The 56005-nt window shown below is 71.0% G+C and carries 55 protein-coding genes and 1 pseudogene (1 of these 56 cut by a window edge); 22 read left to right on the top strand and 34 right to left on the bottom strand.

What is annotated here, in order from left to right; translation table 11 throughout:
• On the bottom strand, positions 1–7 hold the beginning of the coding sequence (locus P3X83_RS05695; protein WP_277303798.1) for a glycosyl hydrolase family 18 protein. It extends 2261 nt beyond the left edge of the window; only the first 7 of its 2268 coding nucleotides appear in the window; it begins with the start codon at positions 5–7; the stop codon falls past the left edge of the window.
• Between the two features lie 371 nt (positions 8–378).
• On the opposite strand from P3X83_RS05695, the gene P3X83_RS05690 reads away from it, so the two are divergent.
• A complete protein-coding gene (locus P3X83_RS05690; RefSeq protein WP_346742682.1) occupies positions 379–1290 on the top strand; it encodes a formylglycine-generating enzyme family protein in 912 nt (303 codons plus the stop codon).
• A 45-nt stretch (positions 1291–1335) separates the two neighbouring features.
• On the opposite strand, the gene P3X83_RS05685 is transcribed toward P3X83_RS05690, so the two are convergent.
• Complete coding sequence (locus P3X83_RS05685) at positions 1336–2724, bottom strand: carotenoid oxygenase family protein (RefSeq protein WP_277303797.1); 1389 nt, start codon at positions 2722–2724, stop codon at positions 1336–1338.
• Positions 2725–2836: 112 nt separating this feature from the next.
• Positions 2837–3796, bottom strand: a complete 960-nt coding sequence (locus tag P3X83_RS05680; protein WP_277303796.1) for an SPFH domain-containing protein — start codon at positions 3794–3796, stop codon at positions 2837–2839.
• A 110-nt stretch (positions 3797–3906) separates the two neighbouring features.
• On the opposite strand from P3X83_RS05680, the gene P3X83_RS05675 reads away from it, so the two are divergent.
• Positions 3907–4773, top strand: a complete 867-nt coding sequence (locus P3X83_RS05675; protein WP_277303795.1) for a phenylalanine 4-monooxygenase — start codon at positions 3907–3909, stop codon at positions 4771–4773.
• A gap of 60 nt (positions 4774–4833) precedes the next feature.
• Positions 4834–6162 (top strand): LLM class flavin-dependent oxidoreductase, encoded by a 1329-nt coding sequence (locus P3X83_RS05670; protein ID WP_277303794.1) that lies wholly within the window; start codon positions 4834–4836, stop codon positions 6160–6162.
• Positions 6163–6474: 312 nt separating this feature from the next.
• On the opposite strand, the gene P3X83_RS05665 is transcribed toward P3X83_RS05670, so the two are convergent.
• Positions 6475–7395 carry a diacylglycerol kinase family protein gene (locus P3X83_RS05665; protein ID WP_277303793.1) on the bottom strand — a complete coding sequence of 307 codons (921 nt, stop codon included), beginning with the start codon at positions 7393–7395 and terminating at the stop codon, positions 6475–6477.
• A 60-nt stretch (positions 7396–7455) separates the two neighbouring features.
• Complete coding sequence (locus P3X83_RS05660) at positions 7456–7701, bottom strand: ferredoxin (protein WP_277303792.1); 246 nt, start codon at positions 7699–7701, stop codon at positions 7456–7458.
• Positions 7702–7825: 124 nt separating this feature from the next.
• Here P3X83_RS05660 and P3X83_RS05655 point away from each other — a divergent pair, with 124 nt between their 5' ends.
• On the top strand, positions 7826–8089 hold the full coding sequence (locus P3X83_RS05655; protein WP_277303791.1) for a DUF4031 domain-containing protein: 264 nt from the start codon (positions 7826–7828) through the stop codon (positions 8087–8089).
• Here the strand turns inward: P3X83_RS05655 and P3X83_RS05650 are convergent.
• Positions 8046–8711: a metal-dependent phosphohydrolase gene (locus tag P3X83_RS05650; protein ID WP_277303790.1), complete on the bottom strand. Its 666-nt coding sequence runs from the start codon at positions 8709–8711 to the stop codon at positions 8046–8048. The genes P3X83_RS05655 and P3X83_RS05650 overlap by 44 nt on opposite strands.
• A gap of 169 nt (positions 8712–8880) precedes the next feature.
• On the opposite strand from P3X83_RS05650, the gene P3X83_RS05645 reads away from it, so the two are divergent.
• The 3 genes from P3X83_RS05645 to P3X83_RS05635 all read left to right on the top strand — a co-directional run bounded on the left by P3X83_RS05645 (position 8881) and on the right by P3X83_RS05635 (position 11825).
• On the top strand, positions 8881–9786 hold the full coding sequence (locus tag P3X83_RS05645; protein WP_277303789.1) for a CHRD domain-containing protein: 906 nt from the start codon (positions 8881–8883) through the stop codon (positions 9784–9786).
• Between the two features lie 136 nt (positions 9787–9922).
• The gene (locus tag P3X83_RS05640; RefSeq protein WP_277303788.1) at positions 9923–10948 is read left to right on the top strand and encodes a pirin family protein; all 1026 of its coding nucleotides are present in this window, start codon (positions 9923–9925) and stop codon (positions 10946–10948) included.
• A 52-nt stretch (positions 10949–11000) separates the two neighbouring features.
• Positions 11001–11825, top strand: coding sequence for an SAM-dependent methyltransferase (locus tag P3X83_RS05635; protein ID WP_277303787.1), 825 nt, complete (start codon positions 11001–11003; stop codon positions 11823–11825).
• 8 nt (positions 11826–11833) lie between these two features.
• On the opposite strand, the gene P3X83_RS05630 is transcribed toward P3X83_RS05635, so the two are convergent.
• From P3X83_RS05630 to P3X83_RS05610, 5 genes are all read right to left on the bottom strand, one after another.
• Positions 11834–12229, bottom strand: coding sequence for a DUF2809 domain-containing protein (locus tag P3X83_RS05630; protein ID WP_277303786.1), 396 nt, complete (start codon positions 12227–12229; stop codon positions 11834–11836).
• A gap of 36 nt (positions 12230–12265) precedes the next feature.
• A complete protein-coding gene (locus P3X83_RS05625; protein WP_277303785.1) occupies positions 12266–13258 on the bottom strand; it encodes a hypothetical protein in 993 nt (330 codons plus the stop codon).
• Entirely contained in the window at positions 13251–13757 is a 507-nt protein-coding gene (locus P3X83_RS05620) for a sigma-70 family RNA polymerase sigma factor (protein ID WP_277303784.1), read from the bottom strand. Before P3X83_RS05620 ends, P3X83_RS05625 begins: the two co-directional genes overlap by 8 nt.
• A 137-nt stretch (positions 13758–13894) precedes the next feature.
• Positions 13895–14605, bottom strand: a complete 711-nt coding sequence (locus P3X83_RS05615; RefSeq protein WP_277303783.1) for a cellulose binding domain-containing protein — start codon at positions 14603–14605, stop codon at positions 13895–13897.
• 127 nt (positions 14606–14732) lie between these two features.
• The gene (locus P3X83_RS05610; protein WP_277303782.1) at positions 14733–15224 is read right to left on the bottom strand and encodes a hypothetical protein; all 492 of its coding nucleotides are present in this window, start codon (positions 15222–15224) and stop codon (positions 14733–14735) included.
• 123 nt (positions 15225–15347) lie between these two features.
• Between P3X83_RS05610 and P3X83_RS05605 the strand changes: the two genes are divergently transcribed.
• Positions 15348–15779, top strand: coding sequence for a TIGR03667 family PPOX class F420-dependent oxidoreductase (locus P3X83_RS05605; RefSeq protein ID WP_277303781.1), 432 nt, complete (start codon positions 15348–15350; stop codon positions 15777–15779).
• 13 nt (positions 15780–15792) lie between these two features.
• Here P3X83_RS05605 and P3X83_RS05600 read toward each other — a convergent pair whose 3' ends face one another.
• The 18 genes from P3X83_RS05600 to P3X83_RS05515 all read right to left on the bottom strand — a co-directional run bounded on the left by P3X83_RS05600 (position 15793) and on the right by P3X83_RS05515 (position 34399).
• Positions 15793–17553 (bottom strand): CDGSH iron-sulfur domain-containing protein, encoded by a 1761-nt coding sequence (locus P3X83_RS05600; protein WP_277303780.1) that lies wholly within the window; start codon positions 17551–17553, stop codon positions 15793–15795.
• A 163-nt stretch (positions 17554–17716) separates the two neighbouring features.
• Complete coding sequence (locus tag P3X83_RS05595; protein ID WP_277303779.1) at positions 17717–19018, bottom strand: transposase; 1302 nt, start codon at positions 19016–19018, stop codon at positions 17717–17719.
• A 578-nt stretch (positions 19019–19596) separates the two neighbouring features.
• Positions 19597–20325, bottom strand: coding sequence for an AAA family ATPase (locus P3X83_RS05590; protein WP_277303778.1), 729 nt, complete (start codon positions 20323–20325; stop codon positions 19597–19599).
• A 27-nt stretch (positions 20326–20352) separates the two neighbouring features.
• Entirely contained in the window at positions 20353–21576 is a 1224-nt protein-coding gene (locus P3X83_RS05585; protein ID WP_277303777.1) for a PP2C family protein-serine/threonine phosphatase, read from the bottom strand.
• Positions 21577–21592: 16 nt separating this feature from the next.
• Complete coding sequence (locus P3X83_RS05580; RefSeq protein ID WP_277303776.1) at positions 21593–22051, bottom strand: ATP-binding protein; 459 nt, start codon at positions 22049–22051, stop codon at positions 21593–21595.
• 10 nt (positions 22052–22061) lie between these two features.
• Positions 22062–22379: an STAS domain-containing protein gene (locus tag P3X83_RS05575; protein ID WP_277303775.1), complete on the bottom strand. Its 318-nt coding sequence runs from the start codon at positions 22377–22379 to the stop codon at positions 22062–22064.
• 48 nt (positions 22380–22427) lie between these two features.
• The gene (gene glgX / locus P3X83_RS05570; RefSeq protein WP_277303774.1) at positions 22428–24539 is read right to left on the bottom strand and encodes a glycogen debranching protein GlgX; all 2112 of its coding nucleotides are present in this window, start codon (positions 24537–24539) and stop codon (positions 22428–22430) included.
• Positions 24539–24892, bottom strand: coding sequence for an STAS domain-containing protein (locus P3X83_RS05565; protein WP_277303773.1), 354 nt, complete (start codon positions 24890–24892; stop codon positions 24539–24541). Before P3X83_RS05565 ends, glgX begins: the two co-directional genes overlap by 1 nt.
• 19 nt (positions 24893–24911) lie before the next feature.
• Positions 24912–26729, bottom strand: a complete 1818-nt coding sequence (locus tag P3X83_RS05560) for an AGE family epimerase/isomerase (protein WP_277303772.1) — start codon at positions 26727–26729, stop codon at positions 24912–24914.
• Positions 26713–27174, bottom strand: coding sequence for a VOC family protein (locus tag P3X83_RS05555; protein WP_277303771.1), 462 nt, complete (start codon positions 27172–27174; stop codon positions 26713–26715). Before P3X83_RS05555 ends, P3X83_RS05560 begins: the two co-directional genes overlap by 17 nt.
• Positions 27171–27755: a DJ-1/PfpI family protein gene (locus P3X83_RS05550; protein WP_277303770.1), complete on the bottom strand. Its 585-nt coding sequence runs from the start codon at positions 27753–27755 to the stop codon at positions 27171–27173. Before P3X83_RS05550 ends, P3X83_RS05555 begins: the two co-directional genes overlap by 4 nt.
• Positions 27748–29349: a GMC oxidoreductase gene (locus P3X83_RS05545; RefSeq protein ID WP_277303769.1), complete on the bottom strand. Its 1602-nt coding sequence runs from the start codon at positions 29347–29349 to the stop codon at positions 27748–27750. The genes P3X83_RS05550 and P3X83_RS05545 overlap by 8 nt, the downstream gene beginning before the upstream one ends.
• Positions 29349–29726: a nuclear transport factor 2 family protein gene (locus tag P3X83_RS05540; protein ID WP_277303768.1), complete on the bottom strand. Its 378-nt coding sequence runs from the start codon at positions 29724–29726 to the stop codon at positions 29349–29351. Before P3X83_RS05540 ends, P3X83_RS05545 begins: the two co-directional genes overlap by 1 nt.
• Positions 29723–30163 carry a nuclear transport factor 2 family protein gene (locus P3X83_RS05535; protein WP_277303767.1) on the bottom strand — a complete coding sequence of 147 codons (441 nt, stop codon included), beginning with the start codon at positions 30161–30163 and terminating at the stop codon, positions 29723–29725. Before P3X83_RS05535 ends, P3X83_RS05540 begins: the two co-directional genes overlap by 4 nt.
• Positions 30164–30188: 25 nt before the next feature.
• A complete protein-coding gene (locus P3X83_RS05530) occupies positions 30189–31802 on the bottom strand; it encodes a thiamine pyrophosphate-binding protein (RefSeq protein WP_277303766.1) in 1614 nt (537 codons plus the stop codon).
• A 2-nt stretch (positions 31803–31804) separates the two neighbouring features.
• A complete protein-coding gene (locus tag P3X83_RS05525; protein WP_277303765.1) occupies positions 31805–32605 on the bottom strand; it encodes a type 1 glutamine amidotransferase domain-containing protein in 801 nt (266 codons plus the stop codon).
• A 215-nt stretch (positions 32606–32820) separates the two neighbouring features.
• Complete coding sequence (locus P3X83_RS05520; RefSeq protein WP_277303764.1) at positions 32821–33156, bottom strand: nuclear transport factor 2 family protein; 336 nt, start codon at positions 33154–33156, stop codon at positions 32821–32823.
• A gap of 97 nt (positions 33157–33253) precedes the next feature.
• Entirely contained in the window at positions 33254–34399 is a 1146-nt protein-coding gene (locus tag P3X83_RS05515) for a low temperature requirement protein A (RefSeq protein ID WP_277303763.1), read from the bottom strand.
• A gap of 190 nt (positions 34400–34589) precedes the next feature.
• Here P3X83_RS05515 and P3X83_RS05510 point away from each other — a divergent pair, with 190 nt between their 5' ends.
• The 8 genes from P3X83_RS05510 to P3X83_RS05475 are packed head-to-tail and all read left to right on the top strand — an operon-like array spanning position 34590 to position 43506.
• Positions 34590–35330 carry a type 1 glutamine amidotransferase domain-containing protein gene (locus P3X83_RS05510; protein WP_277303762.1) on the top strand — a complete coding sequence of 247 codons (741 nt, stop codon included), beginning with the start codon at positions 34590–34592 and terminating at the stop codon, positions 35328–35330.
• Positions 35331–35349: 19 nt separating this feature from the next.
• A complete protein-coding gene (locus P3X83_RS05505; protein WP_277303761.1) occupies positions 35350–35808 on the top strand; it encodes a (2Fe-2S)-binding protein in 459 nt (152 codons plus the stop codon).
• Positions 35805–38195 (top strand): xanthine dehydrogenase family protein molybdopterin-binding subunit, encoded by a 2391-nt coding sequence (locus P3X83_RS05500; RefSeq protein WP_277303760.1) that lies wholly within the window; start codon positions 35805–35807, stop codon positions 38193–38195. The genes P3X83_RS05505 and P3X83_RS05500 overlap by 4 nt, the downstream gene beginning before the upstream one ends.
• Positions 38196–38197: 2 nt before the next feature.
• The gene (locus P3X83_RS05495; protein ID WP_277303759.1) at positions 38198–39031 is read left to right on the top strand and encodes an FAD binding domain-containing protein; all 834 of its coding nucleotides are present in this window, start codon (positions 38198–38200) and stop codon (positions 39029–39031) included.
• A gap of 46 nt (positions 39032–39077) precedes the next feature.
• Positions 39078–40544: an aldehyde dehydrogenase family protein gene (locus P3X83_RS05490; RefSeq protein ID WP_277303758.1), complete on the top strand. Its 1467-nt coding sequence runs from the start codon at positions 39078–39080 to the stop codon at positions 40542–40544.
• A 13-nt stretch (positions 40545–40557) separates the two neighbouring features.
• Positions 40558–41787 carry an MFS transporter gene (locus tag P3X83_RS05485; RefSeq protein WP_277303757.1) on the top strand — a complete coding sequence of 410 codons (1230 nt, stop codon included), beginning with the start codon at positions 40558–40560 and terminating at the stop codon, positions 41785–41787.
• The gene (locus P3X83_RS05480) at positions 41777–43174 is read left to right on the top strand and encodes an NAD(P)/FAD-dependent oxidoreductase (RefSeq protein WP_277303756.1); all 1398 of its coding nucleotides are present in this window, start codon (positions 41777–41779) and stop codon (positions 43172–43174) included. Before P3X83_RS05485 ends, P3X83_RS05480 begins: the two co-directional genes overlap by 11 nt.
• A 29-nt stretch (positions 43175–43203) precedes the next feature.
• Entirely contained in the window at positions 43204–43506 is a 303-nt protein-coding gene (locus P3X83_RS05475) for an antibiotic biosynthesis monooxygenase family protein (RefSeq protein ID WP_277303755.1), read from the top strand.
• A 6-nt stretch (positions 43507–43512) separates the two neighbouring features.
• Here P3X83_RS05475 and P3X83_RS05470 read toward each other — a convergent pair whose 3' ends face one another.
• Both P3X83_RS05470 and P3X83_RS05465 read right to left on the bottom strand, forming a co-directional pair.
• Positions 43513–43830, bottom strand: coding sequence for a multidrug efflux SMR transporter (locus tag P3X83_RS05470; protein WP_277303754.1), 318 nt, complete (start codon positions 43828–43830; stop codon positions 43513–43515).
• A 5-nt stretch (positions 43831–43835) separates the two neighbouring features.
• Entirely contained in the window at positions 43836–44570 is a 735-nt protein-coding gene (locus P3X83_RS05465) for an SDR family oxidoreductase (RefSeq protein ID WP_277303753.1), read from the bottom strand.
• A gap of 82 nt (positions 44571–44652) precedes the next feature.
• On the opposite strand from P3X83_RS05465, the gene P3X83_RS05460 reads away from it, so the two are divergent.
• Positions 44653–45294, top strand: a complete 642-nt coding sequence (locus tag P3X83_RS05460) for a TetR family transcriptional regulator (RefSeq protein ID WP_277303752.1) — start codon at positions 44653–44655, stop codon at positions 45292–45294.
• A gap of 49 nt (positions 45295–45343) precedes the next feature.
• Positions 45344–45769: a S8 family serine peptidase gene (locus P3X83_RS05455; protein ID WP_277303751.1), complete on the top strand. Its 426-nt coding sequence runs from the start codon at positions 45344–45346 to the stop codon at positions 45767–45769.
• Positions 45770–45925: 156 nt separating this feature from the next.
• Here P3X83_RS05455 and P3X83_RS05450 read toward each other — a convergent pair.
• Both P3X83_RS05450 and P3X83_RS05445 read right to left on the bottom strand, forming a co-directional pair.
• Positions 45926–46387, bottom strand: a pseudogene (locus P3X83_RS05450) (AAA family ATPase); the annotation flags it as partial.
• 35 nt (positions 46388–46422) lie between these two features.
• Positions 46423–46929 (bottom strand): aldo/keto reductase, encoded by a 507-nt coding sequence (locus tag P3X83_RS05445; protein WP_277303750.1) that lies wholly within the window; start codon positions 46927–46929, stop codon positions 46423–46425.
• 153 nt (positions 46930–47082) lie between these two features.
• Here P3X83_RS05445 and P3X83_RS05440 point away from each other — a divergent pair, with 153 nt between their 5' ends.
• Complete coding sequence (locus P3X83_RS05440; RefSeq protein ID WP_277303749.1) at positions 47083–50784, top strand: HAMP domain-containing protein; 3702 nt, start codon at positions 47083–47085, stop codon at positions 50782–50784.
• Positions 50785–50847: 63 nt separating this feature from the next.
• Positions 50848–53205 (top strand): SpoIIE family protein phosphatase, encoded by a 2358-nt coding sequence (locus tag P3X83_RS05435; protein WP_277303748.1) that lies wholly within the window; start codon positions 50848–50850, stop codon positions 53203–53205.
• Positions 53206–53211: 6 nt separating this feature from the next.
• Here P3X83_RS05435 and P3X83_RS05430 read toward each other — a convergent pair whose 3' ends face one another.
• Positions 53212–54186, bottom strand: coding sequence for an adenylate/guanylate cyclase domain-containing protein (locus P3X83_RS05430; protein ID WP_277303747.1), 975 nt, complete (start codon positions 54184–54186; stop codon positions 53212–53214).
• 139 nt (positions 54187–54325) lie between these two features.
• On the opposite strand from P3X83_RS05430, the gene P3X83_RS05425 reads away from it, so the two are divergent.
• Both P3X83_RS05425 and P3X83_RS05420 read left to right on the top strand, forming a co-directional pair.
• The gene (locus P3X83_RS05425; protein WP_277303746.1) at positions 54326–54892 is read left to right on the top strand and encodes a ferritin-like domain-containing protein; all 567 of its coding nucleotides are present in this window, start codon (positions 54326–54328) and stop codon (positions 54890–54892) included.
• Positions 54893–54961: 69 nt separating this feature from the next.
• Positions 54962–55927: a TIGR03557 family F420-dependent LLM class oxidoreductase gene (locus P3X83_RS05420; protein WP_277303745.1), complete on the top strand. Its 966-nt coding sequence runs from the start codon at positions 54962–54964 to the stop codon at positions 55925–55927.
• Positions 55928–56005 lie beyond the last annotated feature (78 nt).

The following is a 56005-nucleotide window of genomic DNA, read 5'->3' as shown; positions in this document are numbered from 1 at the left end:
CATTCATGTGTGCTGCTCCACGTCCGAATGTGCGGTGTGGGAATGTCGGTGTGGTGAGCGGGCTGCTCACGCGTGGCCCCCAGTCGTCGTGCGATCTCGCACTGGTGGTGATCGCGGCACAGGTCACCTCAAGCCACCAGGAGCACTGGCGCTAATTGTTAGGAAGGTTTCTTAAAAGTTTGGTGTGAACGTAGCCCGGGATGATGTCCCGCGTCAATGACATGGAGGCAACAGAGGGGTAAGGCGGGTCCCCGGTTCACGACGGCGCAGGTGGCGTTGGGGATAATCGGTCGGGCAACCCGAGACCGCGAAGTGGTGATGATGTCGAAAGAGCACCGCCCGGCGTGCTGCGCGCCCGCCAGGGAACCGGAGCCCGCCGTGTCCGTGCCGTTGGCCGCCCCCGTCAGGGCGGGGGGCGCGGCGTCCGCGCCCGCCGTCCGCGAGGGGATGATCTCCCTGCCGGGCGGGGCGTTCCTGATGGGCAACGAGGACGGCGCGGGCTTCCCCGCCGACGGCGAGGGACCGGTGCGCGAGGTGCGCCTGCGGCCGTTCCGCGTCGACGCCCACGCGGTGAGCAACGCCGGGTTCGCCGTCTTCGCGGACGCGACCGGTCATGTGACCGAGGCCGAGCGGTTCGGCTGGTCGCACGTCTTCGCCGGGTTCCTGAGCGGCGCGCTGCGCCGCGACTCGCCGAGGGTGGCGCAGACCCCGTGGTGGTGCGGCGTCAAGGGGGCGGACTGGCGGCACCCCGAGGGGCCGGGGTCCTCCATCGAGGACCGCTGGGACCACCCGGTGGTCCACGTGTCCTGGAACGACGCCGCGGCCTACGCGCGCTGGGCGGGGGTGCGCCTGCCGACCGAGGCCGAGTGGGAGTACGCCGCGCGCGGCGGGCTGGAACAGCGGCGCTACCCGTGGGGCGACGAGCTGACCCCCGGCGGCCTGCACATGTGCAACATCTGGCAGGGCGCGTTCCCCACCAAGAACACCGCCGAGGACGGGCACCGGGGCACCGCCCCGGTGGACTCCTTCCCGCCCAACGGTTACGGTCTCCGCAACGTCTCGGGCAACGTATGGGAGTGGTGCGCCGACCGGTTCAGCTCATCGTTCCACCTGAACGGCCCGCGCGTCGATCCCACCGGGCCGCCGTCGGGCGACTCCAGGGTGCTGCGCGGCGGGTCCTACATGTGCCACGACTCCTACTGCACGCGCTACCGGGTGGCGGCCAGGATGGGCAACACCGGCGACTCCTCCTCCGGCCACACCGGGTTCCGCTGCGCCGCGGACGCGTGAAGGGGCCGACCGTTCGCGGCCGGCCCGCCACTCGCCGTGTGCTCGCTACGCGCCGGTGGCGATCCAGCTTCCGTGGAAGCCGAGCGGCACCCTTCCCGGCAGGTGGATCCGCGCCAGCGGCTCGCCGGTGAAGTCCTGCGCGGACAGCACGACCAGGTCGGCCGCGCCGCGCCCGGGGTTGTGCGTGTAGGCCAGCACGTAGCCGTCGTCCTCCGTGACGCCGCCCGGCCGGGCCGCGAAGACCGCCTCGCCGGTCGCCGCGTCGCCCCCGAAACGGTGCAGCTCGGAGCCGCCGGTCGCGTAGTCGTGCTTGATGATCGCGTTGTCGAACGCGATGTCCGGCAGGGGGCCGTCCACGGGTGCCAGGACCACGTCGTTCAGCTCACCCGTCACCGCGGTGTAGCCGTACCGGTGCGGGCGGGAGACGACGCCGTCGCCGACCCGGGGGAACTCCTGCGGGCGGTCGTCGACCACGCGGCGGGCGACCGTGCCGGCGACCGGGTCGATCGTCCACCGCTCCAGGGTCATCGGCTCGGCGATGTGCCTGGCCACGTCCATCCTGGGATATCTGACCACGTCGAGGATCACCTGCTCGCCGTCGTCGTAGGCGTTGAGGGTGTGCGCCACGTAGCACGGGTCGGTGCCGAACCAGCGGGTGGCGCCGCCCTCGCGCGGCATCACGCCCACCGCCGTCCCGCGCCCCTCGTTCCAGACGTAGGGGACCTGCTGACCCGCCGCGGCGGCCTCCATGCTGAAGGTCACCGGCTGGTCGATCAGCACGACGTGCCGTTCGGTCAGCGCGAAGTCGTGCATCATCGGCGCGCCGTCCACGGGGATGCGGCCGGCGCGGACCAGCGTCCCCGAGCGGTCCACGACCAGGTGCCTGACGTGGTCCCAGAGCGGGTGGTAGGTGATCGCGTGCAGCTCGCCGTTGACCGGGTCGCGCTTGGTGTGCGCGGTGAACACCCCCTCGCCGAGCCCCGTGCCGGGCCCGGTGCCGAGGCCGCCGCCGAAGTCGCAGGTGCCCAGCGTGCGCAGCTCCTCGTCCAGCTCGTACGGCGGCGGCCCGCCCTCGATCGCCGCCAGCGTGCGGCCCGCGTGGGCGAACACGTGGGTGTTGGCCGCGAAGTCGGCCGCGACCGCGGCCAGGCCCGCCGGGTGCGGCTCCCCGAGACGGCCGGCGACCTCGGCCGAGCGCACCCAGCGGTTGCGGTACCACTCGGCGCGGCCGTCGCGCAGCCGCACGCCGTGCACCATGCCCTCGCCCATCATCCAGTGGTGGGCCTCGGGGTCTTCGAGGTTCAGCGGGTTGGGGCCGTTGCGCAGGTAGCGTCCGTCGAGGTCGTCGGGGACGCGCCCGGTGACCGGCAGGTCGAAGGCGGTGATCTCCTCGGTGACCGGGGCGAACGCGCCTTCCAGGTAGCGGTTTCCCATGAAGGGGCCCGTTTCTGTGCGAGGTCGGTTGTCGTCGCCCACTCTCGCCGCCGTCCCTGATGACCCGCGCACGAGCCGCTGACGGCCGCGCATCGGCCGCCGGCCCCGCCGGTCAGCGGGTCGGCACCACCACAGCGTCGGCGTTGCCCGGCGCGTAGACGGTGATGCCGCTGGGCAGCGACTTGAGCTTGTCGATCTCCGCGCAGGCCGGGCACTTGTCGTAGCCGTCCTGCCTGGCCTGGTTCGCCTTGGCCTCGGCCTCCGCCTGCAGCACCTTCGCGCGCGACTCCGACACCGAGGCCGCTGCGGCGAGCGAGCGGTTCACCGCGTCCTGCACCCCGGTGGGGAGGGTCACCTTGACCAGGTTGAAGCGGATCCCGGTGATGAAGTCGTCGCCCAGCATGGCCGGGACGTCGCGGGCCAGGGCGGCGTTCACGCCCTCCTGCACCTTCACCACGTTGGCCACCGTGTCGCGGAACTCCGTGTCCGTGCCGCCGCCCTCCTGGACCAGGGCGCACGAGGAGACCAGCTCCACGCAGCGGCGGGCGCCCACCTGGACCCGCAGGGCGTTGTCGATCACCGGGCGGACCGCCTGTCCGAAGAACGCCGCCCAGCCCTCGTCGCCGTCCCACGCGTAGCGCGCGGTGTCGTCCTGCCCGCGGAAGGTGCGGGTGCCGAAGCGGTCGTCGAACCGGCGCAGCGTCTCGTGGTCGAGGTTGAGGGTGAAGTACAGGGTGCCCTCGATGCCCAGGTTGACGCCGTCGGCGCTCGGGGTGGTCACCACGTCCACGCCGAGCGCGGTGGCGCGCTTGGGGTCGGAGGTGATCGTGTAGAAGCGCTGCTGGGCCGGGTACGCATGGACGCTGGACCACATCCCCGCCCAGGTGATCCCGGAGCCGGGGTCGATGATCTGGCGGACGGCGGTGTCGTCGAACGGCCCGCCGTCCCGCACCACGGCGATCTGGCCCGGCTCGGTGCGCTCCAGCCCGCCGAGAAGCCCGATCAGCGTGGGGATGGCCAGCAGCAGCGCGGCCACCCCGGCGGCGATCTTGAAGGACGACCCCAAGGACATGACATGCCTCCGGTCTCATTCGGGAGAAGCATCCCCCTAACGGTAAAAATTGTTCAACGATTCCACAAGTGAATTACCCAACAATGTCCGTCCTGGGTAGGAATCCGATTGTGAGTGATGTCTGGCGCCGGACCCCGGTCTCCGCCGACGGCGTCATCGGGAGCGCCGCCGAGCATCCCGGACTGCGCGATCCTCGCTATCTCGCCCGCCGCCGGGCGTTCGGGGCGCGGGCCCGAGGCCACCGGGTCGGCGACCCCTCGCCGCCCGTGGAGTACACCGAGGCGGAGGTGGCGACCTGGCGCACGGTCCACCGCACCCTGGGCGCGGCCCACCGCGAGCACGCCTGCCGGGAGGCGCTGGACGGCCGGGAGGCGGCCGAGATCCCGCCCGACCGGATCCCGACGCACGCGGAGGTCGGCTCGCGCCTGCGGGGGCTGACCGGGTTCGACCTGACCCTGGCCGGGGGAGCGGTGGCCAACAAGCGGTTCCTCGGCTCCATGGCGCTGGGCTACTTCCACGCGGTGCAGTTCGTCCGGCATCCCGCCGTGCCGATGTACTCGCCGGAGCCGGACATCCTCCACGACGTCTTCGGCCATGGGATCCATCTGGCGATGCCCGCCTTCGCCTCGGTCTACCGGCTGATCGGCGAGGCCGCCGCCCGGCTGGAGACGGAGGAGGCACTGCAGATCGTCAGCGACCTGTACTGGTTCACCCTGGAGTACGGGGTCATCGCGGAGGGCGGGCGCACCAAGGCGTACGGCGCGGCGCTGCTCTCGTCGTTCGGCGAGCTCGGCAGCGTCACGGACCGCCAGGTCAGGGAGCTGGACGTGCCCGCGATGCTGGCCACGCCGTACGAGATCTCCGGCTACCAGCCGGTCCTCTTCCGCGCCCGCTCGCTGAACCACCTGACAGACGTCCTCGCGGCCTTCCTGGCCACTCTCGACGACGGGACGGCCCGGCTCATACGCTCCCGATAATTGCATGTAAAACAAGTAGGAAATATTGACTTTAGCCGGACCGGGCCGTACCTTCGACTCATGAGCCAGGGCAAGCTTCACCTCAACGCCTTCCTGATGGGCGTAGGCCACCACGAAGCGGCGTGGCGGCACCCTCGTACCGACCCTTCGCGACTCAGAGACGTCAGGCACTACCAGGAACTGGCCACCATCGCCGAGCGCGGCCTGCTCGACTCGGTCTTCCTCGCCGACGGCGTGGCCCTGCGCGGCGACGTCCGCTACAACGCGCTCGGCGGCCTGGAGCCGCTGACCCTGCTGTCCGCCCTGGCCACCGTCACCGAGTACATCGGCCTGATCGCCACCGTCTCCACGACCTACAACGAGCCGTACCACGTGGCGCGCAAGTTCGCCTCGCTCGACCACATCAGCGGCGGCCGGGCCGGGTGGAACATCGTCACCTCCGCCAGCGAGGCCGAGGCGCACAACTTCGGCGTCGAGCGGCCGGCGCACGCCCGCCGCTACGCGCGGGCCGGAGAGTTCCTCGACGTCGCGACCAAGCTGTGGGACAGCTGGGAGGACGACGCGATCGTGCAGGACCGCGAAGGCGGCCGTTACGCCGACGCGGAGAAGATCCACGCGGTCGAGCACCGCGGCGAGCACTTCGCGGTCAGGGGACCGCTCAACACCGCCAGGCCGCCCCAGGGGCGTCCGCTGCTGGTCCAGGCCGGTTCGTCGGAGGACGGCAAGGAGTTCGCCGCCCGGCACGCCGAGGCGGTCTTCACCGCCCAGCAGACCCTGGCCGACGCCCAGGCGTTCTACACCGACATCAAGGGCAGGCTGGGCGCGTACGGGAGGCGCCCCGGCGACCTGCTCGTCCTGCCCGGCATCTCGCCGATCATCGGCGACACCGAGCGGGCCGCCCTGCTGCTGGAGAAGGAGCTGGAGGATCTGCTCATCCCGGCCTACGGGCTGCGCCAGCTCTCCCACATGACCGGCATCGACCTCGGCGAGGACTCCCTGGACGGGCCGCTGCCCGACATCGGCACCGACACCGAGGGCGCGCAGAGCCGCCGCCGGCTGGTGGTCGAGCTGGCCAGGAGGGAGAACCTCACCGTGCGCGGGCTGCTCGCGCGCCTGGCCGGGGGCAGGGGCCACCGGGTGGTCGCCGGAACCCCTGAGCAGATCGCCGACCAGCTCCAGGAGTGGTACGAGGCGGGGGCCGCCGACGGCTTCAACATCATGCCGCCGATCCTGCCCGGCGGGCTGGCCGACTTCGTGGACCACGTGGTGCCCGTGCTGCAGGCGAGAGGGCTGTTCCGGACGGAGTACGAGGGGCGGACGCTGCGCGAGAACTACGGGCTCGCCCGTCCCGAGTCCAGGTACGCGGGGCGGGTCGCCGCGGCGGGCTGACGTACCAGGAGAAACAAGGGAACAAGGGAACAGGGGAACAAGGACCCCGGGGGAAGCAGGGCCGGGGAACGGACCGTGGCGCTCGGGCTGGGGGGTGCGGGCCACGCGGGCCGGGAACGCCGCACGGCCGGTGATCCAAGTGGGATCCCCGGCCGTGCGACTCTTCCCCCGGACGTACGCCTTGCCGTCCGCGCCAGGCGTCCCGCCCATCCCCCGGGCCGGGCCACCCTTCGCGGCTCGGACGCCACAGGCGTCGAAAGCCTGTCGTGCGGACCGTTGCCATAGGTTGTACGCGGCCGGGGCCGGGAAGGTTCAGGGTTTCGCGAGAGTTCTTTCGTGGAAATCCCGGCGCGCCGGGGAGTAGACGCTCCAGGCGCCCGGCTCTACCGTCAGGGACAGGCCGGAGACGGGGCCGATCAGCTCGCCGTCGGCGTTGACCCGCAGCGGCGGGCAGGTGATCCGGATGTCGGCGCCCCTGGCCGTGCGCACGGTCTCGTGGCGGACATGACGGCCGAGGCGCAGCAGCACGCCGTACGCGAGCCGTTGCAGCGGCCCGGTGGCGAACGACACCACGACGTCGGCCTGCCCGTCGTCCGGCCGGGCATCGGGGACCAGCGGCGTGCCGCCGCCGATGGTGGAGCCGTTGCCGACACCGGCCATCAGCACCTTGCGGTCACCGTCGGCGACCACCCGGCCGTCCACGGTGACGCGGATCCGGCTGCCGGTGGTGCTCAGGCCCGCGCGCAGCGCGCCGGCCGCGTAGGCCAGCCGGTGCAGCACCGGCTTGAGCGGGGCCGCCGCCTCCACCGCCTCGACGCCCACGCCGAGGTGCAGCGCGTTGACCACGAGGCCGCCCCGGTCGTCGCGGATCAGATCGACCCGGCGGCGCTCGCCCCGCGCGATGACCCGGGCCGCCTCGCCCGGATCCAGCGGGAGGCCCAGCGCGCGGGCGAAGTCGTTGCCGGTGCCCATCGGGATCAGCCCCACCGTGCGCGAGCCTAGCCCGCCGGTGGCGTCGAGCGCGGCGACCAGCGCGTGCAGGGTGCCGTCGCCGCCCATCACCACCGGATCGCGCCCGGGGTGCTCGCCGAGCAGCGCGGGCAGCCGGGCGGGATCGGCGGCGGTGGCCTCGGCCACGTCGGCGCCGGCGGCGAGGACGGCACGCGCACGTTCCACGGCGTCGTCGTCGGCCCCGCCCGCCGCCGCGTTGGCGATCACCAGCAGCCGCCGCATCCTTCCCCCGTTCTCCCGCTGTCCCCGCTCTTTACCCACGGGCGCACCGGTAAACGGGGCTCAGCCGGTCGAGTGCCCCGGCTGGGCCGCCGTCGCGTCGGCGTCGGCGGCGTCCTCCACCACGCGGATCGTGCCGCTCGGGCAACGGTCGGCGGCCTGCCGGGCGGCCCGCTCCTGGGCGGGCGTCGCGGGCTGGGCGAGGAGGACCACGGTGCCTTCGTCCTCGTCCTGGTCGAAGAGGTCAGGAGCGGTCAGCGCGCACATGCCCGCGCCGATGCATCGCTCGACATTGAGTTCGATTCTCATCGGATGCTCCTTGTTCAGGTTCACTTCCCAGCATCTCAGTCCCCGGGAGTGCGGCGCTCGACGCCGCGTGGATCAGGGGTCGCCCCGGACGGCGGGCCCGCCGGAAGGTCCTACCCTTGGACGCGTGGCAGTGCTGATCGATACGCCCATCTGGCCGGGGCCGCGCGGCCTGCTCTGGTCTCATCTGGTCAGCGATGTCTCGCTGGACGAGCTGCACGACTTCGCGGGCCAACTGGGGGTGCCGCGCCGGGCGTTCGACCGCGACCACTACGACGTGCCGGAGACCGTCCACGCCCGCGCCGTGGCGCTCGGCGCCGAGCCGGTGACTTCGCGGGAGCTGCTGCTCAGGCTGGTGGCGTCGGGTCTGCGGCGGCGGAAGGTCCGCTGAGCGCGGCGAGTTCCGCCGCGAGATTGGCCCGTGCGGTCGCCTCCCACAGATCGTGCGCCGTAGCCGTGCGGTAGAGGCGCGGCGCGGCGAGCAGACGGCGAAGCACGGCGGCCCGGCCCGCCCGGAACGCGTCGTCCGGCACGTGCCGGTATTCCTCACGGACCGCCCGGGCGTAGCCGTCGTAGCCGGGCGAGGCGAGGACCGCGAGGTCGGCGTCGCACAGCACGGCCCCGTTCGCGTCGCCCTCCTCAGGATCGTGCGTGGCGGTCAGCCGCACCAGGCGGGCGGTCTCGTCCACGCGCGGTGGCGGCACATCGCAGCGCGGCAGGAGGCGCAGCGCGAGTCGTGCGCTGCGTTCCTCGTCCTGGCCGGGGACCCCGTCGTAGACGGCGTCGTGGAACCAGGCGGCGAGCCGCACCGCGACGGGGTCGGCCGCGTACGCCGCGAGCGGGGTGATCGCCTCCAGCACCGCGCGCAGGTGGGCGGTGGTGTGGTAGCGGCGGTGCGGCTCCGCCCAGCGGGCCGCCAGGTCGGCGGCCACCTCCAGGGACGCCGGGGAGCCGCCCGCGAGCGACGGCCATCCGGCGATCAGGTCTTCGGCCAGGTCTTCGGCTTCGTCCACTTGACGAGCATCCCAGCACCGGCCGCTCGGTGCCGAACGGGCCCGCCGTGCCGGGTTCTGTGGAGTTTTACGCAGAAGTCCGATTGAACTCCCCGGGCCGTCCGCCGCGTGCTCCTGATCGCAAGCCGATGATCCGACACCCGCAGCACCGACCCCGGGGGGTTTTCCGATGTTCACTCGCACGATCGCCGCCTCCGCACTCGCGACCGCCGCGCTCACCACGTCCCTGGCCGCCGTGCCCGCTCAGGCCGCCGCGTCGGCCGACGCCTACTTCGCCGCCACGCTGTCCGGTCGCAACGAGGTACCGGTGAAGGGCGGCCCGGCCGTCGGCGACCGGGACGGCCGCGCGGTGGCCCTCTTCCGCCTGCACGGGAACAAGGTCTCCTACGCGATCCGGTGGCGGAACGTGGCCGCTCCCACCGCCTTCCACATCCACCGGGGGAAGGCGGGCAGTAACGGGGACGTGAAGCTCGGCTTCTTCGGCGAGGCCCTGCCCGGCAGCGCGCGGGCCGTCACCGGCACGGTGAGCGCCGACCCCGCGCTGCTGGCCCGGATCCGGCAGAATCCCGCCAACTGGTACGCCAACCTGCACACCGGCGAGTTCCCCGGCGGCGCGGTGCGCGCCCAGCTCCACCGGATCCGCCCGACCGGCCTGACGGCGCTGCTCGGGACCGGATCGAAGACCTCGTTCGCCGCCGACGCCACCGGCGCGCAGGAGGTGCCCGCGCCCGGCCAGAAGGTCGGCGACCGCGACGGCCGCGCCCGCTGGCTGCTGTGGATCAACGGCGGCCGGGCGAACTACGCGACCGTCTGGAACCGGATCGGCGCGCCCACGAACGCCCACGTCCACCGGGGCAAGGCGGGCGTGAACGGCCCGGTCGTGCTCGACTTCTTCGCCGCCGCCAAGGGCCTGCCCGCCTCGATCACCGGCATCGCCGGGACCGTGCCGATCAAGGCCGACATCGCCGCCGGAATCCGGCGCGCTCCCAAGAACTGGTACACGAACCTGCACACGGGCGAGTTCCCCGGCGGCGCGGTGCGCGGCGCGTTGCACCGCGTCTCCGGGGGCTGGTGAACCGGCTCCCGGCCGACAGCCCACCGCCCCCGCCGTCCGTGTGCCACCAGCGCCCGCCGTACGATCCCCCCGTACGGCGGGCGCCCCCATGAGGGGCCCGGATGGTGGGACGGACGATCGGGGGAGTCGCAGGATCATGAGCAACACCGAACAGGCCCCGGACGAACTGCGCTGCGGCGGGCACCAGGGCGAGCCGGGCACCCGCGCCGGGGAGCCCGCCTCCGCCGTCACCGGCCTGCGCGTCCTGGCCCCGCGGGAGGTCCCGCTCGGCGGCCCGAGGGCGATGCGGGTCCGGCGCACGCTGCCCCGGCGCGAGCGGTCCCTGATCGGGGCCTGGTGCTTCGCCGACCACTACGGGCCCGACGACGTGGCGCGCTCCGGCGGAATGGACGTGCCGCCGCACCCGCACACCGGGCTGCAGACCGTGAGCTGGCTGTTCGAGGGGGAGATCGAGCACCGTGACAGCACCGGAGCGCACGCCCTGGTACGGCCGGGCGAGCTGAACCTGATGACCGCCGGGCACGGGGTCTGCCACTCGGAGGTGTCCACGCGGAGCACCACGACGCTGCACGGCGTCCAGCTCTGGGTGGCCCTGCCGGGCGCGGACCGCGACGCGCCCCGCGACTTCCGGCACCACGTGCCGACGCGCGTCGACCTGGGCGGCCCGTCGGCGCGGGTCTTCCTCGGGGAACTGGCCGGAGAGTCCTCCCCGGTGCCGGTGTTCTCGCCGCTGCTCGGTGCGGAGATCGTCCTGCCTGCCGGGGGAGGGGTCGTCCTGGAGGTGGACGCGGCCTTCGAGCACGGGATCCTGGCCGACACGCTCCCCGTCGAGGTGGCGGGCGTCCGCGTCGAGCCCGCCCACATCGGCTACCTGCCGCCCGGCCGGACCCGCCTGGAAGTGGCCAATCCCGGCGGCGAGCCCGCCAGGGCGGTGCTGCTCGGCGGCACGCCGTTCGAGGAGGAGATCGTCATGTGGTGGAACTTCGTCGGCCGGAGCCACGATGACATCGTGGAGTACCGGGAGGAGTGGGGGCGCGGCTCGGCCAGGTTCGGCGACGTGCGCGGCTACCAGGGTGAGGTCGGGCGGCTGCCCGCGCCGCCGCTGCCGAACGCGGTCATCAGGCCCCGCCGTAACCCCGCTCCGGGCGTCGGCGGCGACTGAGCGAAAGGCCTGATTTCCCCGGTAAATCTGTGGGTAATGATACTTTCCGAATATGGCCGATCTATCGGGCACGCCCCCTGAGTCCGAGCCGACTCCCAAGATCGACACCACTCGCCCGCACTCGGCGAGGATCTGGAACTACTGGGTCGGCGGCAAGGACCACTATCCGATCGACCGGGAGGTCGGCGAGCAGGTCCGGGAGGTATTCCCGGACATCATCGAGGTCGCGCGGCACTCCAGGGCGTTCCTGGGCAGGGTCGTCAGGCACCTCACCGAGGACGTCGGGATCCGTCAGTTCCTCGACATCGGCACCGGGCTGCCCACTCACGACAACACCCACGAGGTCGCCCAGCGGATCGCGCCGGAGTCGCGGATCGTCTATGTCGACAACGACCCGCTCGTGCTCGTGCACGCCCGCGCCCTGCTGGTCAGCGGCCCGTACGGGGCCACGGACTACGTGGACGCCGACGTCCGCGACACGGACCGGATCATCGCCGAGGCCGCCAGGACGCTGGACCTCACCCGGCCCGTCGGGCTCGTGCTGCTCGGCATCATGGGCAACGTGGCCGACGACGGCGAGGCGTACGCGATCGTGCGGCGGCTCGTGGCGGCCCTGCCGCCGGGCAGCCATGTCGCGGTCAACGACGGCTCCAACGTGATCGATCCGGCCGGGGCAGGGGCGGGGGAGCGACGCCGGGCCGAGGCGGGCTCGCCGTACCGGCTGCGTTCCCCGGCCGCGATCGGGCGGTTCCTCGACGGCCTCGACCTGCTGGAGCCGGGCCTGGTCTCGGTCTCGCGGTGGCGGCCGGAGGAGGGCCCCTTCGGGCCGCCCCCCGAGGTGGACGCCTTCTGCGGCGTCGGGCGCAAGCCCGGGTGAGGCCGGGCTCAGGGCGTCCGGCGTCGTAGCAGGGTGTGGATCAGCCATCCGGCCGCCGCGCCGGCCGCGTACCAGAACAGGTCGGGCGGGTTGAACGTCGCGCCCAGGACGAGCCTGGCCGGCGTGCTGCGCGCGGACAGCTCGGCGGGCACCCCGGTGAGCTGGGCGAACTCGATCACCCAGCTCACCCCGGCGGCGACCGCGGCCGCCGCCGCCGGTCTGACCCTGGGCGCCGCCGCGACCACCAGCGTGTAGAGCAGGAGGGTGTAGAGGGCGTCACCGGCGTACTTGGCGAAGTCGCCGCCGAAGGCCGCCCTGACCCCCAGGCCCGCCGCCACGGTGACCGCCGCGGCCACCACCGCCACGACGCGTGTCCGCAAGGCGGTCCTGTTCCAGTCCAGCATGTCCGGCACCTTACGCGTTCTGGGGGAAAGGGGGACCTACCAGCCGGTCCGCTGGCGGAAGCGGCCGGTTATGTCGGAAACGCCGGGCAGGGTCAGGGTGATTCGCCGGACGTCGGCTATATCATTCCCGATCGCGGTGCCGTAGGTGCCGTTCCCGTTCGCCACGACGATTTGGCCGAGCTTCTGGCGGACGCCGTCGTAGGTGGTCATCGTCAGGTCGTAGACGCCGGACACTGGGGCGCCCTGGACGGCCACGAAGATCCAGTTTGGCGAGCCCTGGTAGCCGAAGACCTGGCCGACCCGCCGCCCCCCGGTGTAGATGCCCCCCGCTGTCAGGTACTTGCCGTGCGCGGCCTCCAGCGTCGCGCGGTACCCGGCGGCCAGCGTGCGGTCCGGCTCGGTCGCCTGCCATACCCCGCTTCCCGACAGGATCGCCACGGCGACGAGGGTGACCACCAGCAGCACCGGCCGCCGCCACCCGCGTCCCCTTCGCGCCCCGCGTCCCGGCCCGCCACCGCCGGGACGTTCGCCCCGCCGCCCGCGCGACCGGCGCTCGCGCAGGGGCGCGAGGTGGTTCCCTCTCCTGGTCTCCTCCTGCGGCCCGTCCGCCCCGGGGCGGACGTCTCGCCGTCCGGGCGTGCCTCCCTCTCCCGGGGACGCCTGGTGATCCTCCCCCTGCTCGCGAGAGGACGCCCCCTGCTCAGGGCCGTCCTGCTCGCGTGAGACGAAGGCGGCCCCGTCGGGTCCGGGCCGCGGCCGGAGCCACCGGCGGCGGGTCCTGCCGGGCGGGACGTCGCCGGCGGCGACGCGGGCGAGGACCGCCACCTCGAAACCCGCGGGCGGCTCGTACGCGGGTGCCAGCGAGAGCAGCTCGTCCACCACCACGGCCGTCTCGCGCAGCTCGCGGCGGCACGCGGCGCACCCGGAAAGGTGGCTCAGCGCACCGGCCCGCTCGTCGCCCGGCATGGCGCTCGCCGCCAGCTCCGGGATCACCTCCCGGGCTCGGGCGCACGCCGGGTCGTCACTCATCATCGGCCACCTCCATCCGCTCGCGCAGCTTCGCCATCCCCCTCCGCAGCCGTGTCTTCGCCGTGCCCAGCGGTATGCCTTCGAGCGCCGCCACCTCTTTGCCGGTCATTCCGTAGAAGACGGTCAGGGCGATCGCCCGCGCCTGCTCGCGCGGCAGGGAGCCGAGCGCCTGCCGGACGAACTCCACGTCCTGTGGCGCGTCCTCGCCGCGCTCACGGTCGAGCAGCTCGGAGACGAGCCGCTGTGGGTCGACCGGGTCCTCCCGGCGCAGCCGCAGGGCGTCCACGGCGAGGTTGCGCGTTATGGTGAGCAGCCAGGTGGACACCTTCCCGCGCCTGGCGTCGTAGATCGCCGCGTGCCGCCAGGCCCGGACGAACGCCTCCTGGGCGACCTCCTCGGCGACCGCGGCGTCCCCGAGCACGGCACGGGCCAGGCCGAAGACGCGGGCCTGGTATCTGCGCACGAAGGCCGCGGCGGCCTGTGTCTCGCCCGCCGCCATGCCGGCGAGTAACGACTCATCGGAAAGCGCCCACAGGCGGTACTACGGAATTCACCGCCCCAAGGGTTTCATCCTGCGGGGAAAAGGCGGAAGGCCGATCCGGCGGGATCAGCCTTCACACGTGACGGCGGGGCGGCTCAGCCCCTGGCGCAGGTGACGCCGTTGAGGGTGAACGCGGCGGGCCCGGTGGTCGAGCCGATCCCGGTGAAGCCGGTCGTGACCGTCTGGCCGGGCCGGATCACGGGCTGGCTCGGGAGGTTCTTCACGGTGACCGCCGTCCCGGACTGGGACCAGATCCCGTTCCATCCGGACTTGACCCGCTGGTCGCCGGGGAAGGTGAAGCGCAGCGTCCAGCCCGACACGGGGGTACCGCCGATGTTGGTGATCTTGACGGTACCGTTCAGGATGCGGCCCCGGTTCGTGCCGGTGTAGGTGACATGGCAGTTCGGCGGCACCGGCAGGCCCTCCTGGGCGCGGGCCGTGTAGAGGGCCGAGGGCGCGCTGCGGTTGCCCGCCGCGTCCTTGGCGACCACGTAGAACGTGTACCACTGGCCCGCGATCAGGTTGGTGGCCGTGTAGGTGGTGTACGTGGAGCCGCCGTGCAGCACGAACGTATCGCCCTGCCGCATGTAGATGTCGTAGCCGACGACCCCGACGTCGTCGGTGGAGGCGGTCCAGCAGAACGGCACCGCGTTGGCCCAGTCGGCCGCGCACTCCCACAGCCCGGTCGGGGCGGACGGCGGCTGGACATCGGTCGCCGCCGGGGCGGCGGCCAGCGCCGGGCCGCTGATCGCGGCGGCCAGCAGTGTGGCCGCGCAGGCGACGGCGCAGCGCGTGAGCAGACGCATGGGAGCACCATTCTGTCGAGAGCCCGATCGGGAGGCCCGATTCGAGGCGATCGTCAGGCGTGGTGTCAAACGCCGTCAACCCCATGGTTTTCCCCTACGCCAGTGTGCGGTACGGCGGGGCGGGCGCTCAGCTCAGGAACTCCGCCCGGTGCCGGAGCATGACCAGGAGCATCACGGGGGGCATCGCGGCGTGCGCGGCGGTGGCCAGCGCAGTGCCGCTGAGCACGCCCAGCCACGTCAACGGGAACAGCACCACTGCGGGGGCGAACATCGCCGCCGTCATGGTCAGGGTCACCGTCCGGCCGTGGCCGCGCAGGCGCATCCACGCGGCCATCCCGGCGGCCATGGCGCCCGCCATCTCGGCGTAGGCGGCCTCCGGGTGCGCGGCGCGCGAGTACTCCAGCCCGAGGGCGGCCAGCAGGACGCGCAGCGCGGTGCCCAGGACCAGCATTCCCACGAGCATCGCGGCGAGCGTCTCGGCGAAATGGCGGGCGAACCGCGCCCAGCGGGCACGGCCGATACCGGCGGTACCGGCGGTACCGGCGGTATCGGCGGCACTGGCGGCACTGGCGGCACTGTCGGCACTGTCGGTGCCGCCTCCGGGTGAGGATTCCGTCATGGACACCTCCGGGGGTTCGTCCGCGTCATCCTCTGTGTACCGTGCGTAGGCGCGTTTAAAGCGGCCGGGCATCCTTTTCGCGGTACGGACCCGTGGCCGAGTGGCCAGGCATATGATTGCGGAATGGCTGAAGAAGTGATTCCCGAACAATCCACGCCCTTCGGTGCGCGGGTCCGGAAAAGGCTTACCGAAGACACCGTCGTATGGCTCACCACGGTGGCCGGCGATAACACGCCGCAGCCCAATCCCGTCTGGTTCCTGTGGGACGGCGCGGAAAGCCTCCTCATCTACAACCGACCGGCCGCCAAACGGCTGGTGAACATTAGGCGGAACCCTAGGGTATCGCTCAACTTCGACAGCTCCGGCGGACAGGACATCGTGGTGATGACCGGCGACGCCGAACTGCTCGACGAACGGGCGAGCCTGACCACGCACACCGATTATCTGGAGAAGTACAGCGCGGGAATCGCCCGGATCGTCGGTGACGCCGCGAAGTTCGTCGAGGCGTACCCGGTGCTCGCCCGGGTACGCCTGACGCGTGTGCGCGGGTTCTAGCCCGCCGTATCCGCTATTCCGGCATATCTGATTCGACCCACCGGCGGAAAACCGCGATCCAGTCCGGTGACCAGCCGCCGTCGCACGGCATGGAACCGTTGCTCAACCGGGCCAGGATTTCCGCCGAGTGGGTTTTCACGTCCTCGTGGGCCCACAGGTCGAACGCGAATCGCATGGAATTCCTGTCCTGCGCGCGGAAGAGCGGTTTGACGTGCGCCGCGAAGGACACCGGCTCGTCCTCGGCCGGTAATGTGACGGTCACCTTCTCCGGTTCCTGGACCTCGGCGAGCGCCGAGATCCGGGCGCCCGGGGTCGCGTTGCAGACCCACCACCAGCGGGGCACCGGCATGCGCTCCGGGGGCTTGGCCCCGCTCTGGGAGTTCTCCAGCGCGATCCGGGAACCCCATTCCAGGTAGGCGATGAAGGCCGCGCGGAACTCCGGGTCGGCCGGCAGTCCGGCCTGCTCGGCGGCCTTGGCCATCAGGGCCACCCAGCGGGCCCGCTGCTCCTCGCGCAGTTGCCTGCCGAGGTGCTGGGAGATCATCCGGTCGTACCCGCCGTAGTTGCCGCTGTACGCCGGCGGCCCGCCGAAGACCTCGCCCAGCCACCTGGCCACCCTGATCGGATGGTCGGGCCGCATGCTGGCGAACAGCGGGCCGATGAGGGGGTCCTCCGGCACGAACTTCTCGTAGAACAGGCGGGTCATCCGGGTGAGCGCGGGCAGCCCGCCCGCCCACTCGAAGAGCGTGGGCTCGTGGTCGGGGTCGTCCACCGGGTCGTGGAACCCGGCGTACCAGTGCATGCCACTGCAGAACGGCTTGTTCTGCGAGTGGCCGCACCGGCAGAGACTGTAGTGCTCCAGCGAGGCGCCCTCGTTGCGCTCGGAGTCCGCGCCTCCCTGACCGCTCAGCGCTATGCCGCCGGTGATCCGGTACGGCCCGTCCTTGGAGACCTCGATGGCGGGCCCCCGGACCCAGTCGACGGTCCCGCGCTGCTCGACACCGCCGATGGCGAAGCTCAGCGCCCCCGACGGGCAGTTGCGGGTCGCCTGGACGATCTCGTCCAGGCGCCCGCCGCTGGGTGTCACGAACGGCTCCTGCCCCACGTGGAACACCGTGGAAAGCCGGTCGGTACAGAATCCGGAGTGCGCGCAGACGCCCCGGTTGTCGAGCACGGTCACGTTGACACCCGCGTAGGAGTCCCGCTGGTCGGGGATCCGCTTGGGATCCTTGGCACCGGAGAAGCCGACCCGCTCGTGGCTCCCGTCACAGAACGGTTTCAGCTCCGAGGCGCCGCACCGGCACAGCGCCACCTGCGGCCCCGCGGTGATCGGACGTCCCAGCCAGTCGCACACGGCCGAGACGTTGGTCACCAGGTAGGGTCCGTCGGTGGCCACCTCGATGCCGGGCTCCAGGCCCTCCTGCAGCTCGCGCAGTTCCGCGAGCCGAGTCTCCGCCTCGTCACCCGCGACGACGAGGGAGACCTCCTGCAGGGCGGCGACCGCCTCCAGCAGTTCGGCCGGGGCGCTCGCGCCCCGGCGGACACGCTCTTCGGTGGCGGCCCTGGTCAGGCTCCATAGGCGACCCCACCCGCCCGCCCGGGAGTCGTCCGGTTGATCCTGCCCGGCGTCCGCGGGGGCGCCGTCTTCCAATTGCACGATCTTCGCGAGCGGGCGGATCACACTCTCGCGAAGCCGGTGGCCGCAGCGTGTCCACGGCTCCGCGTCTCGCGCGCCCTCGAATTCCCGTGCCAGCCGCGTCGCATTTCGCAGCAACGAGCCCAGGCTATTGTCCGTCATAACGTAACCTCGATCGATCGCGACCTGACGTCCGCCGACGGGGACGGCTAACCGTAGTAAATACGGGTTTACGGTAGTCCGGGCATCGCGGCACTGCCTAGTGTCGCGACGGCACTTGGTGAGGTCGGTCCAGCTCAGGTCAGACTTCCTGCCATGGAGATTCACGGTGCCTTGTCATGATTTCGCCTTTCGCTTCCGATGTTCCGTTGAATGAACCGTTCAGGCGGTTCAGTGAGATGTAGGCGTGCGCCGCCGACACCAGCGTCACGTGCCGGTGCCATCCGCCGAACGACCGTCCTTCGAAGTCGTACAACCCGATGCGCCTGCTGATCTGCTCCTGGTCCCGGTAAACCTGGCGGGTCAGGTTCGCGCAGCCCAGCAGGGTGGGCACCGACGCGCTGGTGATGTTGGACACCCAGAAGGCCGGCTTGCCCTGGACGGAGTCACGCCACTCCGCGATCAGCACCAGTGCGCGCTGCATGGGTGGCATGTCCATCCCGATCGGGACGAACACGTTGTCCGGATCGCTCACGCCGAGCTCGGCCTCCGGCAGGTTGACGTGGATCGCGGCCGCGAGGACGCCCTGATGGCCGCCGCGCTCGCCGTCGTGCCACTGCACCACTCTCCGCTGGCCTTTCAGGATCCTGGCCAGGGAGTCGGCCGTGTACTCGTCCTCGCCGCCCTTGCGCGGCCCGGTTCGTCTCGCCCTTACGAACCGCGCCGCCCGGTTGACCCGCACGATGAACGGCATGTGCAGCCGCTGTAGCTCCCCGATGATCTCCGCGGCGTCGGCCTGCCTCACGTCCATCACCGCCGGGCGCATCGGCAGTCCCCAGTCGTTGATCATGGTGATCAGCGCGTCGACCCCGTGCTCCCACGCCGGAGCGTTCTTGACCTCCACCGGAATGGCGGCGCGACGCCGGCGTATCGGGTCGTCCGTCCAGCTCGTCGGAAGGATCAGCCGCCAGTCCATGGGGCAGCTCACACCCGGTTTGACGAACCAGACGCCGAGGGCCTGCTGGCAGTTGACCAGCCGGCCCAAGTGGGAGACGAATTGTGTGTCCACTCCCACTGTGTTGTTTCCTGACTTTGGAATGACAAGAGGTGAGAGCACCCACGCGGTGGCTTTCAGATGCCTGCAGAGCACCCTGGCCAGCCGCTGGCGCACTTCCTGCCAGTCCCAGGTCGATTTGCTCACGAACTGCTGTAGATTCTGCTGGGACGCCGGTTGATGGGCTGTCGCGGCGATGTTGCGCATCGACTTGCGACCCGCGGACAGTAGTAACCCGCGGACGTACATCCATCCCCATCGGCGTTGATCCCGCCTGCTCAACGGTGCGAAAAGTTCTTCACAGAACTCTTGCAGAGAGTCTTCGCGAAGCTGGCGGGCGATCTGCGACGACGGCTCTGAGGCGCCGTGTTCCTGATTGTTCCACTGCACACTTCTGTCCTCCTTTCCTCAACTGCCGCGCCGGGGGGTCGAGCATGGCCGTACCTGGGAAGAAAAACGCAGAAGGCTCACCGAGGGCCCGGCGCCACCTCCCCCCGCTGACGCGCTGCGACCGGTCTTGCTTATAGATATAATCAAAAATACGTGCTTCTGGCTATATGTCCAGATGGTTGGAGAACGATCAGTCAACCACACCGGGTCCGGTTAGGTGGGGTTCGTCCGATAAAATACTGTAGGGCGGAGATAAAGTACCCGACCGTTAATCAAGGGGTCGCGAGCCGCTCGGCACATGGCATTTCATTGGCCGCCCAGAGTTCACCCCGGCGCCGCCGCGGCCCATCTGCCTTGGGTTTCTCCGCATACGCCGACAGATACACCGCCGCAAACCGAGCGCATACGCCGGCCCCTCTGCCCGGTATGGCCACTCTGGGGGACCGGCCGTCACCGCTGGTGATTTCGTTGCGGCGGGAACTGTATGACTTCCTAAATAAAGGCGGCCATTTACCTGTTTTTTCTGCCGGAGCGCCGGTCGGCGACCATCTTCCGGTGACCCGGAGAAGTGAGTATTTTTACACGGTTCGCATCCCGTGCGCACCTGGGACGGTGCGGGCCAGGGCCCGGATCCGGGCCGACACGTCGTGCCCGGGATGCGTTTCCACGAACACCCCCGCGCTCGCCGCGAGCTCCGGCACGTACGGCAGGATGGTCAGCGGCGGAACGCCCCCGTACACCGCGCGCACGTCCTCCCTGACGTCCGGCTCCGGCACCGTGGCCGGCACCATGTTGACGACCAGCCGGAACGACGACGTCGTCGCGGTCGGCGCGCCCAGCGCCGAGCGCAGCCCGCGCACCCGGTCCACGTGCACGATCGTGTCGGCGATGCCGGTGCTGACCAGCGCCTCGGTGTTCAGCCCCGGCGGAGTGTCCAGCAGCAGCAGGTCGAGGTCCAGCAGGTCCACTAGCCGGTGACAGCCCTCCACCAGCAGCCCCGGGTCGTACCCCCCGACCAGCGCGGCCGCCGCGTCCTCGCGGTCGCGGCAGGCCGCCACGACGAACATCGCCCCCTCAGCGCCGCCCGCGCCCCGGTGGTGCCGCACCGCCTCGGCGATGTCGCAGGTCCCGCACAGGTAGTCGGCCAGGGACCTGGGCACGGTCAGCCCCAGCGCGGCGCTCAGGCCTGGGGACTGCATCGCGGTGTCCACCACCGCCACGCGCCTGCCCCGCGCGAGCGAGACGGACGCGAGGTTCACCACCAGGGACGTCTTCCCGGTTCCGCCGTGCGGTGAGGACACGGCCACGATCGGTGCCTGACGCCGCCCCACGGTCTATGGACACCTTCGCAGGACGAGCATGGTGATGTCGTCGGACTGGGGTGCCCTCCCCGTGTGCGCCCGGACCTCGGCCAGCACCTGGGTCACCACCTCCTCGGCGGGTGCGCCGGACATGCCGTCCAGCAGATTGACCAGGCGGGGCAGGCCGAACAGCTCGCCCTCCTCGTTACGGGCCTCGGTCACCCCGTCGGTGTACATGAACAGCGTGTCGGCCGGGCCCAGCGTGCCGGCGGCGATGGTGAAGACGGCGTCGGACCAGAGCCCGACGGCGGGGCCGGTCGCCCGCAACAGGCGGTGCCCGCCGGACGCGCGCTGCAGGATCGGCGGATTGTGGCCCCCGTTGATATAGAGGATCCGGCCGGTGGCGGGATCGGTGACGCAGAAGAACAGCGTCACGAAGTACGCCTGACTGAGATGGTGGGTGGTGAGGTAGTGGTTGGTGCCGCGCACCGCGGCGAGCAGCGGCACCGCGCCGATGCCGGGCGAGCCGAGGAAGCCCTGCCGTCCGGGCAGCAGGAACGGCGCGAGCGCGCCGGTCCACCAGTTCTCCGCCGAGTGCCGCAGCAGGGTCCGCATCAGCGCCATGAACAGGGCCGAGCCGATGCCCTTGTCGCACACGTCGGCGACGAGGAAGGCCGCCCGCCGTCCGTTCGCCATGGAGAATCCGTCGTAGAAGTCGCCGGAGACCTCCCTGGCCGGTTCGAAGCGGGCGGCCACCTCCCAGCCGGTGGGGCAGGGTAGCTCGGCGGGCAGGAAGCCCTCCTGGATCCGCCGCCCGATCCGCAGGTCCCGCTCGTGCAGCAGCAGGTCGAGCGACGGTTCCAGGTCGCCGACCGCGCGGGCCAGGCGCCGCCGTTCGTACCCCGAGGTCAGGCGGTTGCGCACCAGCCCCGGGGTGAACGGCGGCAGGATGTAGTCGAGCCCTTGGTCAAGGTGGGGTTCGAGGGTGACGTGGTCGGGGCCGCAGAACAGCAGCGCGCCCGGCGGGTCGCAGGACCGCTGCCACCGGTCCCTGACGAACCCGACCTCTTTCTTGGTCAGCTCGGCGTGCAGCAGCAGCAGGTCGGGGTCGAAGGCGTCGTGCGCCCCCGAGAGGATCTCCTCCCCGGAGGAGAGCACCGGCTGGGTGCCGCACTCGACCAGCGCGCTCGCCAGTTCGCGGATGGTGTCGTCGCCAGGCGCGTTCTTCCCGGCGACGAGGACCTTCAGTCCTTCCATGGCTCAGTCCACGTCCTCAGCGATCCTCGCGCTCGCCCAGGCCGCGACCGGAACGGCGGACCACGATGATGGTGCGGTTCAGGTCGCCGACACGTTCGTACAGGATCCGGTCCGCGCACATCCGGACGAGGGCGAGACCGAAACCACCGGCCTTGCCCTCGTCCGGCCACCGCGCGGCGGACGGCCGTACGGCCGGCGGCACCGCCCTGTCCCGCCCCGTCGGGTCGAATTCCCCCGCGGTGTCGACCATCATCAGCAGGACCCGGCCGTCGCTGATCGAGGCCTGCAGTTCGATGTCCCCAGGAGGGCGGTGCCGAAAGCCGTGAGTTATGACGTTGGTGACCAGTTCGTCGGTGGCGAGCCGCAGCCGGTAGGCGTCCTTCTCGCCCAGGTCCGCGCACACGACCGCCTGACCGACGAACTCCGCGACCTCGCCGAGCGAGGAGACGGTGGCGGGCACCCGGAGGGTTCTCACCGGTGGTCCGTCAGTTGGAGAAGGACGCCCGGATCGTGATGGCGTGCTCCATCCCCGTCATCCGGATGGTCTCGGCGACGTTGTCGTTGGCGCCCTCCACGATCACCTCGACGTCGTCGCCCATCTTCTGCCGGGCGAAGACCAGCCCGCGGACGCCCGCCGAGGAGATGTAGCTGAGGTTGTGCATCGCCAGGCAGAGCTGCTTGGGTGCGTGCGCCGCCGCCTGCTGGAGGATCTCGTGGAAGCTGGGCGCCGAGGACGCGTCGAGGTCGCCGCTCATCTGGATGACCACGGTGCCGTCGGTGATGGTCAGATCGGCCTGGAACATTTCGGTGGGTCCTTTCGCCAGAGGTCGTCGCACTGTGCCTAGGGGTGCCTAGGGGATGCGCGAACAGAGCACGACGGTCGAACGCGCGTTCACCCGCACCGAGCGCTGGTCGCCCAGGATGGGCTCCTTGCCCACCGGGTAGGCGTCGCCGGGATGCGCGGCCGCGGTGTCCACGGCCACCCGCCACAGCGCGCCGTCGGGCAGCCAGGGCAGCTCGACGTCGTGTGCCTCCCAGTGCGCGTTCGACGCGACGTAGACGCAGTCCACGCCGTCCTCGTTTTCGAGGGCGGCGCATCGCATGACCGCCAGCAACCGGCTGTCGCTGGACCAGTCCGGCGCGTAGGCGGTCACTCCGTGCCAGCTGATCTCGGGGATGCCCGGCCGGATCTCGCGCCCGGTCGGGTGTTCCAGGGCGCGGACCGCCGGGTGGGCGCCGCGCAGCCGGGTGAGCAGCCCGGTGAACCGGGTCATGTCCTCAGAGAGCTCGGTCTCGGCCCAGTCCACCCAGCTCAGCTCGCTGTCGTGGCAGTACGCGTTGTTGTTGCCCCACTGCGTGCGGGCGCGCTCGTCGCCCGCCAGGATCATCGGGATGCCCTGGCTGGTCAGCAGCAGGGTGAGCAGGTTCTTCATCTGCCTGCGGCGCAGCTCGTTGACCTCGGGGTCGTCGGTCTCGCCCTCCGCGCCGCAGTTCCAGCTCGCGTTGTCGTTGCCGCCGTCGCGGTTGTTCTCGCCGTTGGCCTCGTTGTGCTTGTCGTTGTAGGAGACCAGGTCGTGGAGGGTGAACCCGTCGTGCGCCGTGACGAAGTTGATCGACGCGGCGGGCGAGCGGCCCTCGTACAGGTCGGGGGAGCCGACATAACGGGTGGCCATCTCGCCGATCACCCCGGGGTCGCCCTTGACGAACTGGCGCAGGGTGTCGCGGTAGCGGCCGTTCCACTCGGACCAGCGGTGGTAGTTGGGGAAGCTGCCCACCTCGTAGAGGCCGGCGGCGTCCCACGCCTCCGCGATCAGGATGCAGCCGCGCAGCAGCGGGTCGTAGGCCAGCTCCTGCAGCAGCGGCGGGTTGGGGATGGGAGTGCCGTCCACGTCGCGGGACATGATCGCGGCGAGGTCGAAGCGGAACCCGTCGATGTGGTACTCCACGACCCAGTAGCGCAGGCAGTCCAGGACGAACTCGCGCACCACGGGGTGGTTGCAGTTCATCGTGTTGCCGGTGCCGCTGAAGTTGTAGTAGTACCCCTCCGGGGTCATCATGTACCAGACGTCGTTGTCCAGTCCCTTGAAGGAGATCGTCGGGCCCTCGTGGTTGCCCTCGGCGGTGTGGTTGAACACCACGTCGAGGATGACCTCGATGCCGTTCTGGTGGCACTCCCTGACCAGCGCCTTCAGCTCGTCGCCCGCCATGCCGTACCGGCCGCTGGCGGCGTAGCCGGCCTTCGGGGCGTAGAAGGAGACGGTGGAGTAGCCCCAGAAGTTGTAGAGGCGCTCACCGGTGTCGGGGTTGATCCGGGAGTTCTCGAACTCGTCGAACTCGAAGATCGGCATGAGCTCGAGGGCGTTGACCCCGATCGACTTCAGGTAGGGGATCTTCTCCCGCAGGCCCGCGTACGTGCCGGGCGCGCTCACCCCGGAGCTGGGGTGGCGCGTGTACCCGCGCACGTGGGCCTCGTAGATGATGAGCTGCTCGCGCGGGACGCGCGGGGAGGTGTCGTCGCCCCAGTGGAAGTCGTGGAACATCAGCCTGGAACGGTGCTGGTAGGGGTCGTTCCAGTCGGGGTCCTGGCCCCACACCTCGCGGCCCGAGACGAGCTTGGCGTAGGGGTCGGACAGGATCCGGTCCGGCGAGCAGTTCTCGCCGGGGCCGTCCGCCCGGAAGCCGTACTCCAGGTCGTCCAGGTTGTCCAGGTCGTACACGGTGATGGCCCAGATGTGCCCGGTGCGGAACGTCGCCGGGATCGGCAGTTCCGCGTATGGGTCCTGCTCGCCGCGCTTGAACAGCACCAGGCTGATCGACGTGGCGTTCTCGGAGCAGACGGTGAAGTTCACTCCACCGTGCAGAAACGTCGCTCCGGGCAACAGCGGGTTGCCGTGCCGTACCGGAAAGCCTGCGATCTTGTGGGTCGGGTACGAGTCGATCCGGTCGAGCAGGGGGATCGTCATCATTCCTCCGTCAGCAGCTTCGTGGCCTCGTCGAGGTCTTCGGCGATGGTGAAGAAGCTGAGGAACCCCACGGCGCTCATGATCATGCGGAGTTCGTCGGACAGCCCCACCACGGCCATCTCACCGCCGGCCCGCTGCGCCTGCCGGTACGACAGGAGCATCACGCGCAGGCCGGCGCTCGACATGTAACGGAGATCCGTCAGGTCCAAGGCGATCAGCCGCGATTCGGCCAGCGCCTTGCCGACGTGCTCCTGAACCGTGGGGGCGGTTCTGCTGTCCAGGTCTCCGGTGAGCCGGACCACGGCCAGCTCACCCTCCCTCGACATGGTGACGTCGAGCGTTCGTGTAGGCATGGACTCTTCACCTGTCCTTTTACTTCGCGGGAGTGAGGGTCGCCCGGACCGTCAGCCGCTCGTCGGACTCCGGCAGGTGCACGATCAGCGCGTCCCTGTCGAATTCGGTGTGCCTGCGCCCGTCGATCTCGACCCCCTCCAGCCGCACCGAGCCCTGGGGGAGCAGGTCGGGGGAGACGCGCAGCGTGCGCGGCGCGTTGGGCAGCGGCTTGAACCACAGCGTCAGCGGCTCGCCCCTGACCAGCAGGTTCGTGTAGACGGTCGCGAGGAAGCAGAGCTCGGACGAGTGGTACATGCTCATCGAGTGGCTGCCCTTGAACCGCTCGGTGCCGAGCAGGTACGGCATGCCGTCCGCGAGCACGTTGAAGTACACCGCGCCCTCGTCGTGGTCGAGGAAGAAGGCGTTGTAGAACCCCGAGGCGCGGCGCGCCTCGTCCAGGTAGTCCGGGTTCTTGGTGGTGCCGGCCAGGATCAGGTAGGCGAGGATCGCCTGCTCCTGCTGCCACCACGCCTTGCGGTCGTGCCAGGTGAAGTCGTACCAGCGGTCGTTGTCGGCCTTGGTTCGTTCCACCACGTCGTACCATCCGCCGCGCTGCTGGTCGCTGCCGATCGCGGGCATGCGCTCGGCGATCCGCTCGGCCAGCCCCTGGTAGTCCCGCTTGCCGCGGAGCGAGTGCATCCGCATCAGGTTCCAGGCGATCTTCAGGTTGTGGCCGACGACCGCGCGGTCCTGCTGCCAGGTGTGGCCGCGGTCGGGGCTCCAGTCCTCGTTGAAGCGCTCCTGGACGAAGGGGCTGTAGTCGTCCTCGGGGAAGTGCTCCACGATGGTGTCGAAGGTGCGCTCCAGCATGTCGGCGTACTCCTCGCGACCCGTCGCGAGGTAGAGGTTGATCAGGTACGCCGGGGCGTGGTCGCCGACGGAGTTCCAGTTCTTGCGGCCGTCGTTCGGCGCGATCGACGGGTGCCGCGGGTCCATGAAGATCGGGTCGATGTGGCTGAAGTAGCCGCCGCCCTTGAAGTCACGGAAGTGGTTGTCGAACAGCCGGATGGTGCCCTCGGCGTCGCGCAGGATCCCCGGGTCGCCGTTGATCCGGTAGGTCTGCGTGGGGCCGGCGAGCGCGTAGATCTGCTCGTACATCGGGATGGCGTCGTAGTCGTCGGAGAACTCGGAGGTGAACAGCTTCTTCTCCGGGCGCCCCTCCTGGACCTCGATGCCGTGGTACCAGTAGGTCACGTTGTGCGGCAGGTCCACGAAGCGCATGTGCTCGCGCAGGTAGTCCACGCCCGCCTCGGCGACGTTGAGGTAGTCCTCGTCGCCGCTGAGCATGTAGGCCGAGGCCATGCCGTAGATCAGGCGCGAGATGGTGTCCGTCTCCTGCACGTGGCTCGCGGTCTTGCGGCCGTCGAGCCGCAGCACGGTCCGGTAGTCGCGGTAGTCGATGCCGTCGGCCCCGAACTGTGCCTTGCGGTAGAAGGCGGCGATCCGGCCGAGCTGGTGGATCCACCAGTCCGGCTCCTCGAAGCGGTAGACGTCGGCCTGCCGCCCGAGGAAGATCACGCGCTTGGCGGCGAAGGCCAGGCCGTCGGCACGCGGGGTGAACACGCCGTAGGCGAACAGATGGCGGCCGGGGACCACCATGTCGTCGCGGTGGGAACTGGCGTCGAGGTAGGGGTGCTCCAGGTTGCGCAGCACCTCGGCCGAGGTGTTGCCGTCCATGGTGACGCGGAACTCGCGGCCGTCCGCCGTGGTCAGGCTGAACGTGCCCTGGGCGTCCACCGGGGAGCCGACCCGGCCCGCCAGCAGGTCGCTGAAACGGAAGTCAATGCCGCTGGGCATTCTCTCCACCTCCGGGTATCTGGTCCTTGTAACCCTGGCTGACCTCGACGACGGTGCCGTCGGGGTCCTTCATCCACACCGAGCGCCAGCCGGGGATGAAATCGTCGAAGCAGAGCGGTCCGAGTGAGACCTGCGCCTGCGGTCCCATCTCGGCCAGGACCTGGTCGATGTCGTCGGTCTGCAGGGCGATGTGCCGCAGCGTGCCGGCGGAGGTCGGGCCGTCGCCGCCCCCAGTGCCATCCGCTGGGCCGTCCGCCGCCTGGAACAGCTCCAGGTAGGCTTCGCCCTTTCTGAGAAACATGATCTTGGTGTCGCCGACCGGGAACGTGGCGGCCCGGGTGAACCCGAACCACTTGCAGTAGAAGTCCGCGGTCGCGTCGATGTCGCGGCAGTTGAGGGCGGCGTGCGACCAGCGAAGTCCGCCGTCGTCCCGGGCCTGGCTCACCGCGCGGCCCGCCGCGCGGTCAGTTCGCCGATCAGTGCCTTGGCGAACAGGTGGGCGTGCGCGCCGCTGCGCCCGGTCACGAGGTCGCCGTCGATCACCACGTCCTCGTCCCGGTACTCCGCGCCCATGTTGAGCACGTCGCCCACCAGGTTGTTGTGGCAGGTCACCGGCCGGCCACGGACCGTCTCCGGCACCTTGGCCAGCAGCCACATGCCGTGGCAGATGACGCCCTTGAGCACCTCGGGCAGCGCGAAGGCGCGCTTCATCAGCTCGGTGGCGGGGGAGAGGTCCAGCGGCTTCTCACTGAAGCGCAGGCGGTCGGCCACCATGCCGGACGGCACGATGATCGCGTCGTAGCCGCGCAGGTCGTCGTCGGACAACCCCTCCAGCCCCCGGTCCACGACCAGCGGCGCGCGGTACTCGTGGCCGGTGAAGGTGATCTGGGACTGCCCCCACAGGCGGGTCAGCAGCTCCAGGTTCACCCCCTCCTCCGCGAACCGCCGCTGGTAGTAGAAGATCTCCGGTTCGTAGTAGTCGCTCTCCAGGAGGAGCGCGACCCTTGCTCCGCGCAGCTCAGCCACGGGAACCTCCGAGCACGAAGTCGGCGCACCGCTCGGCGATCATCTGGATCGCCGCGTGGGTGTTGCCCGAGGTGACGGCGGGCATGACGCTCGCGTCCGCGACGCGCAGCCCGGAGACCCCCCGCACCCGAAGCGTCGGGTCCACCACGGCCTCGTCGTCGATGCCCATCCGGCACGAACCGACCTGGTGGTGGTAGGTGTCGGCGCGCTTGCGGGCGAAGTCGGCCAGGGCCGCGCGGTCGGAGACGTCCGGGCCGGGCAGCAGCTCGCCGGCGAGGACCTTCGAGAAGGCCCGCGTGGCGAAGATGTCCCTGGCGATCTCCACGCCCTGGACGAGCCGGTCGAGGTCGGCTCGGTCGCCCAGGTAGTTGGGATTGATCAGGGGATCGGTGAACGGGTCGGCCGACGCCAGCCGCACCCAGCCACGGGAGGTCGGGCGGACCACGCCGGGCAGGATGCTGACCGCGTTGGGGTGCTGACGGCCGACGATGATGTCGAACGGCACGTGCACGAACGCGATCTGGATGTCGGGCGCGACCATGCCGGTCTGCGAGACGGTGAACAGCGCCGCCTCCGACAGGTTGTTGGCGCCCTGTGGCACCGGCCGCCTGGTCTCCTGGATCACGCCGGTGAGCACGTGGTTGTGGAAGTTGGCGCCGACGCCGGGAGAGTCCACCCGCAGCGGAACGCCCACTTCGCGCAGGTGCGCGGGGTCGCCGATGCCGGACAGCATCAGCAGCTTGGGGGACTCGATGGCGCCGCCGCACAGCAGCACCTCACGCCGGGCCCGAACCTGGTGCACGCCGGGATCCACGCCGGTGTCCACCGAGGACCCGGTCAGTCTGCGGCCCTCGCCGCGGTCGGGTCCCTGCGCCGACTGCCGGTACTCCACGCCCACGCACCGGTCGCCGTCGAACAGCAGCCGCATCGCCCGCGCGTTGGGGCGCAGGGTCAGCCGCTCGTGGTCGAGCACGGGCTCCAGGTAGCAGTGCATCGAGCCTTGGCGGCGTCCGCCGTCGGCGTTGATGTGGTGCCAGCCGGCGCCCAGCATCGAGGGCCCGTTGAAGTCCGAGACGCTCTGGTGTCCCAGCTCCGCGCAGGCTTCGAGGAAGGTCCTGGAGTACGGGTTGGGGTCGTGCGCCCCGGCGTTGGTGACGACCTGGGGCCCACCGGTGCCGGTGCCTTCCCAGGTCTTGTCCTCCTGGTTCTCCAGCCGCTGGAAGTACGGCAGGCAGTCCGCGTACGACCAGCCCGCCGCGCCCTGGTAGGCCCAGTTGTCGAAGTCGGAGCGGTGGCCGCGGATGTGCATCATGATGTAGAGGTTGCTGCTGCCGCCGACCAGCTTCCCGCGCGGCTCGTGCGTCTTGCGTCCCGAGAGCCCGGGCTGCGGCACGCTCTCGTAGTTCCAGTCCACCTCCGAGCCGAGCAGGGTGAACCACAACTGCGCGGCGTCCACGCCGGCCGGGATCCAGGAGTCCCCGGCCTCCAGCAGCAGCACCGAGGCGTCGCCCGACTCCGCGAGCCGCCGCGCGAGCACCGTGCCCGCCGCGCCCGCGCCGACGACGACGTAGTCGAACTCCCGTGCCGCCGCCATCACTTGTCCAGCCCGAGGGGCCCGCGGAACGGCATCGTGTCGTGGAAGTTGGCCATGTAGGCGATCCGGCCCTCCTCCAGGCGGAAGTAGTTCATCACCTCGGCCTCGATCGCCTCGCCGTTGGCGGCGACCGCGCTGATGTGCGAGACCACCCCGGCCTGGTCGCCGGAGACGACCACGTGGCGCGGCTCGTTGCGGAACGACCGGTAGATCTTCGGGAACCCGGCGACCGCCTCGCGCAGCGTGTCCTGGCCCTCCAGACGGCCGGCGATCTGCTCGTCCACCACGGCCTTCTCGGTGAACAGGTCGCACCAGCGCGACCAGTCACCGGCGTTGGCGTACTCGTAGTAACGCTCGATGGTCTGTCTCGTTGTCATAGCTCCGGGCTCCCGGGCATGGGGTCGAGGCTGTCCACGACGTACTTCCTGATCCGCAGGTGGTCGGCCGGTTCCACCACGACCTCCCAGGTCTGGTAGGCGTTGAAGCCGATCCAGACGCTCTTGGCGGCGGGCGGGTCCCAGATGCGGGCCTGCCAATTCACGACGACCTTGAGGGTGGCGGCGTTGTCGCGCCACGCGCCGACGTCCACGGACGTCACCGTGTGCTCCTCGTCGAAGAAGCGGTTCGTCACGGTCTCGTACCACTTGCGGAAGTCGTCGTGCCCGTGGGTGGGGCCCTCGGGGAAGACGAAGGTCAGGTCGTCCCCGGTGAGGTAGTCCCAGAGCGTCTCGATGTCGTCGTGCCGGTCGAGCGCCCGGTACCAGGCGGCCACCCACTCCTGCACGGTCTTGTCGGCCGGCGCCGGTCTCGTCACGTTGATCATTCCTTTCCGGTCGGGGTCATCGGCCCGGCTCCACGAGCACGTCCACCAGGAAGGGCTCGTCGTCGGCGAGCATCCGCTTGACGGCCGGGCCGACGTCGTCGGGGGACGCGACGCGCGCGGCCGGTACGCCCAGGCCGCGGGCGATGTCGGAGAACCCGATGGGCAGGCCGCTCAGGTCGAAGGAGGACGGGAAGCGGTGGGGGGCGACGCCGCGTTCGCGCCAGTAGACCGAGATGTTGTCGTTGAGCAGTTCGTACTTGCCGTTGTTGCAGACCACGAACTTGGCGCCGATGCCCTGGTGCGCGGCGGTCCACAGCGCCTGGATCGTGTACATGCTGCCGCCGTCGCCGGTGAAGCCGATGACCACGTCGTCCGGCATGGCGAGCTTGATCCCGACCGCGCCCGGGATCCCCACGCCCAGCGAACCGCCCCTGGTGAGGTAATACCGGCCGGGGCTGCGCGGCGGGAAGTGCCGCACCAGCGCGGGGCCGGAGGTCAGCGCCTCGTCGAAGATGACCGGGTCGGGGGTCTGGGCGGCCAGCTCGGCCAGGAACCGCTCGTAGACCTCGCCGCCGGTCGTCGCGGCCGGAGCCGCCGCGGGCGGCACGACGGCGGGCGTAACGCCCCGCCGTACCAGCTCCGCGCCGAGGGCGGTGAGGGTGGCGCGCGGGTCGGCGACCAGGCCGAGGTCCACCGGGTGGTTCTTGCCGATCTCGTAGGCGTTCAGGTCGATGTGCACGACCTTGGCGCCCTTCGCGAACGGCGAGCCGATCAGCGGGAACACCTCAGGGAACACATAGGTGCCGACGATGAGCACCGCGTCCGCCTCCCGCACGGCCGCGGCGCTCACCTCCCCGAACATGTGCCCGAGCGGCCCTCGGTGCAGCGGGTGCGCCGCGTCGAGGTTCACCACCGAGGTGTCGGCCAGCCACACCCGCGCGCCGAGCAGCTCGGCGATGCGGGCGAGTTCCGGCTGGGCGTCGGACTCGGCGACCCCGTCGCCCGCCAGGATCACCGGCCGCTCCGCGCCCGCGAGCAGGCCGGCGGCGGCGTCGATCAGTTCGGGGACGGGCACCGTACGGGTCTGTGGGATCGTGGTGGGCACCACGATCTCGTCGTTGGGCGCGTCGAGGATGTCGAGGGGGAGCGACACGAAGACCGGGCCGCACGGCGGGGTGGTCGCGATCTTGACGGCGCGGCGGAACACCCGCAGCACGGACCCGGGGTCGATGACCCTGGTCGCGAACTTGGTGACCGGCCGCGCCATCCCCACCAGATCGGCGGCCATCTGCGCGTCGAAGGCGTCGTAGCGCACGCCCGCCTCGCCGGCGACCACCACGAGCGGCGCGTGGCCGCGCATGGCCTGGTAGAGCATGCCGATGCCGTTGCCCAGCCCCACCCCCGAGTGGAGCTGCACGAACGTGGGCTTCCTGGTGGCGCGGGCATAGCCGTCGGCCATGCCGACCACCGGCGCCTCGGCCAGGCCGAGGACGTAGCGGAACCCCTCGGCGGCGTCCAGGGCGTCGAGCAGTCCCTGCTCGACGGTGCCCGGGTTGCCGAACACCGTCGTCATCCCGTCGGCCCGTAGCTGCTCCAGCAGCGCGGCCGTTCCGGTGCGGGGGGAGGCCATGGTCACCAGCCGTAACGCCGCAGGCCGTTTTCCAGCACCGCGACCATCTTCTCGCCGGTCGTGATCGAGTCCGGCGTGGACCGCCCGGTGATGAACGGGTAGTCGACGATCACGGAGATGGGGTGCCCCACGTTGCCGTGGTACCGGCCCTCGGGGCCGGTGGCGTCGCGCAGGATGTACTCCAGCGGGTACGGCGGCGGCCCCATGTTGAAGTCGACGCCGAGGAAGCCGGTGCCGTCCTTGTAGTCGTACTCCTTGCAGTGCCCGGTGACGTGCTTGCCCCAGATGATGCTCTTGCGGCCGTCCCAGTCACGGGCGAAGGCCAGGCACGCGACGCCGTAGCACTCGGCCCCGATCGGCTTGCCCGCCTCCAGGAAGGCCAGGATGAGCGCGTGCACGCGCTCGTTGTTGGCGAGGTCGGCGATCGGGCCGCTGCCGCCGACGATCAGCATCGCGTCGTACTCGGCGATGCTGCGCTGCAGCTCGGTCAGCGCCCGGTGGTAGGCCTCCAGGTCGCGCAGGTATCCCGGCGCGCTCATGTAGGGCCGCTCGGGAGCCCAGGCGGAGATGTCCAGAGGCTTGACCAGCCGGTCGGACTCGTCCACCTCGCGCACCAGCCTGGCCATCTCCTCGGTGGTCACCGAGCGGCCGAGCGGGGGGTCGAGATAGGCGGCGTCCATGCTCGGCGGCAGCGCGTGCGGCCTGCGCCCGCGCGGCGTGGCGATCACCGACTCGTAGCCCTGGCGGTCGAAGACGCCGAGCGGCCCGACGAGTTCCTCGCCCCAATAACCGAATTCAGACACGACGACGAGAATCTTTCTGGACACGCGAACTCCCCGGTGTCGATTGCTTGTCGCGGATCGGCCCCGCTCTTATATGACGCCTACCGTGGGCGGCGGCCGGCCGATCGCAATGTCGCCCCCGCGGCGGCCGAATGCAATGCCGGGCGACGGCGGGAGCGCCACTTGATTACCTGAAAACTGCTACTTGATGACCTGTCAGCGGGATTTTCTCGTAGTCAGTCGGAGACGAGGACCGCGGTCTGCCGCCAGATGAGCCCGTCCTTGAGCACCCAGGTGCCGACGTCCTTGTGCACGTCGTCGCCGATGCCGATCTTGGCGTAGTACAGGATCAGGTCCTCGGTGCCCTCCGCCATCATGATCTCTTCGATTCGCGGGTCCAGCTTGAGGTATTCGGCGAAGAACTCGCGGATCTCGGCCTTTCCGCGGGCGGTGGCGCCGGGACGCATTACGACGGCGTCTTCGTGGTAGTTGCGCATCATCGCGTCGAGGTCGTGCGCTTTGAGCTGCCCGATCTGCTTGTCAAGCAGGGCCGGAAGTACGATCGCGGGCATTTGGTTCTCCCATGGGGCTCGGTTGTGTGCTTTCTCACGGAAACCGATCCACATGGGAGCTGTCCAGGAACGGCGGAATACTTGCGGAGGTTCGTCGCTACACTCTCGCTACTTGTCGGTGCTCCGACCGCTCTTCCAGGGCGAGCGCGGCGATGAGGATCACGGCGATGAGCACGAGCTGCCCGGCGGCGGTGACGAGCCCGACCGGGACGGTCGCGAGGATCAGGACGGCGGTCACCGTGCGGATGGCCCTGCCCGGCAGGGCGAGCGCCAGGCGGAACGCCACCGAGCCGAGCAGGTACAGCGCGACGCCGCCGGCCAGGGCGATTTGGGCGCCGCCGGTGAGCGGGTCGCCGGGGTGGGCGACGGCCTTCTTCAGGCCGGCGGACAGTGCGATGATGCCGAGCAGGATCGGCACGTGGGCGTAGAAGAATCCGAAGAGCACCATCCGGGTGCGGCGGACCTGGTCGGTGACGCGCGTCAGCGCGTCCTCCGCGCGTTCCAGGTCGATGTGGAAGTAGGCCCACCACAGGCTGGCGCTGAGCGCCAGGCCCACCAGCGCGGTGGCCACGGCCGGGACGCTGAGCTCGCCGCCGTTGTCCTCGATGCCGACGGCCACGGCGACGATGGACTCACCGAGGGCGATGATGACCACCAGGCCGTGCCGTTCGGCCACGTGCCCGGGGTGTAACGGGAAGCCCTCCTGCCCGGTGATGTACGGCGAGGTCCACATCACCAGCAGCGCGGCGACCCACATCCCGTACTTCGGCAGGCCGGTCATGCCGGAGGCGATGAGGATGAGCACCGCGCCGGTGAGGTTGGCGGCGAACATCCGCAGGAACCGCCAGGTCGACTGGAGGTACATCAGCCCGTGGACGATGACGACCACGAACAGGCCGACGGCGAAGCCGACGCCCTCGTCCACGAAGGACTCGGGGACGGCCAGTGCGATGATCAGCCACCCGGCCATGGCGGCGAGCATGAACATGCGGCGGGTGACGCGGATGGGCGGGACGGCGTTGGTCACCCAGGCGTAGCTGGCGAACATCCACCAGATCACGCCGAACATCAGGAGCACCTGCGGGGCGGTGGTGAAGTCGGCGGCGAGCAGGACGGTGAGCTGGGTGGCGGTGAACACGAAAACGAGGTCGAAGAACAGCTCAAGTGTGGAAACCCGCAGTTCTTCGTGGTCCGGGGTGGGCGTGACGCGCTCTGCGAACCAGGTCGGCAGTCGGAGGTCCATGCCGGGATTCTCGTCCGGTCCGGGCGTAAGGCCAATGCCGGGGCGGAGATTTCTCAACAGTATCCGGCTGACGTCATGAAGTCGCGCATTCTAGCCAACCAAGTGCCCCGGCGGGGCAAACTCGCCATTGCCGCCCCGCACCCCTCCGTCCATTGTGGTGGCGAAGTGCCGCAGGGAAGGGTGAAGCACCATGGCGGACGTACTCATTCTGATGACCAAGGCCAAGACCCTCGGTCTCCTCGACGGCAGACAACACGCTTCGGGATTCTGGGCCGAGGAGTTCGTCGTGCCGTACGAACGCCTTGTCCAGGAAGGCTATGACGTCGACATCGCGACGATCGGCGGAGAGGCCCCCACACCGGACCAGGGCAGCCTTACCCCCTTCGTGGTCGGCCTGACCCGGCCCAAGGGCTCGCCGGACCACGACGAGGCCAACGTCGCCCACTACAACGACGTCATCGGCTCTCTCGCCGCACTGCGGGAGCCCATGAACGTCGCCGACATCACCAAGGAGAAGCTGGCCGGCTACGCGGGGGTCTACATCTCCGGCGGCCACGGGGCCATGGAGGACCTGCCCCACGACGCGGCGATGACCGGCGTCGTCCGCTGGATCCTCGAACTCGGCAAGCCGCTCGCCGTCGTGTGCCACGGCCAGTCGGCGCTGCTGCCGCTGCGCAACTCCGAAGGGCGCTGGCCGCTGGAGGGCGTGCGCATGACCGCATTCTCCCACGACGAGGAGATGGTCACGGAAATGGCGGGACAGTTGCCATTCGTCCTTCAGATCGAACTGGAGCGACTGGGCGCCAGGTATGAAAAGTCCGACGTGATCTGGGGATCTCACGTCGTCGAAGATGGAAATATCATCACAGGTCAGAACCCATACTCCTCCACGGCGCTCGCAGAGGCATTCGTGAAGCGCCTGGCCGGTTAATCGACGGGGCGAAGAGGAAATGCGAATCTCGCTCACTGTCAATGGGTCCGTCGTTTCGACGGAAGTGACTCCGCAGGTCCTGCTCGTCGACCTGCTCAGAGAGACCTGCGGCCTGACCGGCGCCAAGGTCGGCTGCGGTACAGGTCAATGCGGCTCATGCGTGGTGCGGGTGGGGGACCGCTCGGTCAAGAGCTGCCAGATGCTCGCCGTACAGGCGGACGGCACCGAGGTGACCACCGTCGAGGGGGTCGCGAACGGGAGCCTGACCGCCCTTCAGGAGGCCCTCTGGGAGGAGCACGGCGCCCAGTGCGGCTTCTGCACGCCGGGGATGACGATGTCCCTGCTCGACCTCCTCGAACACGAGTCCGCGCCCGACGAGGAGGCCATCCGCGCCTGGCTGGCCGGGAACATGTGCCGGTGCACCGGCTACAACGCGGTAGTCCGCGCCGTTCAGACAGCCGTGAAGGGCACGACATGACCACCGAGACCACCACTGGCGCGTTCGGAACGGGACTGAAGGACCGCGAAGGCCCCGCGATGGTCCGCGGGGCGACGAAGTTCACCAGCGACCTCACACTGCCGGGCATGCTGCACCTGGAGTTCGTCCGCAGCGAGCACGGCCACGCCCGCATCGACGCGATCGACACCGCGCGGGCGGCCGAGATGCCCGGGGTGGTGGACATCGTCACCGGCGCGGACCTCGCGGGCAAGCTCATGCCGCTGCCCTGCATCTGGATCCCCGGCGGCGTGGAAAGCCATTTCCCGCCGCATCCCTACGGGCTGCCGGGCGCGGGGACCGTGCTGGCCGAGGACCGGGTGCGCTTCATCGGCGAGCCGGTGGCCGCCGTCGTGGCGGAGACGGCCGTGCAGGCCAGGGAGGCCGCGCTGCGGGTGCGTGTGGACTACACGCCGCTGCCGGCCGTCACCCGGCCCGAGCAGGCCCTGGCCGAGGGGGCGCCGCAACTGCACGACGCGGTGCCCGGCAACCTCAACGCGCGCTGGACGTGCGGCGACGCCGACGCGACCGACGCGGCCATCGCGGCCGCGGAGGTCGTCGTCGAACTCGACCTGTACAACCAGCGCACCATCAACAACCCGATGGAGCCCAGGGCGGCGCTCGGCGCCTACGACCCGATCACGGACGACTACACGCTCTATGCAACGACCCAGTCGCCGCACAACCACCGGTTCCTGCTGTCCGCGCTGGTCCTCGGCATCCCGTTCAACAAGCTCAGGGTGATCGCGCCGCCCATCGGGGGGAGTTTCGGCACCAAGGGCTACCTCTACCCGGACATGCCCCTGGTCCTCTTCCTGGCCAAGCGGCTCGGCCGCCCGGTGAAGTGGACCGACACCAGGGAGGGCCTGATGCGCTCCACGGTGCAGGGCCGCGACCACACGCAGCACGTCACCATCGCGGGCACCCGCGACGGGCGGATCACCGCGCTGCGCTGCACCAGCCACGCCAACCTGGGGGCCTACCCCTCCACCATCGGCCCCGGTGTCGCCACCGCGCTGATGGGCAGGAGCATCACCGGCCCGTACGCCATCCCCAGCGCGTTCTGCGAGGTCTATGCGGTGTTCACCAACACCGTGCCGCTCGGGGCCCAGCGCGGCTCGGGGCGGGCCGAGGCCACGACGATCACCGAGCGCGCCATGGACCTGTTCGCGGCGGAGATCGGGGTCGACCCGGCCGAGGTCCGGCTGCGCAACATGGTGCCGCCCGACCGTTTCCCCTACGACAACGGCCTGGGCTGGACCTACGACTCCGGCGACTACCCGGCCGCGCTGCGGCGGGCGCTGGAGATGGCCGGCTATCCCAAGGCCGAGGTGCTGCGCCGCGAGGCGCGCGACCGGGGCAAGCTGCTCGGGGTCGGCATCGGCTCCTTCGTGGCCGTCTGCGGCGTCGGGCCGTCCACCCGGATGCGGGACGAGGGCATGCTCGGCGGCACCTGGGAGGGCGCCAACATCCGCGTCCAACCCAACGGCGAGGTCGCGCTGTGCATCGGCTCCACCTCGACCGGGCAGAGCCACCGGACCACGTTCGCGCAGATCGTCGCCGACGAGCTGGGCATCGACGTGGAGACGGTGGTGGTGTTCCAGTCGGACACGCAGCGCGCGCCGTACGGGCAGGGCACCTATGGCAGCCGCTCCTACAGCGTCGCGGGACCGGCGATCGCCCTGGCCGCACGGCAGATCATCGCCAAGATGAAGACCGCCGCGGCGCACTTCATGGGCGTCCCCGAGGACAGCGTCGTCTACGAGGCGGGAACGTTCTCGGTGCCGGGTGACAAGGACGCGGTCAAGTCGTTCCAGGACATCGCGATGGCCGTCTGGTACGGCTGGGCCCTGCCCGCCGGCATGGAGCCCGCGCTCGACGCGACCACCTTCTTCGACCCGCCGGACTTCAACTATCCCTTCGGCTCGCACGTGGCCGTCGTGGAGATCGACGAGGAGACCGGCAAGGTGGACGTCGTCCGGTACGTGGCCGTCAACGACGTCGGCCCGATCGGCAACCCGCTGGTGGTCACCGGCCAGTTCGAGGGCAGCATCGTGCACGGCCTGGGCCAGGCGCTGATGGAGGAGGCCCGCTACGACGAAGACGGGCGTCTGCTCACCGCCGACCTCCTCGGCTACGCCATGCCGCGCGCCGCCGACGTGCCGAACTTCGACCTGGACAACACGGTCACCCCCACGCCGCACAACCCGCTCGGGGTCAAGGGCGCCGGGGAGATCGCGACCGTCCCGGTGACGGCCGCCGTGGCCAACGCCGTCTGCGACGCCCTGCGCGACTACGGCGTGCGGCACGTCGACATGCCGTTCACGGCGGAGAAGATCTGGCGCGTCATCAGAGATGCAAAAGGATGATCATGGAGCTGCTGGACTACACGGCGCCATCCGACCTCGAAGGCGCGCTCCAAGCACTGCACGACAGCCCCGGTGCCCGCCCCCTCGCCGGTGGGCACCGGCTGATCCTCGACCTCAAACGGCGAACCCGGCGAATACCGCTGCTCGTCGATCTGGCCAAGGTGCCCGGGCTGCGCGGCGTGAGCCGCGCCCCGGGCGGGGAACTGCGGATCGGTTCCATGACCACGATCGCCGATCTGGTCGCCGACCCCGCCGTGCGGGAGTCCCACGCCCACGCCCTGCTCTCGGACGCGGCGGAGACCCTGCCCGACCCGCAGGTCAGGAACCGGGGCACCGTGGGCGGATCGGTGGTCGCCGGGACCGACCTGGCGGCGGCTCTCATCGCCCTTGACGCCGTGGCGGAGATCCAGGGCCGCGGCGGCAGGCACCGCACGCTCACCGTCGAGCACCTCCTCGATCCCGGCACGGGGCCGGGTCTGGCGGCCGACGAGGTGATCACCTCCGTCGGCGTGCCCACCGGCACCTCCATCGGCGCGTACGCGCGGCAGCCCGTGCCCGCGACGCTCTCCTCCCTCTGCGGCGTGGCGGTCAGCGTGACCTTCCGCGCGGACGGCGAGGCCGGCGACTGCCGGGCCGTCGTCTGCGGCGACGGGCTGCCCGCCCGCCGGGTGCCGGACCTAGAACGCGCACTCACCGCTCCACCGGGGAAGGCCACGGCGCCGCCGCTCGGCGACGTCTTCCAATCCGACCAGGCGGCATCCGGCGAGTATCGCGCCCACCTCGCTTGGGTGCTCGCGCGGCGGGCTCTGGCCCGCGCGCGCGAACGAGCGGCCTGACGTGGACCTGTCCCGCCGTACCTGACCAAGGAGATGGGACAAGACTGTGACTTCGTATGTGATCACCGAGGGACGGCTCTTCATCGACGGCAAGTGGCGGGACGCCATCGACAAGGCGACCGCTCCCACGATCAACCCCGCGGACGGCTCCGAGATCGCCCAGATCGCCCAGGCGGGTGACGCGGACGTCGACATCGCGGTGGACGCGGCGCGCCGGGCCTTCGACGAAGGACCCTGGCCGCGGATGACCGTGCACGAGCGCGCCAAGCTGCTCTACCGGGTCGCCGACCTGGTAGAGCGGGACGCGGAGGAGATGGCCTACCGCGAGACGGTGGACATGGGCAAGCCGATCATGTTCTCCAGCTCGGTGGACGTCCCCATCGCGATCCAGCTCCTCAGGTACTACGCGGGCATCGCCACGCAGCTCGACGGAGCCACCAGGGGCGCGCAGACGCCCACGCTCAACTACACCCTGCGCCAGCCGCTCGGCGTGGTCGCCGCGATCACGCCGTTCAACTTCCCGCTGCTGCTGGCCCTTACCAAGATCGCCCCGGCGCTGGCGGCGGGCAACACGGTCGTGCACAAGCCGTCGCCCGCCACCCCGCTCACCGCGCTGAAGATGGCGGAGCTGTTCGCCGAGGCCGGGATGCCGGACGGCGCCATGAACGTCATCACCGGCCCCGGCGTGGAGCTCGGTGAGGCGCTGGTCAAGCATCCCGGCATCAACAAGATCGCGTTCACCGGGTCCACCGAGGTCGGCAAGTCGATCATCAAGGGCGCGGCGGACACGCTCAAGAAGGTGACGATGGAGCTGGGCGGCAAGTCGCCGCACATCATCTTCGCCGACGCCGACCTGGAATCCGCCCTTGAGTACGCCTTCTTCGGGATCTTCTACAACAAGGGCGAGATCTGCACGGCCGGCTCCCGGCTGCTCGTCGAGCGGCCCGTCTACGACGAGGTCGTGCGGCGGCTCGCCGAGCGGGCGACCACGCTGCTGCCCGGCGACCCGCTCGACCCCACCACGATGTTCGGCCCGCTGGCCCACCGGGGGCAGTTCGAGAAGGTCTCGGAGTACGTGGAGATCGGCAAGAAGGAAGGCGCGCGGCTGGTCGTCGGCGGCGAGCCGTACCGGCCGGAGGGCGGCCCCGACGGCGGGCTGTACTTCCTGCCCACCATCTTCGCCGACGTGGACAACGGCATGCGGATCGCTCAGGAGGAGATCTTCGGGCCGGTCCTGTGCGTCATCCCCTTCGACACCGTCGAGGAGGCCGTGCGGATCGCCAACGACACCGCCTACGGCCTGGCGTCCGGCGTGCACACCCGGGACCTGAAGAAGGCGATCACCGTCGCCCACGCCATCCACTCGGGCACCACGTGGGTCAACACCTACAACAAGTACGACAGCACCACTCCGTACGGCGGGTACAAGGCGTCCGGCTTCGGCCGTGAGTGCGGTCCCGAGTCGATGGAGAGCTACACCCAGGTCAAGTCCGTGTGGATCGACGTCTCATGAGCGGAGCCGCACCATGACCAGCGTGGAAAGGGCCGGCGCCGCCCGGCTGTCCCACGGCGCGGCCTTCTGGCTGGTCGGCGCGATGCTCGTGCTGATGCTCTACTCCGCCTCCGCGCCGTCCCCGCTGTACGGGGTCTACCAGCGGCAGTGGGGGTTCTCCGACTCGACGCTGACCGTGGTGTTCGGGATCTACGCGCTCACCGTCCTGATCGGCCTGCTGGGATTCGGGTCGCTCTCGGACGCGCTGGGCCGCCGCCGGGTGCTGCTCGGCTCGCTCGCCGTGATGATCGCGAGCATGGTGATCTTCATCCTGGCGCAGGGGGTCCCGGCGCTGCTGGCGGCACGGGCGGTGCAGGGACTCGCGGTAGGGCTGGCCACCGGTGCCATGGGGGCCGCCCTCCTGGAACTCGCCCCGTCCGGCGCACCCGGACGGGGGACCCTGGTGAACGCCACGGGCCCGACCCTCGGGCTCGCTCTCGGAGGGCTCGGCGCCGGACTGCTGGTGCAGTACGCGCCCGCACCCACCGTTATGACATATGCCATCATGCTGGCCGGTTTCCTGGTGCTCTTCGCCGGTGTGCTGCTGATGCCGGAGACCGCACCCGGCGCGGGCGGCCCGGTGCGGATCCGTCCGCACCGGGTGCGCGTCCCGCGCTCCGCGCACCGCTCCTTCGCGGTGCTGTCCCTCGGGCTCATCGCGATCTGGGCCGTGGGCGGGTTCTACCTGTCCCTCGGCCCCTCGCTGGTGCGGGACCTGCTGGACACCGACGACCGGCTGATCGGCGGACTGGTGATCGCGATCCTGGCCGGTGTGGCCGCGGCCGGGCAGATGGTCGCGCACAACTGGCCGGCCAGGCGCCCGCTCGTGCTGGGGCTGGTCCTGCTGCTGGCCGGGCTGGGCGCGATCCTGCTCACCCTCGCCGTGGTGTGGCCGCCGATCTTCTTCGTCGGCACCGCCGTCCTCGGCCTGGGCTGGGGCCTCGCCTTCCTCGGGGTGTTCCGCTCCATGGCGGCGCTGGCCGAGCCCGCGCACCGGGGCGAGCTCCTGGCCGCGGTGTACGTGGTGGCCTACCTCGCGATGAGCGTCCCGGCGATCAGCGCGGGCCTGGTCACCGACCGGCTCGGGCTGCACCAGGCCACGACCATCTTCATCCTGGCCGTGGCGGTGGTCTGCCTGGCGGCCCTCGCCGGAAGCCTGTGGCCGACGTCCCGCCGGACGCCTGGAGGAGAGCATGGCGCCTGAACCGGAGGTGCCCGAGTACGACGTGATCGTGCTCGGCATGGGACCGGGCGGCGAGGAGGTCGCGCAACGGCTCGCCGAGGCCGGGCTGTCCGTGGCCGGCGTCGAGGCGAACCTGGTCGGCGGCGAGTGCCCCTACTGGGGATGCGTCCCGTCGAAGATGATGGTCCGCGCGGCGGGGCTCCTCGCGGAGGCCCGCCGCGTCCCCGGCATGGCGGGCGAGGCGACCGTGGTCCCGGACTGGGCCCCGGTCGCCCTGCGGATCCGCGAGGAGGCCACGGCCTACTGGGACGACAAGGCGGCGGTGACCAGGTTCACCGGCAAGGGCGGCCACTTCTTCCGGGGGAGGGGCGCCATCACCGCCCCCGGTGAGGTGACCATCGGCGGCGAGCGGGTGCTGCGGGCCAGGCGCGGGATCGTCGTGGCCACCGGCTCCAGGGCGGCGGTGCCGCCGGTGCCGGGGCTGGGGCGCACGCCGTACTGGACCAACCGGGAGGCGATCGAGACCGACCGGTGCCCCCGCTCGCTGATCGTGCTGGGCGGCGGCGCCATCGGCGCCGAGCTGGCCCAGGTCTTCGCCCGCTTCGGCGCGCGGGTGAGCATCGTGGAGGCGTCGCCCCGGCTGCTGTCCATGGAGGAGCCCGAGGCGGGCGACCTGGTCTCCGCGTCGTTCGCCCGCGAGGGCATCGACGTACGGCTGGGCGCCCGCGCCGTCGAGGCCGCCCACGACGGGCGCCGGTTCATCCTGACCCTGGACGGCGGGTCGGTGCTGACCGCCGAGCGGCTGCTCGTCGCGACCGGCCGCCGGGTCGATCTGACCGGCCTGGGACTGGGCGCCGCCGGCATCGACGAACGCGGGCGCTCGGTGCCCGTGGACGACCGGATGCGCGCCGCGCCCGGTGTTTGGGCGCTGGGCGACGTGGTCGGTCTTGGCGGTTTCACCCACGTGGCCGTCTACCAGGCGGGCGTGGTGGTCCGGGACATCCTCGGCGAGGACGGCCCGGGCGCGAGCTACCACGCGGTGCCCCGGGTCGCCTTCACCGATCCCGAGGTGGGAGCGGTCGGGCTGACCGAGGCACAGGCCAGGTCGCACGGCCTCGCGGTGCGCGCGGCCACCGTGCCGCTGCACGAGTCGTCGCGCGGGTGGATCCACAAGACCGGCAACGACGGCCTGATCAAACTGGTCGAGTCCGGCGGTGTGCTGGTCGGCGCGACCAGCGCCGGGCCGTGCGGCGGCGAGGTGCTCGGCGCGCTGGCGGTGGCCGTGCACGCCCGGGTCCCGATCGCCACCCTCCGCCAGATGATCTTCGCGTTTCCGACGTTCCACCGCGCGCTGGAACCCGCCCTGCGATCATTGGAGGATCCGGTGGCGGCTCGACCTGGTACGTGATTACATGATTACAAGGAGGTGGAGCCGTCATGGTCGTCGAGTACATCCGTTACCGGATTCCCAAGGGTGAGACGGCGGAGGTGTTCGAGAGCGCCTACAGCAGAGCCGTGATCCCGCTCGGCAAGGCGCCCCAATGCCTGTCGTACGAGTTGTCCAGGTGCACGGAAGAACCGGAAAGCTACATCCTGCGCATCGAGTGGACCTCCACGAAGGACCATCTCGAGGGGTTCCGGGGCAGTGATCACTTCCGTGAGTTCTTCGCGGAGATCAGGCCGTTCGTGTCCAACATCGAGGAGATGCGGCACTACGAGCCGCTGATCACCGGCTCCTGAGCCCGGTCAGCCCTCGATCAGCTTGAGCCCGGCCACGCCCGCGACGATCAGGAGCAGGCAGGCCAGGCGGGCGGGGGAGGCGCTCTCACCCAGGGCGATGATCCCGCTGAGCGCGACCCCCACGGCGCCCAGGCCCACCCAGACCGCGTAGGCGGTGCCCAGCGGCAGGTCGCGCAACGCGAAGGCGAGCAGGACGAAGCTGAGCACGGCGGCCGTCACGCCGACGGCCGCCGGCCAGAACCGGGTGAACCCCTCCGACCGTTCGAGGGCCAGCGCCCACACGACCTCCAGCAGCGCGGCCGCGGCCAGCGTAAGCCAGGGCATCGCGGTCAGGCCGTCGTTCCGGCGTCCACGGCGATGGACGCGCCGGTGATGTAGCGGCCACCGGGACCGGCCAGATGCGCCACCGTCGCGGCGATGTCCTCTGGGGCGCAGTAGCGGTCCAGCGCGGTGAACGCCCGCTCGCCCGCCGCGTCGGGGCTGTCGGCCGGGTTCATCTCCGTGTCGGTCGAGCCGGGGGCGACCAGGTTGGCGGTGATCCCCCGGGAGCCTAGGTCTCTGGCCAGCCCCTTGGTGAGGCCGATCAGCGCGGACTTGCTCATCGCGTAGAGCGTCCAGTCCGGGTACGGCACGCGGTCGGCCAGGCTGCTGCCGATGTTGATGATCCGCCCGCCGTCCGTCATGTGCCGGGACGCGGCCTGGGCGAGCACGAACGAGGCCCTGGCGTGGATGGCCATGGTCCGGTCCAGCTCCTCCAGCGTGACCTCGCCGAGCGGGCCGAAGGGGGCGATCCCCGCGTTGTTGACCAGGATGTCCAGCCGGCCCAGCTTCGCCACCACGTGTTCGACGGCCGAGGTCAGCGCGGCCGCGTCGGTCGCCTCCGCCGGTACGGCCAGCCCGCGCCGCCCCGCCCCCTCGATCGCGCCGACCACCTCGGCGGCGCGCCCGACCGCATTCGCGTAGGTGATGGCCACGTCGGCGCCGTCGCCCGCCAGCCGCCGGGCGATCGCGGCGCCGATTCCCCGGCTGCCGCCCGTCACCAGGGCCACTCGTCCGTTGAGCATGTTCGCCTCCAAAAAGCAGAATGTATTCCGTTTGTAGAGTAAGCGGAATGGATTCCGGATCGCAACTCGATAAGGTGGGCGCGTGACGCAGACCCGGCGAGCGCTGCCCCAGGCCGGTCGGGGCGACCGGCGCGGAGAGGAGCGCGCCGACGCCGCCAGGAACCGCGCGAGGATCCTCGCCGCCGCCGAGGAGATCGTCGCCACGCGCGGCGTCGAGGCGCTGTCCATGGCCGACGTCGCCGCCGCGGCCGGGGTCGGCGTCGGCACCCTCTACCGGCGTTTCGGCGATCGGTCCGGCCTGGCCTACGCACTCATCGACCGGCGCGAGCGCGACTTCCAGGCGTCGTTCATGGGCGGCCCCCCGCCGCTCGGCCCCGGCGCGCCCGCCGCCGCGCGGATCCGCGCCTTCCTCCAGGCCCTCGCGGGTCGCGTCGCCGGGCAGCTCGACCTGCTGCTGATGGCCGAGACCGCGACGCCGTTCGCCCGGTTCGGCGGTGCCTACGACGCCTACCACCGGCACCTGGCGATCCTGCTGGCCGACCTACCGTCCCCGGCCGGACACCGCGCCGATCCCTCCTACCTGGCCGACGCGCTGCTCGCCCCGCTGGCCGCCAACCTGCTCGCCTACCGGATGCGCGAGCACGGCCTCACCCTCGACGCCGTGCGCGCCGGGCTCGACGACCTGCTGGCCGGAGTCACCTCGGGCGCGAGGTCCGCGAGCTGAATGACGGCAACCGGGTGGGCCGCGGCCCCGGCGGCTAGGCTGGGCCGTCATGATCGGTCGGATCCTCGCGGCGGTCACGCTGATCGCGCTCTCGTCGGCCGCGCCCACGTCAGCGGCGGCGGAGCGCGCACCCGTCCGGTGCGAGCCGCCCAAGGGCAGCGTGCGGGTGGGGGAGTCCTGGGCGCAGCGGCGCGTGGACGCCCGCCGGGTGTGGCCGCTGAGCAGGGGCGACGGGGTCACCGTGGCCATGGTGGACAGCGGCGTCGACCTGACCCATCCGCAGCTCCGGGTGGCCGGGCAGGTCGATTTCACCGGCACCGGGCACCGTGACTGCCTGGGACACGGCACCGCCGTCGCGATGATCATCGCCGGGCAGTACCTGAAGGGCGTGCCCTGCAGGCCGATGTCCCGCGCCTGGGGCAGCAGCTCCACCAGCGGGAGCAGCGGGTTCGACGAGGTGGCCACCAGGTCGTAGTCGTCCACGAACACGTAGAGGTCGGCCCCCTGCCACCAGCTGCTACGGAGTCGATGCCCTGCGCGGCGAAGGCGCGCTCGCGCTGTTCGAGGATCGAGGCGACCTCCGCCACCGTGCGCCGCACGCGGTCGCCGTCCAGACGGGTGGCCACGCCGCGCCCGGCGGCGCTCCCACCAGGCGCGACACGCTGTGCCGCTCCTGGAACTCGCTCATGTCGAAGCGGACCGTCCGGTCCTGGTCGCCGAACAGCGCCTCGGCCAGCGCGCGGGCCAGTTCCGTCTTGCCCACCCCGGTCGGCCCGAGGAAGAGGAAGGAACCGATGGGCCGCCCCGGATCGCCGAGCCCGGCGCGCGACCTGCGCACCGCCTCGGCCACCGCCGCGACCGCTTTGTCCTGGCCGATCACCCGCTGGTGCAGCCACCGCTCCAGCGCCAGCAGGCGCTCCCGCTCCTCCTGGGTGAGCTGCGCGATCCGGATGCCGGTGGCCCGGGAGACGATGGCGGCGATCTCCTCGCCGGTGACCTCGGGCACGGCGGGCGGCCCGTCGTGGGTCTCGTCGATGCGGCGGGTCAGCTCGGCGATCTCGTCGCGCAGCTCCCTGGCGCGTTCGTAGTCCTCGCCCGCGCCCCATCCGTCCCATCGGTCGCGCCCGTTCACCCGAACGGCGACGGCCCGCGCACCGGGGCCGCCGCGCGCGTGAGGCGGTCGATCTCCGCGATGTCGTCGCCGCTCAGCTCCAGGTCGAGCGCGCCCACGCTCTCCTTCGGATGGGAGTGCCTGCGGGAGTCGACGATCAGGTCGATGTGGTCGGTGCCGAGGGCCGAGAGGCTCTCCTCGACCTCCTGGCGCAGGCGGGACGGGCTGGAGTCGCGCACCAGGCGCCTGCCGTCCAGCCGGAGGCCGCCTTTGGTGGCGATCACCACGGAGTCGCGGCCGGAGCCCAGTTCGGCGGCGAGGGCCCGGCCGAGCAGCCGTTCGGAGACGCCGAACCCGTAGCCGTGCGCGGTGTCGAAGAAGTTGATCCCCAGGTCTCTCGCCGCGCGGATCGACTCCACCGCCGCCCGTTCGTCGACGCTCCCCCAGTCGCCGCCGAACTGCCAGGTTCCGTAACGGATCGGGGTCACGCGCAGCCCGGTGCGTCCCGGCGTCACGGTACGCATCTCTCACATCCCCGTTTCGATCTCCTGTCCGGCGAAGGGCCTACCCGCCTCCACGGTGGGTAGTCGTCGCCCGTTTCCAGGCCGTTGGTGGCCTATGATCCAGTTCGGCCGCATGGGCGTCCATGTCGGCGTACGGGTTGACGTGGAGGGCAAGTGGTCAGCGGATCGCAGCCGACGGCTGGCGGCAACGGCGCCCATGGGGAGCCGAGAGCCGAGGAACGGGAGCTACGGCGGCTGCTCGCCGGGCTGACGGCCGTCCGGGACGGCGACTTCCGCACCCGGCTGCCCGCCGACACCGACGGGCTGCCCGGCGAGATCGCCTCGGTGTTCAACGGCATGGTGGACCAGTTGGCGCTGTTCACCTCCGAGGTGACGCGCGTCGCGCGGGAGGTCGGCACCGAGGGCCGCCTCGGCGGCCAGGCCGAGGTGCCGGGCGTGTCGGGCACCTGGAAGGACCTCACCGAGTCGGTCAACGCCATGGCGGGCAACCTGACCGGCCAGGTGCGCAGCATCGCCGAGGTCACCACGGCGGTGGCGCGCGGCGACCTGTCGCAGAAGATCGACGTGGACGCCCGGGGCGAGATCCTGGAGCTGAAGAACACCGTCAACACCATGGTCGACCAGCTCTCCTCCTTCGCCGAGGAGGTCACCCGGGTGGCCCGCGAGGTCGGCACGGACGGCAGGCTCGGCGGCCAGGCGTACGTCAAGGGCGTGGCGGGCACCTGGCGCGACCTCACCGACTCGGTGAACTCGATGGCGGGCAACCTGACCGGCCAGGTGCGCAACATCTCCCAGGTGGCCACGGCCGTGGCCAAGGGCGACCTGTCGCAGAAGATCACCGTCGAGGCCGAGGGCGAGGTCGCCGCCCTCGCCCAGACCATCAACACCATGGTGGACACGCTGGGCGCCTTCGCCGACGAGGTGACCCGGGTGGCCCGCGAGGTCGGCACCGAGGGCCGCCTCGGCGGCCAGGCCCGCGTCCCCAACGTGGCCGGGACCTGGAAGAACCTCACCGACAGCGTCAACTCGATGGCCGACAACCTGACCGGCCAGGTGCGCAGCATCGCCACCGTCACCACGGCGGTGGCCAACGGTGACCTCACCCGCAAGATCGACGTGGACGCCCGGGGCGAGATCCTGGAGCTGAAGACCACCATCAACACCATGGTGGACCAGCTCTCCTCGTTCGCCGCCGAGGTGACGCGCGTCGCCAGGGAGGTGGGCAGCGAGGGCAGGCTCGGCGGGCAGGCCGAGGTCGAGGGGGTCTCCGGGACCTGGAAGCGGCTCACCGAGAACGTCAACGAGCTGGCCGGGAACCTGACCCGCCAGGTCCGCGCCATCGCCGAGGTCACCAGCGCGGTCACCTCCGGCGACCTCACCCGCTCCATCACCGTGGACGCCGAGGGCGAGCTGGCCGACCTGAAGGACAACATCAACTCCATGGTCGAGTCGCTGCGCGAGTCCACCGCGGCCAGCGAGGAACAGGGCTGGCTCAAGTCCAACCTGGCCAGGATGTCCGGGCTGATGCAGGGCCACCGCGACCTGGCCACGGTCGCCGAGCTGGTCATGAACGAGCTGGCGCCGCTGGTGTCGGCGCAGTTCGGCGCCTTCTTCCTGGCCGAGGACGGCGAGCTGCAACTGATCAGCGCCTATGGCTACCCGGTCGCCTCGCAGCGGCCGGACCGCTTCGGCATCGGTGAGGGCCTGGTGGGACAGGCCGCCAGGACCCGCCGCACGATCGCGCTCGACGACGTGCCGTCCGGGTACGTGACCATCTCCTCCGGGCTCGGCCGGACCGACCCGTCCTCCCTGATCGTGATGCCCGTCGTGGTCGAGGAGCAGGTGCTCGGCGTGATCGAGCTGGCCTCGGTGCACGAGTTCACCCCGGTCCACCGGGCCTTCCTGGACCAGCTCCTGGAGACCATCGGCGTCAACCTCAACACCATCGTGGCCAACGCCCGCACCGACGAGCTGCTGGCGGAGTCGCAGCGGCTCACCGAGGAACTGCGGGCCCGCTCGGTGGAACTGCAGACTCAGCAGGAGGAGCTGCGTCGCTCCAACGCCGAGCTGGAGGAGAAGGCCCGCCTGCTGGTCAGCCAGAACCAGGACATCGAGACCAAGAACCTGGAGATCGAGCAGGCCCGCCAGGAACTGGAGGACCGGGCGCAGCAGCTCGCGCTGGCCTCCAAGTACAAGAGCGAGTTCCTCGCCAACATGAGCCACGAGCTGCGCACCCCGCTGAACTCGCTGCTCATCCTCGCCCAGTTGCTGGCCCAGAACCACACCAGGAACCTGACGCCCAAGCAGGTGGAGTACGCCGGGATCATCCACTCGGCCGGGTCGGACCTGCTCCAGCTCATCAACGACATCCTCGACCTGTCCAAGGTCGAGGCGGGCAAGATGGACGTCAACCCCGAACCCGTGCCGCTGCGCAGGCTGCTGGACTACGCCGAGGCCACGTTCCGCCCGCTGACCACCCAGAACAACCTCGACTTCGTGGTCACCACGGCGCCGGGCACCCCGGCCGAGCTGCTCACCGACGACTCGCGGCTGCGGCAGATCCTGCGCAACCTGTTGTCCAACGCGGTCAAGTTCACCGAGGCCGGCATCGTCGAGCTGCGCATCGAGCCGGCCGCGCAGACGGAGCTGCCCGCCTCGGTCCGCCCGCACGGCGCGGCGGTCGCGCTGCGGGTCGTGGACACCGGCATCGGCATCCCCGAGCAGCAACTTGAGGCCATCTTCGGCGCGTTCCAGCAGGCCGACGGCACCACCAGCCGAAAGTACGGCGGCACCGGGCTCGGCCTGTCGATCAGCCGCGAGATCGCCTACCTGCTGGGCGGGGCCATCACCGCCGAGAGCACGCCGGGCCAGGGCAGCGTCTTCACCCTGTACCTGCCGATCTCCCGCCCCGACTTCGAAGACCGCGGCGCCGTCCCTGCGCCGCAGGACGACACGGTGGCCGAGGAGCCCGTCGCGGCGCCCGAGCCGCCCGCCGCGACGGTCCCCGCCAGGCGGCGGCGTCTCCTGGTCATCGAGGAACGGCCCCGGGGGCTGCTGTCGCTGGTCACCGAGAGCGTCCTGACGGACCTGTCGGGCCGGGGCGAGCGGGAAGGCGAGGTGGAGATCGTCACCGCCGTCGGTGCGCAGGAGGCCGCCTCGGTGCTCGCCGGGCAGGCGTGCCACTGCATCGTCCTGGACCTGGACCTGCCGAACGGGGCCGCGTTCACCCTGCTGGAGGCCATGAACGGCGACCCCGCGCTGCGCGACGTGCCGATCCTGGCCTACGACAACTGGCGGATGAGCCCCCGCCGTGAGGACGTCTCGCGGTACCGCACCGGCGACCGTCCGCTGGAGCTGCTGTCCAGCCTGGACGAGCTGCGCGAGCGGATCGCCCTGCACCTGACCGCCGACCAGCCGGGCGACGTGCTGCCGCTCGACCGGCGGATCGCCGAGACCGAGCCGCGGAAGCTGGACGACGCGCTGGCCGGGCGCACCGTGCTCGTCGTGGACGACGACGCGCGCAACCTGTTCGCGCTCACCAGCATCCTGGAGATCATCGGCATGCACGTGCTGCACGCCGAGGACGGCCGCAAGGCCATCGAGGTGCTCACCGCGCACCCGGAGACCGACATCGTGCTGATGGACGTGATGATGCCGGAGATGGACGGCTACACCGCCACCGCCGCGATCAGGGCCATGCCCGGATACACCGACCTGCCGATCATCGCGGTCACCGCCAAGGCGATGCCCGGCGACCAGGACAAGAGCCTGGCCTCCGGGGCGAGCGACCACGTCACCAAGCCGGTCGACGCCGAGCACCTGATCACCCGCATGCAGCACTGGCTGAACGCCTAGGGAACCTCCCCGTGCCCCGGGTGCACGCCCGGGGCACGGTCCGATTCACAAGGAGCGGCACACGTGCAGACCCACCCCGGCACCGGCGACCCGGCCGGCGAGAGCGGGACGCCCGAGGGCGGGCACCTCGGCAGGCTGGCCGCCACCATCGACCGGCTGCGCCGGGAGGTGCAGCGGGCCCACCTGGCCGCCGACGGCCGGGCGCTGATCGAGATGGCCACCGGGATCCTCGTCGAGCGCCTGGGGTGCGGCCCCACCCAGGCCGCCCAGCAGCTCACCACGCTGGCCGAGCAGGCCGGGGTGCCCGTGGTGCACCTGGCCGCCGACCTGATCAACCAGTCGTCCAGGGACCGGGTGAGCGAGGTGGCCCGCGACTTCCTGGCGATGGCGGGCGGCGACGCCGGGGACGACGAACCGGTGGCGCTGCGGCTGCGCACCGCCGAGAGCGGGCTGCTCAGCGCCCCGGACACGCAGGCGGTCGCCGAGTCGCTGCTGGAGCACGCGCTGACCCCGCTGGGCGCGACCGCGGTCGCGGTGTGGCTGGCCGACACCGGGGCGGCGCTGACGCTCGCCGGATACGCCGGCTTCGGCCTGGAGGAGGCCCGCCGCTGGCGGTACGTGCCGCCGGGCGTGGCGACGCCCGCCCGCAAGGCGCTCACCGAGCGCGCCGTCGCCCGCATCCCCAGCCTGCGCGAGGCCGGGCTGCCCTCGATCGGCCACCGCCAGGTCGGCGGCGGCAGGGTCGTCGCGCCCGCCGGGACCGGCGGGCGCATCATCGGCGTCCTGGAGATCTGCTGGCCCGACGAGGTAGGGCCGCTGTCCCCGCAGATCCGGCGGCAGGTCGAGGCGCTGGCCGAGCTGTGCGCGCACACCCTGGACGGCCCGGCAGGACCGCCGCCGGGCACGCCGGACCTCGCCCAGGTCGTGGAACTGGCCGACGGCCTGCTCGACGCCGCCGTGGTGCTGACCCCGCACCTGGACCCGGAGGGCAGGCTCGCCGACTTCCGCATCCACCACGCCAACGCCCGCTTCCTGGACCCGGCGGGACGGCCCCGCAGCAGCGTCACCGGCTCCCTGATGCTGGAGGCGTACCCCATGGCCGCAGGTGACGGCGGCCTGTTCGAGAAGATCGAGCGGGTGCACGCCACGGGCGAGGCGTTCAGGACCGACCGTATGGCGGTGACCGCCCTGGTGGACCAGGTGCCGCTGACCACCACGGCCGGGGTCAGCGTCACCCGCCACGGCGACGGCGTCCTGCTCATCTGGCGCATCGAGGACGAGATGGCCAGGGTCGCGAGCCTGCTGCAGCACGCCCAGCGGCTGGGCCGCATCGGCGGCTTCGAGGAGAACGCGGTCACCGGCGAGATCGTCTGGAGCCGCCAGATCTACGACCTGTACGGCCTGCCCGCCGCCGCCCCGCCCATCCCGCTGGAGGGCCTGCGCGACCACGCCCACCCCGACGACGGCGCCGCGATCGCCCGCTTCCAGCGCACCCTGCTGCACCACCGGCATCCCGCCTCAGTCGCCTTCCGCGTCCAGCGGCCCGAGGGCGTCTCCCGGCACATCCGCGTCGTCGCCGAGCCGGTCTTCGGAGAAGACTCCCGGCTGACCGCCGTCCGAGGCGTATACCAGGACATCTCCTCCCAGCACTGGACCGAGGTCGCGCTGGCCGCCACCCGCGACAGGCTCGAACACAGCGAGCAGCAGTCGGCCGAGCGGAACAAGCTGGCCCTGCAGCTCCAGCAGGCCATCATGCCTCCGATGCGGCCCCCGATCGACGCCCTGGGCCTGCGCATCGCGGTGCGATACCGCCCGGCGGAGAAGGAGCACCTGGTCGGCGGCGACTGGTACGACACGGTGGTCCTGCCGTCCAAGCAGATCCTGCTGTCGGTCGGCGACGTCGCCGGGCACGGGATCGAGGCCGCCACCGGGATGGTCGTGCTGCGCAACGCGCTGCGCGGCCTGGCGACCACCGGCGCGGGGCCCGGCCAGTTGCTCGCCTGGCTCAACCTCGTCGCCCACCATCTGGCCGACAACATCACCGCCACCGCGGTCTGCGCCCTGTACGACCCCGACACCCGGGTGCTGCGCTGGGCCCGCGCCGGGCACCTGCCGCCGGTGCTGGTGCGCGACGACGAGCCGGAGGAACTGCCGCTGATCGGCGGGCTGCTGCTCGGGGCGGTCTCCGAGGCGTCCTACGAGGAGGGCGACGTCCAGCTCCACCCCGGCGACACCCTGCTCATGTTCACCGATGGGCTGATCGAGCGCAGGGACCAGGCGCTGCAGCACTCGCAGGAGCGGTTCCTGGCCGGGACCAGGGCGGGCGCGGCCTCGCTGGACGAACTCCTGGACCGCCTGCTCGCCCATTCGGAGTCGGACACCGACGACGACACCTGCCTGATCGGCGTACGGCTGCGCTGAGCGGGATCAGGTGGGGGAGCGGCGGGTCACGACCGAAGGGGTCACCTCGCCGACCCCGCGCACCGCGACCGGCTCGCCGGGGTTCAGCGTGAACGCGGCGTCACCGGCCAGCGCCTCGGCCAGCGCCGGGTCGGCCAGCACGCTGCCGGCCGCGGCCAGCGCGGTCAGCCTGCTCGCCAGGTTGACCGGCGCGCCGTAGACGTCGCCCATCCGGCCGATCACCTGCCCGATGGCCAGGCCCACGCGCAGCCCGGGCATGCCCCTGGTGCGGGCGTGGACCTCCAGGAGCCGCAGGCCGATCTCCGCCGACTCGTGGGCGGTGTCGGTGACGAACAGCACGGAGTCGCCGAGGGTCTTGACCAGCCGCCCGCCGGAGGAGGCCACCACGTCGGCGGACCGGCCCTCGAACCGCTCGACCAGCCTGGCCAGGTCGTTCTCCGGGATCTGACGGCTGAGCCGGGTGAACCCGACGAGGTCGGCGAAGCCGACCGCCAGGCGGACCGCGCTGCTCTCCTGGTCGACCAGCCGCCCCGCCGCCGAGGCCAGATGCCGCCGCCAGGCGTAGACCAGCAGCTTCTCCAGCTCGGGCACCACCCATTCGGCGCGGCCCCGCCAGGCCGCTCCGCGCCTGGCCAGCGGCACGCCCGCCGAGGCCAGCGCCTCGGAGCCCAGCTCGGCCTGCGACTCGGCAAGCCGGGCCGTGTAGCCGCCCAGCGACCTGGTCATCAGCAGCAGGTGCTCGTCGTCGTAGGCGCCCGCGCTCACCATGCCGACCATGGTCTTGAGCGCCTCGACGTCGGCCTCGGTGAACTCCACGGCGTCGTCGGGGACGTTGGCGAAGCCGAGCGCCCGCCACAGCCTGCGCGCCCGGTAGACCGGGACACCGGCCATCGCTGCGACCTCGCGGCTGGTATAGCGGCGTTGCCTGTTCAGGAACGTCTCCGCCAGACCGCTGTCACCCGCAGGGTTGTCCCGCCTCATGACCCTTCTGCCCGTCGTGCCCCGTCGCCACCTGCTTTCCGAAACATACATCGTGGCGCTGACATTCCGGATTCGGACGACCGATGCGACACGCCGCAGGTTAGACCGGGGCCGGGCACTCCGCCTTCTTATCCTGCCGATGAGCAGGGCAGACATCATCGGGGGCAGGAACATGAGCGACGACTTCGTGCTGGACGTGCAGAAGATCCGCCAGCAGGCCCGGGCCAAGATGGCCGAAGGGCCGGTCACCGACACCTACGGCAAGGACAAGAACCGGGTCATCGAGATCCTCAACGACGTGATCGCGACCGAGGTCGTGTGCTGGCTGCGCTACACCCGCCACGCGATCTCGGCCGTCGGCGTGGACCGCGCGCAGGTCGCCGCGGAGTTCACCGAGCACGCCAAGGAGGAGATGAACCACGCGCTGCGGGCCGCCCAACGCGTCTCCCAGCTCGGCGGCGAACCCGACTTCGACCCGGCCAAGCTGGTGCAGCGCGCGCACACCGACTACACGGCCCCGGCCGACCACGACCTCACCCAGATGCTGCGCGACAACCTGGAGGCCGAGCGCATCGTCATCGACATCTACCAGGAGATCATCCTCTGGCTCGGCGAGGGCGACCCGACCACCCGGCGGCTGATGGAGTCGATCAAGGAAGAGGAGGAGGATCACGCGGACGACCTCCTCGACCTGCTCGGCGGCTGAGCGCCGCGCGGCGGGCACTTCGCGATCCCTTGGCGTTGCGCGGAGACGGCCGGGGGTATGGGCCGGGGCATGGCAGAGATCGGCTACACGATGTTGTGCGAGCAGACCCCGGCCAGGCAGCTCGTCGCCGACGTGGCGCGCGCCGAACGAGCGGGGTTCGACTACGCCGTCATCTCCGACCACTACTTTCCGTGGATCGAGGAGCTGGGGCACTCGCCGTACGCCTGGTCGGTGCTCGGGGCCGCCGCGCAGGCGACCGAGCGCCTGCCGCTGATGACCTACGTGACGTGCCCGATCATGCGTTACCACCCGGCCGTCGTGGCGCAGAAGGCGGCGACCATGGGCGTGCTGTCGCAGGGCCGCTTCACGCTCGGGCTCGGGGCGGGGGAGAACCTGAACGAGCACGTCATCGGGAACGGCTGGCCCTCGGTGGACACCAGGCACCTGATGTTCCGCGAGGCCATCGAGATCATCATCCGGCTCTTCGGCGGCGGGTACTGCGGCTACCGGGGCGAGTTCTTCGACCTCGACTCCGCCCGGCTCTACGACCTGCCGGACAAGCCGGTGCCGCTGGCCATCGCGGCCTCCGGCGGACGCTCGGCGGAGATCGCCGCGGAGCACGGCGACGCGCTGGTCTCCGTGGCCCCCGACTCCGGGCTGGTGTCCGCGTTCGCCGGGGCGGGCGGGCACGGCAAGCCCGTCTACGGCCAGCTCGCCATCTGCTACGACACCGACGAGCGGGCGGCCAGGGAGCGCGCGCACCGGCTGTGGCGCTGGTCGGTGGCGGGCTGGAAGGTGATGGCCGAGCTGCCCGGGCCGGTGAACTTCGCCGCCTACGCCCGGACGGTGACCCCCGACGACGTGGCGAGTTCGGTGCCCTGCGGGGCCGACGTGGGGGCCGTGGTCGAGGCCGCCCGCGCCTACGTCGAGGCCGGGTTCACCCACCTCGCGCTGGTCCAGATCGGCGGCGCGCACCAGGAGCCCTTCTTCGAGTGGTCGGAGCGGGAGCTGCTGCCCGCGCTGCGGGCCCTGTGATCGGGCCCTGTGATCGGGCCCTGTGATCGGGCCCTGTGATCGGGCCCTGTGATCGGGCCCTGTGATCGGGCCCTGTGA

This window comes from Spongiactinospora sp. TRM90649, assembly GCF_029382225.1.
Taxonomy (GTDB): domain Bacteria; phylum Actinomycetota; class Actinomycetes; order Streptosporangiales; family Streptosporangiaceae; genus Spongiactinospora.
This window is presented reverse-complemented; position numbering and strand designations above follow the sequence as displayed.

Excerpts from the sequence above, each read along its gene's own strand:
- P3X83_RS05685 (WP_277303797.1), bottom strand. The coding sequence starts at position 2,724 with ATGGGAAACCGCTACCTGGAAGGCGCGTTCGCCCCGGTCACCGAGGAG.
- P3X83_RS05680 (WP_277303796.1), bottom strand. The coding sequence starts at position 3,796 with ATGTCCTTGGGGTCGTCCTTCAAGATCGCCGCCGGGGTGGCCGCGCTG.
- P3X83_RS05670 (WP_277303794.1), top strand. The coding sequence starts at position 4,834 with ATGAGCCAGGGCAAGCTTCACCTCAACGCCTTCCTGATGGGCGTAGGC.
- P3X83_RS05665 (WP_277303793.1), bottom strand. The coding sequence starts at position 7,395 with ATGCGGCGGCTGCTGGTGATCGCCAACGCGGCGGCGGGCGGGGCCGAC.
- P3X83_RS05660 (WP_277303792.1), bottom strand. The coding sequence starts at position 7,701 with ATGAGAATCGAACTCAATGTCGAGCGATGCATCGGCGCGGGCATGTGC.
- P3X83_RS05645 (WP_277303789.1), top strand. The coding sequence starts at position 8,881 with ATGTTCACTCGCACGATCGCCGCCTCCGCACTCGCGACCGCCGCGCTC.
- P3X83_RS05640 (WP_277303788.1), top strand. The coding sequence starts at position 9,923 with ATGAGCAACACCGAACAGGCCCCGGACGAACTGCGCTGCGGCGGGCAC.
- P3X83_RS05635 (WP_277303787.1), top strand. The coding sequence starts at position 11,001 with ATGGCCGATCTATCGGGCACGCCCCCTGAGTCCGAGCCGACTCCCAAG.
- P3X83_RS05630 (WP_277303786.1), bottom strand. The coding sequence starts at position 12,229 with ATGCTGGACTGGAACAGGACCGCCTTGCGGACACGCGTCGTGGCGGTG.
- P3X83_RS05625 (WP_277303785.1), bottom strand. The coding sequence starts at position 13,258 with ATGAGTGACGACCCGGCGTGCGCCCGAGCCCGGGAGGTGATCCCGGAG.
- P3X83_RS05620 (WP_277303784.1), bottom strand. The coding sequence starts at position 13,757 with ATGGCGGCGGGCGAGACACAGGCCGCCGCGGCCTTCGTGCGCAGATAC.
- P3X83_RS05615 (WP_277303783.1), bottom strand. The coding sequence starts at position 14,605 with ATGCGTCTGCTCACGCGCTGCGCCGTCGCCTGCGCGGCCACACTGCTG.
- P3X83_RS05610 (WP_277303782.1), bottom strand. The coding sequence starts at position 15,224 with ATGACGGAATCCTCACCCGGAGGCGGCACCGACAGTGCCGACAGTGCC.
- P3X83_RS05605 (WP_277303781.1), top strand. The coding sequence starts at position 15,348 with ATGGCTGAAGAAGTGATTCCCGAACAATCCACGCCCTTCGGTGCGCGG.
- P3X83_RS05585 (WP_277303777.1), bottom strand. The coding sequence starts at position 21,576 with ATGGAAGGACTGAAGGTCCTCGTCGCCGGGAAGAACGCGCCTGGCGAC.
- P3X83_RS05575 (WP_277303775.1), bottom strand. The coding sequence starts at position 22,379 with ATGTTCCAGGCCGATCTGACCATCACCGACGGCACCGTGGTCATCCAG.
- glgX (WP_277303774.1), bottom strand. The coding sequence starts at position 24,539 with ATGACGATCCCCCTGCTCGACCGGATCGACTCGTACCCGACCCACAAG.
- P3X83_RS05565 (WP_277303773.1), bottom strand. The coding sequence starts at position 24,892 with ATGCCTACACGAACGCTCGACGTCACCATGTCGAGGGAGGGTGAGCTG.
- P3X83_RS05560 (WP_277303772.1), bottom strand. The coding sequence starts at position 26,729 with ATGCCCAGCGGCATTGACTTCCGTTTCAGCGACCTGCTGGCGGGCCGG.
- P3X83_RS05545 (WP_277303769.1), bottom strand. The coding sequence starts at position 29,349 with ATGGCGGCGGCACGGGAGTTCGACTACGTCGTCGTCGGCGCGGGCGCG.
- P3X83_RS05540 (WP_277303768.1), bottom strand. The coding sequence starts at position 29,726 with ATGACAACGAGACAGACCATCGAGCGTTACTACGAGTACGCCAACGCC.
- P3X83_RS05530 (WP_277303766.1), bottom strand. The coding sequence starts at position 31,802 with ATGGCCTCCCCCCGCACCGGAACGGCCGCGCTGCTGGAGCAGCTACGG.
- P3X83_RS05520 (WP_277303764.1), bottom strand. The coding sequence starts at position 33,156 with ATGCCCGCGATCGTACTTCCGGCCCTGCTTGACAAGCAGATCGGGCAG.
- P3X83_RS05515 (WP_277303763.1), bottom strand. The coding sequence starts at position 34,399 with ATGGACCTCCGACTGCCGACCTGGTTCGCAGAGCGCGTCACGCCCACC.
- P3X83_RS05510 (WP_277303762.1), top strand. The coding sequence starts at position 34,590 with ATGGCGGACGTACTCATTCTGATGACCAAGGCCAAGACCCTCGGTCTC.
- P3X83_RS05505 (WP_277303761.1), top strand. The coding sequence starts at position 35,350 with ATGCGAATCTCGCTCACTGTCAATGGGTCCGTCGTTTCGACGGAAGTG.
- P3X83_RS05500 (WP_277303760.1), top strand. The coding sequence starts at position 35,805 with ATGACCACCGAGACCACCACTGGCGCGTTCGGAACGGGACTGAAGGAC.
- P3X83_RS05495 (WP_277303759.1), top strand. The coding sequence starts at position 38,198 with ATGGAGCTGCTGGACTACACGGCGCCATCCGACCTCGAAGGCGCGCTC.
- P3X83_RS05485 (WP_277303757.1), top strand. The coding sequence starts at position 40,558 with ATGACCAGCGTGGAAAGGGCCGGCGCCGCCCGGCTGTCCCACGGCGCG.
- P3X83_RS05480 (WP_277303756.1), top strand. The coding sequence starts at position 41,777 with ATGGCGCCTGAACCGGAGGTGCCCGAGTACGACGTGATCGTGCTCGGC.
- P3X83_RS05475 (WP_277303755.1), top strand. The coding sequence starts at position 43,204 with ATGGTCGTCGAGTACATCCGTTACCGGATTCCCAAGGGTGAGACGGCG.
- P3X83_RS05470 (WP_277303754.1), bottom strand. The coding sequence starts at position 43,830 with ATGCCCTGGCTTACGCTGGCCGCGGCCGCGCTGCTGGAGGTCGTGTGG.
- P3X83_RS05465 (WP_277303753.1), bottom strand. The coding sequence starts at position 44,570 with ATGCTCAACGGACGAGTGGCCCTGGTGACGGGCGGCAGCCGGGGAATC.
- P3X83_RS05455 (WP_277303751.1), top strand. The coding sequence starts at position 45,344 with ATGATCGGTCGGATCCTCGCGGCGGTCACGCTGATCGCGCTCTCGTCG.
- P3X83_RS05445 (WP_277303750.1), bottom strand. The coding sequence starts at position 46,929 with ATGCGTACCGTGACGCCGGGACGCACCGGGCTGCGCGTGACCCCGATC.
- P3X83_RS05430 (WP_277303747.1), bottom strand. The coding sequence starts at position 54,186 with ATGAGGCGGGACAACCCTGCGGGTGACAGCGGTCTGGCGGAGACGTTC.
- P3X83_RS05425 (WP_277303746.1), top strand. The coding sequence starts at position 54,326 with ATGAGCAGGGCAGACATCATCGGGGGCAGGAACATGAGCGACGACTTC.
- P3X83_RS05420 (WP_277303745.1), top strand. The coding sequence starts at position 54,962 with ATGGCAGAGATCGGCTACACGATGTTGTGCGAGCAGACCCCGGCCAGG.